The sequence below is a fragment of the Candidatus Pantoea multigeneris genome (assembly GCF_011752615.1).
GTDB lineage: Bacteria > Pseudomonadota > Gammaproteobacteria > Enterobacterales > Enterobacteriaceae > Pantoea > Pantoea multigeneris.
In genome coordinates this window covers 1-57,671 of record NZ_VWXF01000010.1, presented here as the reverse complement: position 1 = coordinate 57,671, position 57,671 = coordinate 1, and the positions used below count along the sequence as shown (strand labels likewise).

Here is a 57,671-nt window from a genome sequence, read left to right as displayed (position 1 = left end):
CTTTATTGAGTGAAGCAGAGTTAGACGGGACTTTACGCATTATTGCCAGTGGAGAAGGTCGGGTTAAGAACCACCAGTTCTACCTCGCCCGTAAAGACTATGCCGTGAAACAGAATGATATTATGACGCAGTTGGTCAGCGCCTTACAGAATTCAAGCCAGTACATTCTCCATCATGAACAGGAGGCGGCTGACATGCTGGCGGGTGAGTTAGGTCTCAGTAAAAAATCACTGCAACACGCACTTAAGCGCCGCCAACATCGCACCAGCGCGATGACTCCCGCAGTGGTTGCCGAGCAACAAAGAATTGCCGATCGTTTCTATGCACTCGGCTTGATCAGCCGACCTATTCGCGTCAGAGATGCGATGTGGCAGAAAGAATAGCGCCCTGAAATCCGTGGCGAACATTTCTGGGCTGAGGCTGAAATTGGCTGGCGATTTCAGCCTGAAATTCCAAGAACAAATCCTTATATATCATTAAATTAATCACGAAATTCAGGTGGAGAGCTTTTGTGGGAAATGGGCATTTTTGGCCGAAATGTTTGGCGATTTCAGCCTGAAATTTCAGGTCAATGGTAGCCAGTCAGCCACTTTTAATGGGCTATCCCCTGGTTGCCCCCTTTAAATCAACCCACATTCCTGCGTGACATCAGCAATGCTCCGGAGAGGATATGCGTATCGATGCAAACAAGCCATCTTCATGCTCAACCATAAAAAAAGCCAGCCTCAGTGGCTGGCTTTAATCATCTCATTCAGCAGCGCTAAAGCGCTGGAACTGATTTCTGGGGAAAATCATTTATTGAGATATTTATCCAGGGTTGCATTAATGACCCGATCTAACTCATCCTGCAACTCTTTTGACTGACGGTTGAACTCATAGCTGAACATTCTGCCACGGGTCTTTTTCCGCGCGAACCTGTCTTTATCGGCGAACGTCCAGAGGTTGCTGGAGACGACTTTTTCTTTTGCAGGCGAATCGATCAGCGTCTGACTGCCATTACGGATCAGTCGCAGAATGCCGTTTTTAATCTCATCTTCTGCCAGCCCTTCTCTGGCACAAACCTGATCGACATCCATAGAAATGGTTTCAACCAGCGCTTCCGTTGACTGGCCAATCTCTAGCAGCTTTTCACTGGCTAACAACAGCGCTTTATAATCCGGGTGTGTCAGCTCAGAGTGATTGGGGAACAAAGCGATTAAATCTGCTGGTACGCTTGCCGCCTGTAATGCACGAGTCACTTTTGCCTGTGACATTCCTTGCGCTTCCGCAATGTCTTTCTGCGACAGCCCGCCGTTTTTCAATGCCAGTAAACGTAGCCCGACTTCTCGCAGATTATGTTCCCGCGCAGTCTGAATATCATCAGCCAGGCGACGAGCTTCTTGAGCCGTAATCGCCGTTTCTGTGACTAAAATATCCAGTCCGGTTTTACAGTACAGTGCCGCCGCACGGCGGCGAGAACCATCCAGAACCTCAATTTTATCGCCTTGACGCACACCAATGGCCGGGAAGAACTGCTGTAACTTGATAGTGCGAATAATGTCACGCAGTGAATCCGGGGTCAGGCCAGCCTGATCGCGGCCATTGGTTTCCATCAGAACAAAGGTTTTCTCTTCAATATCTTTAGCTGCAATACGTTCCAGACGGAAGTGGGCTTTTTTGCCCGTGGACAGCACAAATGTTGGGGCGTAATCACCCGACTCTTCGTTGGTGATCGGCGTCTGACTGAATGTTCTACCAATCGTGACTCTTTTATTACTCATAATAACCTCAGTTCAGGCGGATGAATTCGATACGATCAAACACAGCCTTGGCAAAATCTTCAGCGGCGGTGCGGGCGTTTTTTAATGCTTCACTGCTGCCCACATAGGTTGATGGATTCGCCGAGATAACGGTATCAAATGACTCGCCACAACGTTCAAAACCGTCCAGACGGGGAAGGGTGGCATCGAGCATATCACCGCCAAAAATCTCTTTAGCCAGACTGTGGCACAGTTTGTGATCCGCTTTATTCGAAAGTTTCGACATAAAACCAATATTTCCCTGCAGCCGGCAAATGGCACCCGATGACTCAATGATGTCAACCAACTCCGGCAGGCGTGTCAGGTACTTCAAGGTAGAGTGGAAATCAACCTGAGCAGGCGGTACTGGCGTCATCAGTAAATCTGAAGCGGCAATCGCATTTTTCAAAAATGCATCCAGATGTGGGCCGCTATCAATAAAGATAAAATCGTAATCCTGCTTGAGTTTCGCCACCACATTATCATGCAACACACTGTGTACATTTTGGCCTGGCAAATGTTCAGCACAAAGCTCATCCCAACGTGAAGCGATAAAGGCATCATCGATTGAGGCAGGGAGGACATCCACACCAGGGATAATTGAAGAGACAATAAAGTCTTGCAGCAATTCTTCACGCGTCACATTTTGTAGCATTGCCTGAGCGGCTGTCGCTTCCACCAACCCCACTGAACGCTCATGATTGAGGAACATAGTGGCAGAAGATTGTGGATCGAGGTCAATAACCAGAATACGCAAATCTTCTAATAGCAGATGGGGATGAGCACGTAGCGCATGTGCCAGGGAAACGGTAGAAACGGTCTTAGACACGCCGCCTTTAAGGTTGCCGACAAACAGCGTGAAGGCTTCTGAATGGCGGTCACGATATTTTGGCACACCACGATGATGGTAAATATCGATGATATTTTGAATGGACATCGCATACTTGGTGGAGCTTCCTGCGGCACGCTTATCAAACTGATAACCAGATTCTTCCATCTCATTAACAGCGTAATCAACGTTAGCACGCGTCAGCTTAGGCAATTTTGCCAGCGCGGCTTTAGCATAAACTTGATAATAGGTGTTTTCGTGTAACTCTTCTTTCTGCGCCTGGATTTGCTCAGTGAGGCTCAGCAACATTTTTTCTGAACGCTGCGCCACTCTGGAAATTTGCTTTTCGTCGTTCGCCATACTTGCTCCACACATGTAGGATTTTCGTTTTTATACATAAATCCTCCATATAAGGCAACCATTTATCTTTATTAGCCAGACCGCCTGCTAATCGATGATTTATTAACCCGTTCAATTTAGCGACCCAACATTCACTGCAATCAGTAGCCTGTGCTGCTCTATTGGCGAATTAGCTTACGAAATTCACTGTAATCAGCAATTCCCACCATGATTGATGCAAATTTGCTCTCTCCATCACAAAAATTCACTGTAATCAGTGATAAGCGCCATAAATCGTGGGCGGATCTGATGATGCACAGCCAAACATTCACTGTAATCAGCACTGTTTTTCGAGTTGAGTCTCGATATGACAGCAGGGGAAGGGGGTAGAACAAGCAAAGATTCACTGTAGTCAGTAAAGCTGCGCGGTAATAGCTCACCGAATCACTCTGACATTCACTGTAATCAGTGATTATCTCTTTAACCGGCAGGGGACTTCGTTAAACGTTCACTGTAATCAGTGAGCTGTTACCGCAAGCGCACTCATGCTGATAAAGGGCTATGTATTTCGTGAATAGCCGCACCAGGAAGACGGCAGGGCGGTTTTCATCACCTGACAGACATCAATACCACTTCAATCCCGTTAAGTTGCGCTAAGAAGCGCTCACAGCGTTTGAGTCATCACTCTATTATGCGAGTAGAGATATTCACCTCAGCAGCGAGCAAGTCAGATGCTGTCGGCTAACAGGGCGTAGTGCAGCTTACCTGCAAACATTCACTGTAATCAGTGGCGGACGGTTGAGACGGTTGAGACGGTTGAGACGGTTGAGACGGTTGAGACGGTTGAGACGGTTGAGACGGTTAAGACGGTTAAGACGGTTAAGACGGTTAAGACGGTTAAGACGGTTAAGACGGTCTCCAGTGAACTCTGAGGCTAACATTCACTGTAATCAGCAAAGTCTCGTTTTTGAGCCGATCGTTCACTGTAATCAGTAGCTGTCATTTGATCAAAAAAACCGTGGATGAGAAAAGGATGCGAGATCCGCAAACAACGTAGCCATGGAGATGAGCAGCAGGCTGGCTTCTCGCTGGAGGGAGTTAACCTGACATTCACTGTAGTCAGTAATCCTCTCTGATCGATCCTCGATCAACATTCACTATAGTCAGTAGCTTTTGGCTGGATAAATGACGTTGTCACAGAGAGGAGGGGAATACATTCACTGTAATCAGTATTTGTTATGACGACAGTAACGTTTAGCTATTGCCTTCAGTCAGCTTATCCCGACGAACATTCACTGTAATCAGTACTGAGCAGCAGGAGAGGGCAACGGGCGGTTATGCTGAAGCGTTCACTGTAATCAGTAATTACATGCTTATGATGACTGGAAGAGAATCAAAATTGCGCATATCGCACCGCTAACGCTCAAAGATTCACTGTAATCAGTAAAGCGCACGGCAGAGGAGAGATGATCGGTATCGGAAAAATGGGATCAAGATCATAAAAACATTCACTGTAATCAGTGAGCGATGTTGTGCTGAAGGGCAGTAAAAGTGAATGATCCTGTGATCGGGATCTAAAAACGTTCACTGTAATCAGCAGACAAGATCAGCCTCAATTCCTTGATTACAGCCATAATTACGCACCACAGGTGCGGAGTTTACTCTGAAGCATTCACTGTAATCAGTCATGTCACAAACCCTGTCACTTTTTTATCCAGAAAATCCTCAGGCATTTAAGATAAAAAAAACAACATATTAATCAATGAGATAAATTTTCTTCTTTCATTGTCGGCGCTGTTCGTCGCGGCAGAAGCTAACGTTCACTGTAATCAGTAAAAGAAGCCATTTCTCACATTCACTGTAATCAGTAACCCACATACCTTACTAAGAAAACCATTGTTAGTTAGCACTAACTAACAATAATATCTTATTGATTAATAACGAATAACAAGAATAAGGATAAAACAGATGAGCAGCATTCAGAGCAGGCACGATCACCATTTACTGATTACAGTGAATGCCTACTGATTCTAGTGAATGTTTGCTGATTACAGTGAATGTGGCAGGAAGCACTGATTACAGTGAACAGGAGGGCACGATGTCACTTTTGCGGGAAAAGTGACACTCGTGGAGGTAACTACTGATTACAGTGAACGTGTTATTCAGTCATCAAACTCGATGTCATCCAGCGCATCAATACTCTCAAGATTGCCGATGCCATCAAGTTTAGGGGTTCTGCTGTGTATGATGAAAAACACCGAGCGTCCACGTTTGACTTCTGAGTAGTCCAGATAGCCAATCTCTTTCAATTGCTCCATCGCACGGCGTACCACATGGTTCTGGGTTGTGGTTTTAGAACCAAGATTTAGCCGCATACGCAGCCTGGCAAGCGAAATAGGCGCTGGGTTGGTCGGTAAGCTTTCCAGGAAGGTATAGAGCGCCTGAGCAGACTCCTTGCGCTTTAAGCGCGAGATCGCTCGCAGTTGAAGCAAGACTTTATGGTCAAAATTATAAAGCTCAAACAACTTAGGATCGGCTTGAATCTGTACCAGATCCTTTTCACGATCGTAATAAGCCGATTGCACCAGGTGAGTGTGATACGCTTTACCATTCCCTTCAAAAGAGAGGGTATTGGTCGCAATCCGCCGTAGGGAAGCATCCAGCCGTTTACGTAGCGCAGCTGAAGAGTTCGCTGAAGGGATACCACACATCTTCACGAATTCAATAAAAGGCAACGTGACAGTGTCCCCTTTTGAAGGGTAGCGCGAGAATGACTGAATGATCCCAGCCCAGGTTTTAAAGTCATTATCCATGTCCAGACGGGCACCTGTGATCGTGATCTTTTCATAACCTTCAGCTTTGACCAAAGAGAGGTTTTTAAGCTCTTTGGTCGCATCCGTCGAGGCCATGGCCCCGGATTTACCGCGTGCGGTGGACTTTAACGTGGGAACAAACAGCCCCAAACGCATTAAAGCGACTGGCTGAACCGTATTATTCTTGTTGGGTTGCAGCTGAATAACTTCGCCACTGTTTTTCGTTACGGACAGAAAAGGCTCAAGCAAGGCATTGTTTTCCATATCTTTATCTGTCATAGCCCAGGATCTTCGTTTATGTGGATAAAAAGGATCAGTTGCTGACTACAGTGAACATTAACACTGATTACAGTGAACATACTACTGTTTATAGTGAATAAAACACTGATTACAGTGAACTCTTTACTGATTATAGTGAACGCGATCACCCTTTGAGCCCTTGGTGGGTGCGGCCTGCGACGATCGGGGATCTCTTTGGATCTCTATATGATCTCTCTATTGATCATCTTTAAGGATCTAACCTCTGTATAAGTGGATAACTGCCTGTCACCCCATGAAATCCACGATCCACGCATCCAAACTGCATCCGTTCTCAAAATGAAAGCAACTTGGTTATTATTATTCATTTTTCATCAATAAGTGCGCGGCGTATGGTAGAAGCACTTCCTGACATAGATGAGATGAGAGCTACCATGACCGAATATGCGATTTCTCGTAATCCAGCCACTGGCGAAATTATTGCGCGTTACCCAATGCAAAACGCCGCTGAACTTGAACAATCTCTGGCAACCAGTGCTAATGCATTTGCAGCATGGCGTCACAGCGCCATGTCTACCCGTGTGACAGTATTGCGTCAACTGGGTGAACAACTCCGTCAGCGAGAAGCAGAGCTGACACGCAGCATTACTTTAGAAATGGGCAAACCTGTTGCTCAAGCGCGTGCAGAAGTTCTGAAATGTGCCAACCTCTGTGACTGGTATGCTGAACACGGCCCAGCCATGCTGGCAGACCAACCCACACAAGTGCCGGATGCATGGCAAACATTTCGTCCTGTAGGACCGATCCTTGCCGTTATGCCATGGAATTTCCCGCTCTGGCAGGTGCTACGCGGCGCGGTCAGTATGATCCTTGCAGGAAATACCTATGTGCTGAAACATGCGCCAAACGTCATGGGCAGTGCCACACTGATGGCCGATCTGTTTACCGCAACCGATCTTCCGGCGGGTGGCTTTACTTTGATCAACGTAGACAATGACGGTGTTTCTGTTGCCATCAAAGATCCTCGTATCGCAGCCGTCGCCGTAACCGGAAGTGTAAGAGCAGGGGCAGCAATAGCCTCACAAGCCGGTGCAGCACTGAAAAAGACCGTACTCGAACTGGGAGGCGCAGATCCCTTTATTGTGCTGGCTGATGCCGATCTCGATGAAGCAGTGAAATCCGCTGTTATCGGACGCTATCAAAACTCTGGTCAGGTCTGTATGGCTGCAAAACGCTTTATTATCGAAGCACCGATTGCTGCAGAATTTGAAGCTCGCTTCACCGCCGCCGTTAAGGCACTGAAAGTAGGCGATCCTCTGGATGAGAGCAATTACATTGGTCCAATGGCTCGTGAAGATCTTCGTGAAGAGTTGCACAACCAGGTAAAACAGACCCTCAAAGAAGGGGCACGTCTGGTACTGGGTGGTGAAAAGATCGAGGGCGCAGGGAACTACTATGCACCGACGATCCTCGCAGATGTGACGTCTACCATGACGGCATTCACTCAGGAGCTGTTTGGACCGGTAGCCGCAATTTCGGTTGCACGGGATCCTGAACACGCACTGGAACTGGCTAACGACAGCGAATTTGGATTAAGCGCTACGGTCTGGACTGCCAACGACACCATCGCTAACGACATGAGCCAACGGTTAGAAACCGGTGCGGTGTTTATCAATGGCAACGGTGCTTCTGATCCACGCGTTACCATCGGTGGTGTTAAAAAGAGCGGTTATGGTCGTGAATTATCACACTTTGGCGTTCATGAGTTCTGTAATATTCAGACCGTATGGAAAAACCGCCGCTAACAGGCCTTACTGGGCCGATGGAAGATAAGCTGGGGGTGAGGGTGACTTTATACCGGATAATGGCTTCAGCACGCGCTGAGGCCCGTAACTGGCTAACAGCGCCGAGCGATCCCCTTTAATCATCTCTTCTGTCACCAAACGGCTCAGAATGGGTGCCAACGTCATGCCACTATGCGTGACAAGTAAATAGGTGCGCTGCAGTGGGGTCAGGTAACCCACTGCAGGTAAGCCATCAGACGGTAACGCGCGCTGTCCCGTCTCAATTTGCTCTATCCTTGCGCCCTCAGTATTGATAAACAGCCGACGTAACCGACGTAAAAACTCCTTACCGATTAAGCCATCAAGCGCTGGTGAGCGTGCAGGATCAGTATGATCATCGAGGTCTAATGCCTGCAACAGAAGGCGACCGCCGCCATCAGGCCGTATATTGAGTTCAGGCGTAATAATATTGCTGTTGATCTGCAAGGGGAGTGCAGATGTTCGTGCCAACAGACTACAGGCTCTTTTTCCACCCTGATTCGAATTGACCAGGTCCAACTGCCAGCCAAGCTGAGCGCTTAACTCAGGGGACCAACGGCCCGTCGCAATCACCACCTGATCCCCCTCCCAGAACTCACCGCTCGCCAGGGTTAATTTTGCTGCATGAGCAGACTCTTCAATTGAGACAACTTCACTCTTCTCGCGGAAAAGGGTCGGCGTAGAGCGGATATCGGCTAACAGGCGGGCGATAAATAAACTGGGGTAGAGCAAACATTCAGTGGGAAAATACCATCCTTTGCGAATCCGGGGATCAAGGCGTAGCTCAGGAAATTGTGCCAGCAAGGCTTTACGTTGCACAGCACAGGCCGTATAGCCTTGTGTATTGAGCTGCTCAGCCCGTTGTTCCAGTTGCGCCTGAATGCCTTCATCGGTTGCCCACTCCCATGTTCCGGTTTCCAGCAGCCACGGTGTCGAAGTGGAAGCGTCTCGCTGAAGGCGCTTATGTTCATCAATGCCTGCCACATTGAGCTGATGATAACTTTGCGGGGTTTTGCCATTCGAATTGATCCAGGCAAAACTGGTTTGACTGGTGCCGCTCCCGGCGGTGTTTTGTTCAAACACAGTCACTTTTGCTCCACTGAACGCCAGTGAGCGCGCCAGAGAAAGCCCTAAAACACCGGCTCCAATCACTGCTATCCGTTGTGCCATCTGCAACACCTCATCATGTGAAAATTGCCTCTACCGTCATGAAGCATCGTACCACCTCCCGGGGACATGCAACTTAGAGGGGTCATAGGGATAATTGATGACCTTATGCAACATACAAATATAGAAGGTCAGGGCACCATGTGTAATTTCATCGAAAATAAACTGTGAAGAATACGTTTTGTTATTTTTTCACTGCCCTAATTTGTTCAAAATCAGGATTTCATTTTTCCTTCAGCTTTATGTAAGGGAAAAGAAAATCCCGTGTTGCTGATGAATTTTCTCTGTGACCTTTTGTCTTCAGGAGGGAATAATCGCACGCTGATATGGCAAGCTAATACAGAATCTGACTCTGGTTTTTTTCTGTCGCTTACCCGGCGATGCAGCGGCCAAACGGGTATTTAAATACGGACAGGCATTAAGAATTCAATGAATCGCAACCTCATCGCGCTACTGCTTTTTCTCGGGTCGGCTGCCTGTCATGCAGACGACCTCACTATTAACGATATTCAGTTCGAAGGACTTCAGCGTGTTACGCCTGGTGCTGCACTGTTGAGCATGCCAGTCAAAGAGGGGGAAACCGTCTCGGATGATGATATCCGTCAGACGATCCGTGCACTGTTTGCCACTGGCAATTTTGAAGATGTGCAGATCCTGCGTGACGGCAACCGACTGATTGTGAAGGTAAAAGAGCGTCCTACGATCGCCAGTATCACCTTTGCTGGTAATAAGGCGATTAAAGACGATCAGCTGAAACAAAACCTCGATGCTTCCGGTGTGACGGTAGGCAGTGCCCTCGATCGCACCATGATTGCCTCGATGGAAAAGGGGCTCCAGGACTTTTACTACAGCGTAGGCAAATACTCCGCCACGGTGAAAGCCGTTGTGACACCTTTGCCACGCAATCGTGTTGATCTGAAATTTGTCTTTGTTGAAGGGCTTTCCGCGCAGATTCAACAAATTAACATTGTGGGTAATCAGGCCTTTAGCAGCGACGAACTGCTGTCGCAATTCCAGCTCCGTGACCAGGTTCCGTGGTGGAACTTTATTGCTGACCGTAAATACCAGAAGCAGAAGCTGAGCGGCGATTTGGAAAGCCTGCGCAGTTACTATCTTGATCGCGGTTACGCACGTTTCAACCTTGATTCCACCCAGGTCAGCATGACGCCAGACCGGAAAGGGCTGTACATCACCCTGAACATCACTGAAGGGGCGAAGTACACCATTGCCAGCGAAGAGATCAACGGAAATATGGCCGGGCACTCCACTGAAATTGAGCGTCTGGCCGCCATTCCTGTGGGGTCGTTGTATAACGGTAAACTGATCACCCAGAAAGAAGATGCGATTAAGCAGCTGCTTGGACGCTACGGCTACGCTTTCCCTCAGGTTTCTACCCAGCCTGAAATCGACGATGGCAACAAAACCGTCAAACTGCATATCAATGTAGATGCCGGGCACCGTTATTCCGTGCGTAAAATCATCTTTGAAGGAAACGACACCAGTAAAGATGAGGTGTTACGCCGCGAGATGCGCCAGATGGAAGGCGGATGGCTGGCCAGTGACAAAGTGGATCAAGGTAAAGAACGCCTGAATCGCACCGGCTATTTCGAAAATGTGGACGTAGAGACTCAGCCTGTGGCCGGTTCGCCAGATCAGGTGGATGTGGTTTACAAAGTGAAAGAGCGCAACACCGGGACATTTAACATCGGTGTTGGCTTTGGTACCGACAGCGGTGTCAGTTTCCAGTTGGGGGTTTCCCAGGACAACTGGTTAGGTACCGGAAACACGGTAAGTTTCAGTGGTACACGTAATGATTATCAAACCTACGTTGAAGTTGCGGCGACGGACCCCTATTTCACCGTAGACGGTGTTAGCCTTGGCGGGAAAGTCTTCTACAACAAGTACAGCGCAGAAGATAATGATTTGTCGGAATATAACCTGCAAAGTCTTGGCTTTGGCAGCAATCTGAGCTTCCCGATCAGTGAAAACAACAGCGTAAACCTTGGGCTGGATTATGTCTTCAACCGCGTCACAGACATGTCTCCACAGGTCGCTATGTGGCGTTACCTGAAGTCGCAAGGGGTTAATCCTGCGGTGGGTACTGGCACTAGCGATGAGTCCATGTCGGCTAATGATGTGTTCGCCAGCATTGGATGGGGTTATAACTCACTGGACCGCGGATTCTTCCCGACCTCTGGTGTGTCTGCTAACTTCACCACCAAAGTAACCGTGCCAGGTTCGACCAACAGTTACTATAAATCCACGGCTTCTGCTAATGGCTATTTACCGCTCAACAGCAGTCATAGCTGGGTATTAATGGGACGTGCGAAAGCGGGCTTTGCGGATGGTCTGGGCGGTAAAGAAGTGCCATTCTATGACAACTTCTATGCCGGTGGCTCAAGTTCAGTTCGTGGTTTTGAAAGTAATACCATTGGTCCGAAAGCGGCTTACTACAAATGCAACGGCACAGAAAGTAGCTACGGTGCGTGTCCGGTCAGTACCTCGGATGATGCGGTGGGTGGTAATGCGATGGCATTGCTGAGCGCAGAATTGATTGTGCCGACACCGTTTGTCAGCGAGCGTTATGCTAACTCACTGCGTACCTCATTCTTTGTTGATAGCGGTACCGTATGGGATACCGGCTGGAAGAACACAGCGGCAACGATTGCCGCAGGTATACCTGACTACGGCACACCACGCCTGCGCGTTTCCAGCGGTGTAGCACTGCAATGGCAGTCACCCCTTGGCCCACTGGTCTTCTCGTATGCTGTGCCTATCAAGAAATACAGTGGTGATAAGTCAGAACAGTTCCAGTTTAATATCGGTAAAACGTTCTGATCGGCGTGAATAAAATCATGCAGAGCCAGACAGTACCTTTACATAAACTTTTACTGAGCAGAACAGAAAAAGGGAAAGTAGTGGCGTAATATAAAATTGTGCAATGTTCAGGGAATGAAGGTTCGCAAAACATCCGTTATTATGCGTTTTAATGGCCATCTTTTATAGATGGCCTTTTTTTATTTCAGGGCACTGTCGTCAGCGGGCGGAAAATAATCTGTTCACTCCGTTTAACCTGGCAGTTCAAGTACCATCACCGCTAATGTATCGCTATCAAGTGCGCGGAAAATGTGCGGAATATCCCCTGGATAGCAAATATAGTCACCCGGATTCAGTTCAACAGCAGATTCCTCCGGCCCTACCAACGCACGTCCCTGGGTCACAATAATATGCTCCACCGTGCCTGGCGTGTGGGGATGTGAACAGCGCTGTGAACCGGGTTGTGCCGTCAGCAGATAGATATCTCGCCGGGCACCCGGTGGACAGGTTGCCAGCAGCGTTGCCTGATAATTCGCGTGTTCTGCATTGACAGCCGGACCTTCTCCACGGCGGATCACCTGCATGCGTTTCGATTCCGGCTCCATCAAACGCGCAAAGGGGATGTTCAGCGCTACGCATAGCGCCCACAGCGTCTCAATGCTGGGATTACCATTACCGGATTCCAACTGAGAGAGTGTCGATTTGGCAATGCCCGCCCGGCGCGCGACTTCCGCCAGCGATAAACCAGCACGCTGGCGCTCTCGTACCAGCCCCTGAGAAATCAGGTGGATCGGTGGGGTCACAATAGCTCCTGTTATTTTATATCGAACGAAACGTTCGACTTGTAAAACGGTATCTCAGTGTTCATTATAATGGAATCTGTGTTCATTATGAGACGAAATTGTGATGTCTGAACGGCGTATCCCCCTCAGTCGGGATGTGATCAAGGCTATTCTTCTGGTGTGCATCGCCGATGCGATTGTTGGGCTCTCCTATGGTTCATTGGCTGCTGCGGATGGGTTTCCGCTGTGGGTGCCGATTGCATTGTCTACTCTGGTCCTGGCTGGGGCGTCTGAATTTCTGTTTATTGGGATCGTGGCCGGTGGGGGAAGCCCCTTTACCGCGGCAGCGGCTGGCTTACTGGTGAACGCGCGACATCTTCCTTTCGGCATTGCCGTGCGCGAACTGCCTGGCAGAGGGTGGCGTGGATTGCTGGGGTGCCACATTATGAACGATGAAAGTGTGGTCTTTGGCATTTCTCAACCTACGCGGGAAAAACGTATTGCAGCATATTGGCTATGTGGTTTAGGGATTGCGCTGATCTGGCCCCTTAGCGTGGTGGGCGGGGCATTAATCGGTCAGTTTATCCCGGACATTAAAGCTATCGGCCTTGATGCGGTATTTCCTGCAATCCTGATTGCGTTGATCTTTCCCGCGCTACGCCAGCGTCGAACCCGGATCCCTGCGGGCAGCGGTGCATTGCTCTCCCTGCTGGCGGTGCCTTTCGTCCCGACAGGCTTGCCGGTGCTGTTCTCATTACTTGGTTTGCTGGCCTGGCGGGACAGGAAATGACACATAACGGATTAATGATCGCAGGCATTCTCCTGCTGGCCGTTGGCACTTATCTGATTCGCTTTACCGGTTTTCGGCTGGGAAATCGTCTCACAATGTCGGAAAAGGCACGGGGTATGCTTTCAGACGCCGCAACGGTGCTGTTACTGTCCGTTGCCGCCACCTCTGCCTTATACGAAGGGACGCATTTTGCCGGATTAGCCCGCGTCGCAGGTGTCCTGTTTGCTGTGTTTCTTGCCTGGCGGAAAGTGCCGCTGATTTTTATTATTGTGGGTGCAGCCTGCATGACGGCGATTTTGCGCTATGTTGGTGTCAGTTAAGACGGTGCTTAACTGAAGCTAACCAAAGGAAGCTGGGTCATGGTCATAAATTGCGTGCTGTATCGCGAAGGTAAGCGGCAGGAAAAGGTTGAAATTGCAGACATCAGTGAAGCACTCAAGGACGATAACGCGTTTATCTGGCTGGGGTTATATCAACCCGAGCCAGAATTTATGCAGCAACTGCAACAGGAGTTTCATCTGCATGAACTGGCTATAGAAGACACGCTCACTGCCCACCAGCGGCCTAAAGTGGAACAATATGGTCAATCACTGTTCATCGCGGTGAATACGGCTCATCTCTCCGATCAGGATGAGATCGTGTTTGGCGAAACACACTTTTTTGTCGGTAAAAATTTCCTTATTTCTGTGCGTCATGGTCCTTCAGAGAGCTATGCTTCGATACGTGAAAAAGCGGAGAAAAATGTCGATATGCTGCGCGAGGGGCCGGGATATGCGCTGTACTGCATTCTCGATTTTATCGTGGATAATTATGGCAATATCATTAATTCGCTCAGCAAACGCATTACCGACATGGAAGATAATATGTTCAGCACGGAGTTTAACCGACATACCGTGGAACAGGTGTATCGTCTGCGGCGTGAACTCCTGACCCTGCGTAATGCCGCCATGCCCGTGCCTGAAATGTGCCAACAACTGGTGCGCTTTCATGAGGACTTGATCCCTAAATGCCTGCGTGCGTATCTGCGAGATGTTCAGGATCATGCGCACCATGTCACCATTAATGCGGAAGATATGCGCGAAATGTTGACCAGCGCAATGCAGGTTAACCTGGCGCTGGTGTCCGTTCAGCAAAGCGAGATCAATAAAAAGCTGGCGGGGTGGGGTGCCATTCTGATCGTCCCCACCATTTTGTTTAGCATGTACGGCATGAACTTTAGCGATATGCCGGAGCTAAAGCTGCGCTTTGGTTATCCGGCGGTAGTAGGATTGACCGCTATCGTCTGCTTTGGTATTTATCGCAAACTCAAACGGTCTGGCTGGTTATAGCTACCAGCTGATTCGCACGCCAACACTTCCACCATCATCTCTACGGTGTTGGCTGTCCAGATCGCTCATATGGCTGAAACTGGCATAAATGCGGGTCTCTTCGCTGATGCGCGCAGCGATACCTACAGCCAGTTGCAGTGCGGTATTTTCTTGCTGGTTGCGAATCACATCCTCACCCAGTGTGACCTCTCCGCTATGTTGAAATGTATGCCAGACATTTGCCTGTAGCCAGGGTTCAACAACACCATAGTTTGCGGCAAGACGCGCGCCGACTCGTCCACTGTAGCGTTTTCCAGAGCCCCAGTTTACTGTGGCAATACCATCATTGAGGGTATCCAGTGCCGCATGTTGAGCAATCATCTGCGCTTGTGGCTCAATGGACCAGTGTTCACTCACCGGCAATGGCCATCCCATTTCAACCGAGGCGGTGAGCATGTGCCCGTGAATATCACCTCCCAGTCCACGCACTGAATCCAGGGAGCCATCTAGCCAGCTCCATGCCGCGATAGCGTCGATATAGGCTCGATTTTCCAGCAGATGCGTCCAGTAACCACCGAAACTATTGGCGTTTAGCCTGAGCGAGCCAGCCTGTTGGTTCTTGAAGCCTAAGATCATGCCGTTAGCGTCCCCCCGAGCTGATGAGTAGCTATAAAACACGCCAGCACGATTTTCTGGCCCATTGCTGCTGTGTGATGACCAGAGATCTTGTCCTATCTGGAAGGTTGCAAGATTGCCCTCAAAACCCGGTGCGGCGTCACCAGACCACTGTTGTTGGTGGTGCTGAGCCTCAACGCGGCTCCAGGTTGCGGGCATATCGTTGTCCTGTGACAGCAGACGCTGCGATCCCTGACGCTGATGGAAAGTCCCAACGGTAAATATGCCAAGATCCAACGCGACGGGCATCAACGCTGAATAGAGCGGGGTTTCCGGGCGATAGAGTGGGACGGGGTCAGAGCCGGGCTGTGCTGCCGGTAACGTCGGGCTGCCGGGAGCGGCTTGCGGAATGGCTACCACGGGTTGCGGCTCATCCGGCGGAAGGGTTGGGTTCTCTGATGGAGGAGAAGATGGGTTGGTTAAGGCTGGCGCAATCAATTGGTTGCGCAGATACCAGTTTTCCTCACTTCCGGGCGTCACTCCCCCGCGAAACAAGACATACTCATAGGCACCGGCGGAAACGGAACCTCCCGCAAGATTAAATGCGCCAGTACGCGTCGTGGCATTGTTGATGGCGCTAATCAGCTCAATGCCATTTCCTGCGGTGTAAGCACCCGGGCCGTTAATATTGGAGAGTTGGATCTCGGTGGTACCGCTGGCCTCACCGCCTGAAATAATGAAGCGGTCGGTGGGGGAATTTTCATCGCCGAGTTTCGTCTGTAGCTTGAGCACCGCGTTATCGCCAATGTAGTCACCATAAACCGTCAGAGTGTCTGCTGTACTGGTGCCGCCATCGGTGAGATCGAGTGTTCCGGCGGAATGCAGTGTCACCCTTTGACCTGCGTTATAAGGCTTAATCTGGCTATCCCCCGATTCACCGCCATACAACAGACTTTGATTATCAATATTGATTGTTCCGGTCTGCGTGGTGGCATCCCCCAGGACCAGAGGAGAACTCAAAAAGAGCGCGGCGTGATTTTGCAGATTAATGGTTTCCCATTGAGTGAAGCGCGCAGGATTATCCGCGATAGCGTTATCCAGCGTCAGCGTATCATTACCACTGCCGCCATCCAGCTGTGGCGTACTGGCCAGGGTGTTGAGGGATAAATCGCGTAACGTCGCGCGGTCATTATCATTGCCCATCAGAATTGCGCCTTGAATTACCCCACCTTGCTGCCAGAGAAAGCTATCATTGCCGCTGCTCATCAGGATTTGGCCTTTGATATTTCCACCGGTTACTGTGACGCTATCTGTACCGCCACTGACGCTGATGTTGCCGCCAATCGTACCCTCCGTGACCGTGATGGTATCATTGCCAAACCCAGTGACCAGGTTTCCGACAATCTGCCCTCCTGTGAGCGTAAAGATATTGTTATCCAGCTTCATATCAACGCGGCCGATTGAGCCACCACTCATCGTTGCTACATCACCGTCGATAAATGCCCCGGTTATGGTTCCTCCGGTCATGGTGAAGGTATCGCGATTATCCCCCTGCGCCAGTGAACCCAGCGTTCCACCGTGCATCACGAAATCATCGATTCCGCTGCCCTGAGCAAGGTTACCCGTAATGTTACCGCCATTAATTACCGCGCTGTCGTCACCACTGCCTTGATCAAGGTTGCCATTAATCTGGCCTCCATCCATCACAAACCTATCAGCCCCCGCACCAAATTTAACCGTAGTCGTACCCGCACCGGTCAATGTGCCGGTATTAATCAGCAGATTGTTACCGCTTCCATTAAAGGTTATGGCCGGTCCTGCGGTGGCGGATATCGTGCCGCTATTTATCACCGTATTATTTCCTTGCCGAAATGTGATACCGCTGAGACGGCCGCTAATGGTGCCCGCGTTTGCAACCGTACTTCCATCCGCTAGCGATACGGCATTACCGCTGTTCACGGTAAGTCCACTGTTGGGTTGAACAGTCAGATTATTATTACTGGCACCGGTCGGACTGATGACTGAAACAGGATCGGGATTGGGTACGTCCCCATTACAGATAACACTGCCGCCAGATACAGGTGTGTGATCGTTACAGGCTGCGAAGGCTATATTGGGCAAGATAAAAAAGAGGGTTATTGTCGCCAGGCACTTGAGCTGGCGGAGTAGATACGCATTCAATGGTCTGTGCATGGCTTTCCCCAGAAACAGTGATGTTTTTATAGGTTGTAAATTAAGGGCTAGTCCAGGTATGTGATTATTTCGTTAAGGGATGAATGGCTTTGTGATGCAGGTTAAATAATTCCTGATGTTTACTAAAAAGCAGTCGCTTTTGAAACGATCTGCGAGGTGTAAATCAATAAACAAGGGCATATCACCCTTGCTTATTGATTAAAGCGCGCGTCGAAAGGCGTTTCGTGTTAACAGAAAACAGGCTAACGGCAGCGGAAGGGTGAACAGCAAAAGCAGCCACATCAATACGTAGACGGCATCGACGCCATCGTTTTGCAGGTTGTTGTACAGCTGAACCGGGATCCCTTGTGGGAAATAGGAAAAAATCATCACGATGCCGAATTCTCCCATCGCCCGAACCCATGCCAGCACGGTAGCGGCTGCCAACCCTGGTGCTGCAACCGGGATCGCCAGCCGCCAGAACCGTTGCCATGAGGAAGCGCCTAACATCATGCCTGCTTCCAGAATGGGCGTTGGTACAGTGGCAAAAGCGGAACGCGCACTGATGACAAACCAGGGCAGCGCGCCATACCACTGAGCCATCACAAACGACGCCGGATTGTTCACCAGGGTGACGCCAACCCGTTGTAGCAACTCGCCAGCCGGGCTATAGGGCCCCCACGCAGAGACCAGTAAAATCCCCAGGGCGAGCGGGGGGGTCAGCATCGGGATCAAGACCAGCACCTCGACGATTACCCGTATTTTACCGCTAGATTGGGAGAGCCACCACGCCAGCGGCAGGCCGCTGGCAATGATCAAGAGCAGCGCAATCCCCCCCAACCCAAGTGATGTGGCGATGGCGTGGCTATCACCCCATGCCAGTTGAAAGTGCTGCCACTGCGTGATGCCAATCAAGGTTAAAAAAGGCAACAGCAGCAACAGTAAAGCGGGCAGGGATAACCAAAGCGCTGCTGAAGATTTTTTTTTCATACTTAGTACAGCGCACCGCCTTTAGGTGCCGCATAACCGTTCTGCTGATAGAGTTGCTGACCGGTTTTACTCAGCATGAAATCAACAAATGCCTGGCCTGCCTGTGTACCGTGTGGGGCATTTTTTAAGACCGCTGCATAGTAAACCAGTGGCTGAGTGTGCAGGGTTTTACTTTCACCCTTGCTGTCTTTCACGGCAAAGCTCACGGTGTCATACCATTTCTTTGCCTGATCCGGGTTACTTAAATTGATCTCATCGGGTAAAGCGACATAGGGCAGATGCGCCGATTTCACTTCACTCTCATAGCCTGCCGCTGCATCCACCTGGCCGCTTTCCAGGCGGGTGAGTAATCCACCTTCCAGGTTCACCTGAGCCGGGTTCTGTACGCCGCCAAGGATTTTCTCTGCAATACCCGGCTGGTGATAATATTTTTCCGCCAGCAACAGGGTAAAGATGATGTTTTGACCTTTAGGATCATTGATTGGGTCAGTGCGGCCAAAGCGCAGGCCCGGCGTCGAGAGCACTTTCAGCCAGCTGTCATTACTGCCACTTGCAGCAGCAAACTGTTGAGCGTATTGGCTTTTAGGGCTCCACGCGACGACCATACTGGTGCTGGCGACCGGAACGGCGTTGTCGATCAAACCGGCATCTTTCAGAATTTGCATAGGTCCTGGGGTAATCGAGACAAACACATCCGCCGTAATCTTTTTGCTCGCCAGTAAACGCGCCATGCCATAAGCGCCCTGGCCCTGGCCTTCATAGTGTCCTTCGTTGGCTTTGGCAAATGCAGGGCCGAGGCTCTGATCCATGACCTTGCCCATTGAACCGGCATAGGTGACACGAATATCTGTTGCGGCCTGTACCGACAATGTTGCACCGATCCCCGCTAAACATAATGCGGCAGCGACTAAGCTTTTTTTCATTCCATTATTCTCTTGTAGGGAAATAATCTGCCCGATCATCGCAGCCGTGGCTTAAACCTTATAGCAACAACTGCTTCGGGCCAAAATGCGTATCAGGCGAGAATACGCTTCGCCCAGTCAGCGATATCATCGCCACTGCCGATGTCAGGTTGCACCAGGCCATTAATCATAAAGGTCGGTGACACATGGATCCCGTTCTGACGCGAATACTTGCTGTGCCATTTGATTTCATTCTGCAACCCGGCCGCTTTAAATGCTTCTCGTGCATCTACGCCACTGTACTGTGCAAGACGGTCGATAAGCTGATTTGGCGTGACGTCCATATTCGGGCCATGGCTATGATCGGTAAATTCAAATTCTTCGCGGTGGTCGGCAACAGCCTGCATCACTTGCTTTGCAGCCTCTTTTCCTGCGGGCAGTGTTGATGCTGCCAGGATATATCGCACAATCACCCCTGAATACATATGCCAGGGCTGTGACTGCAGGCGGATCTTCAACGTCATCTTCTCTTCGCCCACAAGTTGCAGGAGATCGGAAAATTTGTTGAAGGCGCGCACAGAAAAAGGACAAGTAGGTTCAAGAAATACCTCGAAAACCTGAGAACCATGACCCCATACCAGTGGGTCAGCGTGTAGTGGTGTATTCTGAGACATCGGCTTTCCTTGTAAACGTAATTGGGTGATTGCGGCAACAAGTGTATCAGTCAGCGGATTCTTGATTTATGTGACTCATAACTTGGTTGAAATCGGTAAGTGAAGCTATAATGTAACCGTTATCACAACACAATGATTGCGTTTCATCTTCTCTATTTTGCCATTATGTCGAGGTCAGTTTTGCTTTCGGATCTTTCATGGAGAGCTCTCCATCCCCTCATCAACCAAACGATTGCGGATATGCTGAACGAGCAGCAAACGGTTGATGTGCGCTCGCTGCGAAGCCGGTTGCACCAGCTCGCCGAAACTGAAAGCGACGAACTGATGGTGTTGTGTTACTGGCAAGCCAGTAAAGTCCTGCAACGTTTGCCTGCGACCGTCAGCGGTGAACAACTCATGCAGGCAGCAAGGCATGCGTTTCGTTCACCCTTAAATCATGAGCTGGATTGAGACGGTGGTAAACGCAGTTGCACTTCCAGACCTCCTTCCGCACGATTATGTAAACTCAATTTTCCTGCCATCTGTGCGCTGAGCTGAGCTGCAATCGCCAGGCCGAGCCCGGTTCCGCCCGTCTCGCGATTGCGGGAGGATTCACCACGATAGAAGGGTTGAAGCACCGCTTCAAGTTCCTGCTCTGGAATGCCCGGACCGTGATCAGCCACGCTGATCAACGCCTCTCCCGTCGCAGGTAAATGTAGCGTGACCTGAGCAACCTCGCCAAATTTCAATGCGTTATCAATAAGGTTGGTCATGATCCGACGCAGTGCCTGGGGTTGCAGCATAAAGGGATGATCGGTGCCATTTACTGAGAATGTCACTGGGTGCCCGACATCGGCATAATCGCAGCATAAAACATCAACAAAGGCGGTGATGCTCATCCACTGACGCGGTTCTTCCAGTGTCTGCGAAGCGCGTGCCAGAGCGATACCTTCACGCACCAGCCGAGTCATATTATCCAGGTCTTCGACCAATTTATCGCGCAGTGCCGGTTGTTCTGCCATCTCGACGCGCAACTTCATGCGCGTTATTGGCGTTTGAAGATCGTGCGAGATCGCGGCCAGGATCTGCGCGCGCTCTTTGAGATAGTTATCAATGCGCAGCTGCATGGCATTAAAAGCAGCGGTTGCCTGCATCACTTCTTCTGGCCCGTGATTATTCAGCGTTACCTTTGATTGGGTGCCGGGTTCCAGCGAATTGACCGCGTCGGTAAAGCGGGTAAACGGTTTCACCACCTGGCGTACTGCAAACCAGCTACAGGTGAGCAATAAAGCCAGTTGGATAAGCACGGTGATCGGCAACCACCATGCTATCGCGGGCATTTTCGGCCAGAGATCCACCGTCAGCGGTGTGCCATCATGCAACTGTACATGTGCCTGGATATGAGGACGGTCGCCAGGTAATGAGACAATATTCAGCGGATAGTGGCCGCCCAGTGTCTGTTGTAAGGAACGTACTGCTGGGCGTGTGCGCCAACTGTCCGGCCACTCGCCATTCTCGCCTGCATTGAGTTGATAGCTATAGTTACTCCGCGCCAGCTTTTTTAGCCACTGTGGACGTTCGGTCGCCGGGAGGCGGTCAAGAATGGCGACGCTGGTAGCAACATCATATTCCAGGTTACTCATCATCACTTTACGTGCGCTGCCCATTCGCTCATACAGCAGCAGTGACAGCGTTAGCGCATTGGCCAGCAATAAACCCAGGACGGTCATGACGATCAGGCGGTAGAGCAGGGATCTTGGCCAGAGCGTGAGTTTCATTGCGATGTCTCTTGCACTTTGACCGGCATCGCTAACACGTAGCCTTCGCTGCGCACGGTTTTAATACAGGCGGGTTCACGGGCATCATCACCGAGGCGTTGACGTAACCGGCTGACCAACAAATCGATTGAACGCTCAAAGAGTTCAGCATCTCTTCCCTGCGTCAGATTGAGTAACTGGTCACGGGACAGCACCCGCTGCGGGTGATCGAGAAACACCTGCAACAACCGGTACTCCGCACCACTCAGCGCCACAACGGTACCGGCATGGTCCAGCAGATGGCGCGCAGTCGTATCAAGTTGCCAGTCGCCGAAGCTAATCACCCGGTTTGGCGCAGTGATTTGCAGATTTGGGGGGAGTGCGCGGGTTCGCCGTAAAATCGCTTTAATACGGGCCAGAAGTTCCCGTGCGACAAACGGCTTAACCAGATAATCATCCGCGCCCATTTCCAGCCCGAGAATACGGTCGCTGTCTTCATTTCGCGCGGTAAGCATCAGAATGGGCAAATTCTGTTGAGTGTCGTTACGTAGCTGTCGGCAGAGTGTCAGTCCATCATCACCTGGCATCATGATGTCCAGCACCACCAGGTCAATATGGCTGTTACCCAACACGGCACGCATCTCTTTCCCATTTGCCGCACCAGTGGCGCGATAGCCTGACTTAATCAGATATTCCGTGACCAGCTCGCGTATATCACGATCGTCATCCACCACCAGAATATGGTCAACGTGTTCCATTGCTCAACTCCTTGAATAAGAGGGCGGCAACATGGATTGCTGCCCGCTCAGCACTATAACGCTAATTAAAGATGACTGGCATCTACAACCGCTTTAATAAAGTCGGTGGGATCTTCTGCCGGTGGGTTATGGCCAATATTTCCTTGTAGCGTTCGGTGTTGGTATTTGCCCACGAATTTTGCGCGGTAGCTGGCCGGTGCAGGATGTGGTGCTCCATTATCATCCCCTTCAAGGGTAATCGTCGGCACGGTGATGGGTGGAAACGCTGCTAACTTCTGCTCATATTGTTGATACTGGGGTTCTCCCTGTTCCAGACCTAAACGCCAGCGATAATTACTGATAGTAATCGCGACCTGATCTGGGTTATCCAGGGCTTTTGCTGCCTGATTAAAGGTTTGATCGCTAAACTTCCAACCCGGAGAGGCTTGTTGCCAGATTAATTTGGCGAAATCATGGGTATGCTGCGCGTAACCTTCACGACCACGCTCAGTGGCAAAATAGAACTGATACCACCACTGTAATTCCGCCTGAGGCGGGAGGGGTTGTTTACCGGCTTGCTGGCTGCCAATTAAATAGCCGCTGACGGAAACCAGCGCATTCACCCGCTCTGGCCAGAGAGCCGCCACGATATCCGCGGTGCGTGCACCCCAGTCAAATCCGGCAAATACCGCTTTTTGAATGTGTAACGCATCCATCAGCGAGACCATATCGCGGGCCATTGCCGAAGGTTGCCCGTTGCGCGGCGTGTCGGCAGAAAGGAAGCGCGTAGAACCGTAACCGCGTAAATAAGGCACAATAACCCGATAACCTTGTGCGGCGAGTTGTGGGGCAACCTTTTCATAGCTATGAATGTCATAAGGCCAGCCATGCAACAGAAAGACCGCAGGGCCATTACGCGGGCCAATATCCACGTAGCCAACATTCAGCACACCGGCATGAATCTGTTTGACGTTATCGAAAGGGTTAGTGTCCGCGGCATGAGCCATTGACGCGAACCCAGCACAGCAAGCCAGTGCTAAGCTGATTGCGCGCGGTGAAATAAATTTAGGTAATCCAGTCATCGTCAGTCCCCTGTACGTTAATCATCTAATCGACCGGTGACATAACATCACGCCAGTGTAGCGGGAATGTGTTCAAAACGACGGCTTGTTGCAGGATTGTGTATGTCAGGGCGAACCAGATACAGTGTGATACAAAATAAGTCCGTATGTGTCTTCTCAGCGCGGATTCTGTTAAGACGCCAGGTTTCGGAGTTGTTAGGCTAGTCAGGGTTAAATGAGGACACTGGAAAAGCATGAAAATCAAAAGCTATGCAGCATTAGAAGCCGGTAAAGCACTGGAGTTATTCGAGTATGATGCAGGGGATCTGGCTGCAGAAGACGTCGAAGTTGAAGTCGACTACTGTGGCCTGTGTCACTCTGATCTTTCCATGATTGATAACGAATGGGGAGGTTCAACTTACCCTCTGGTGGCCGGACATGAAGTGATTGGGCGCGTTGTGGCAATGGGCTCCAGTGCGCAAAATAAAGGTCTGAGCCTGGGGCAGCGTGTGGGCATCGGCTGGTCGGCGAAAAGCTGCCAGCATTGTGATTCCTGCATCAGCGGCGATCAGGTGAACTGTAGCGCGGGCAAAGTGACGACCATCAATAACCATGGTGGTTTTGCTGAACGGCTGCGTGCTAACTGGCAGTGGGCGATCCCGTTGCCGGAAGGTCTGGACCCGGCAACCGCAGGCCCACTGCTGTGCGGCGGGATCACCGTATTCAAACCGCTATTGATGCATAACATCTCGGCGACCAGCCGCGTGGGTGTGATCGGCATTGGTGGCCTGGGCCACATTGCGATTAAAATTCTGCGCGCGATGGGGGCCGAAGTGACGGCATTCAGTTCTACCGCCGGTAAAACTGACACTATTCTGGCAATGGGTGCTGACCGTGTGGTCAACAGCCGTGATCCTCAGGCGCTGGCTGCACTGGCGGGACAGTTTGATTTGATTATCAGTACGGTGGCCGTTTCTCTCGACTGGCTCCCGTATTTCAACGCTCTGGCTCCACAGGGTAAATTCCATACCGTGGGTGCGGTGATGAAGCCGTTTGACGTGCCTGCTTTTAGCCTGATTGTGGGTGACCACAGCGTTGCGGGCTCTTCAACCGGTTCGCCTGGGCAGCTGCGCTCGTTGCTGAAACTGGCAGCACGTACGGACATTGCTCCAACCGTAGAGTATTTCCCAATGTCGAAAATTAATGACGCATTGGATCATCTGCGGGCAGGTAAAGCACACTACCGTGTAGTATTGAAAGCGGATTTTTAATCAATAGCGCGCGATGACGCGCGCTAAGATTATTGGCCGTTCCAACTGCCGCTCGCGACGACGGGAGCGGCATCATCAACGATAAACAGTACCATGAGTGCATCTCGCTCAGCCGTCACACTATTGAGTGGCGTATGGCTACTGAGTGTGTCCGCTTTATGCAGACGAGAGCCATCCACATTTACCACCCCCTCAAGCACGACTAACCAACTGTTAAGCCCCTTAGCCTCAGGCACGGAAACCGTTTCACCCCGGCCCAGTTTTATATCGTAGATGGCGACATCCTGACGTAAGACAAGGGGAGCATTGCTGCTCTCCGGTCCTGCAAGCAGGGTCCACTGGTTTTCTGCTGTGCTTTCATTGCGTTCCAGCATCTGCACCCGGCTGGTCCCTTCGGCGAGAGAAGGGCGAATGACCGCCTGTAACATTTCTGCCTGATAGAGCGGTGCGGATTCAGTATGGCGAATCTCGCTGGCAGCATTAATCAACAGCGTACGTTTCGCAGAAAGCGTATAGCGTTCCCCACCGGTATGCTGATCGACCACTGATCCGCGCCAGACATAGCTCAGGATCTCATCATTGACCTGAGGATGCTCCTCAATGATTGCCCCGGTTTTCATGCTAATCAGGTCAATGCGCGTAATCGGGGTAAAACCGGATTCCGGCCTCAGGCGACGCACGGTTAATGGGCCATATTCAAACAGCTGGCCGCCATGGGCACGCACGATTTCAGCCATATATCCTCCGCAAGTTGGGGTGTATGGCTTGAGATCATAAAGCAGTGAGGAATTAACAACAGCGGGGAGAATTGTTCAGCTTGTTCACTATTTTTGAATAATATCGGGCTGTCTCCAGCCCGATAGATAAACACCGTTATTTACCTTGTTCGTCGCTTTCGCCGAGGAAAAAATACCACAGCGGGATCGACATCAATCCGGTGAAGACGCCGGTGTAGAGTACAATCATAAAGCCCTGCGTCAGGTACATCCCCACCGTCCAATGGGATAATGTGAGGTGGTACTCATCAATAACGCCACCAATAATGGCATTCCCCATGACGCTGGCAACAATAGCGGCCAGCACGGCCACGGCGTAGAGAAATTTACGCAGCTCTTTGCGCTTGGCTGCAATACGCAGTTGCACTATTGCCAAAGGTGATTGCTGTTCAGGTGCAATGACGGTTTGCGGTTGCGTGACACGCTGTGATGAACGCCAACGTACAATATCCGTCAACACAAAGGCGAGCAGGCTGATTCCCATCACTGGTAAGGCATAGCTCAGGCCCAGAGCCAGCAACAGCACAACGACTTTAGCAGGCAGAGGTGATGCCAACCAGCTAGCTAACAAGGTTTCCACCGGATTTTGCGTGGCAACCACAGGGCGGCGTAACCACCACATGCGGTATCCCATTAGGATCAGGGCACATAATCCCAGGCCGAAGGCCGCAAGGAGTAACTGATTTGGCAGGCCAAACAGGATGCCCATATGTGCATCAACACCCCAGCGTGTCAGTTTTGCCACCAGTGGGAAGTCAGCGAAGCGAACATGATCAACCAGATGAAAGTCATTAGGCGCAATGGATGCAGAATCCACATGGCTCGGCCAGTGGCGATCAACTTCTGTCACGGTCCATGCCTGACCGGCGCTTTTAGGCTGGCGCAACTCGACTTTTGCCGCGTCGATCCCGGCTGCGCGCGCAGCCTGAAGCACCCGTTGCCAGTCGCCATTATCCGCATTAGCCTGGACTACCGGAACCCTGGACGCCGCCATGGGCATTGCCATCCCGGACATATCCATATCTCCCATATCCATGTCAGCCATCGCTGATGGCGCAGCATGATGATCGGCATGGGGATCGTTAACGGCCACGCTCTGCCCATCCAGCGCAGTGCGAACTTGCGGAGTCAGCCAGTTTAAGTCCGCGCGCCAGCGGTCAATATTTCCTCCCGCCCACTGCGACCAGGTGAGCCCGGTAATGGAAAAGAAAATCAGCCCAACAGACAGCACCAGACCCAGCGTAATATGCCAGTGGCGTGCAAAAGAGAACCCCGCACTGGCTTGTGCCGGTTTAGGCTTACGACGGGACGTCAGCCACAAAATACCGCCACCAACGGCTGCGACCCACAGCCATGAAGCAGCCAGTTCACTGTAGTTACGTCCAATATCACCCAGAAGCAGGCCACGATGGAGATCATCCAGCCAGGTACGAATAGGCAGAACGCCGGTGGTACCGTAAACGGGCATATCACCGGTGATACGTAAGGTATAAGGATCTACAAACACCGAGCGTGACTTGGATGCGCCCAAATCCGGTTCGACAAACTGCACTCGCGTGGTGTCATTAGGACCTGGTGCTGGGCGGATCGCGTAGATGCGCTGTTGTTCACCCACCCGGCTGCGTGCAGCCGCAATTTGATCGGCTAAGGGCTTAGCTTCTCCTTCAGACTGAACGGTCAAGGCACTGTGATAAAACCAGTTTTCGAACTGAGGCGTCAGTACATAGAGTGTACCGGTCAGTGCAGCAATGAAGATAAAAGGCGCAATAAACAGGCCGATGTAAAAATGCAAACGGCGCACAAAATTCATGATTGCACTGCGCGGCACAGCAGAAGTTGTTGCGGACATAGTTCCCCACATTGAAATTCAGGCACAGGAGCTTATTCGCACGGGCGAAAAGCGTTGTGTTTGGTATTAACTGGCAATGATGAAAACAGCCTTGGGAGGGCCGCGGGGACGATGCTCGAAATCTGGGTGAACTGCCAGCAGTGGTGTGCTGAGCAGGGGAGGTAGCCAGCGTGCAAGGCAGAGCACCAACCACAGCAAGGGGACAAATGCCCACAGCATCAGCGGCACATGGATCAATAGATCACAATAGCCGCAGACGACACCCATTTCAGCGTGATCTTGCATCTCATGATCGGGCATTGCAGCCATATTCATGCCTGGCATGTCCGCCATTGATGCATTTTCACGGGTGTGCGCGGTGTGCTCCATCAGGGAAGTAGACACCACTGGCGCGATGAACAGCAGCAGCACGGCCAAAATGGCGATGCTGGCGGTGATCTTCTGTTGCAAGCGCGGGATAAACAACTTCATCTGTTCAACGTGCTAACCGGACCAAAAGTGAGGCGGCAGTGTAACGCCTTCAGGATATAAACGTTAAAAAAAGTCGGTCTAAAAGCAAAAAAAGTCGCACCTTTTGCATTTTTGCTTAAAGAGTGCGACGTATTGCACCTATCAGGGTGATTTTATGCTTATCCCATCGCGGCGAAAGTGCGATCAGAAGATTGAACGGCCCAACCGCTCCGCCAGCAGTTCCAGCGCCGCAATACCTGCCAGAGAGTTCCCTGATGTATCCAGGGCGGGTGACCACACCGCAATACTCATCTCCCCTGGGACAATGGCGACAATGCCGCCGCCCACGCCAGACTTCGCTGGCATCCCTACACGCCATGCGAATTCACCTGCACCATCATACATGCCGCTGGTCATCATTAATGCGTTGATCTGGCGTGCCTGACGCGGCGTAATGATACTGGCATCACTACCTGCTATTTTGCCGTGACCAGAGAGATAACTAAAACAACGTGCCAGTTCAACGCAGCTCATGGACAGGGCACAGTAGTGAAAATACGTCTGCATGACGCTGCTGACATCATTGTCAAAATTCCCGAATGCTTTCATCAACCAGGCGATAGCGGCGTTACGTGCAGAGTGGTCGAACTCTGAGCGCGCAACGTCACGATCGTACTGAATATCGTCTTGTTGGCTTAGCTGACGGACAATCTCGAGCATTCTCTGTCGTGGCGCAGTCAGCCGTGATTCCAGCATATCGCAAATCACCAGTGCGCCTGCATTGATGAAGGGATTACGTGGCTTTCCTTTTTCCAGCTCTAACTGTACCAAAGAGTTGAATGGCTGCCCTGAAGGCTCTTTGCCGACACGCTGCCAGATTTCATCATCGTGATAACGTGTCAGGGCAACGGTCAGTGACAAGACTTTTGAAATGGACTGGATGGAAAAACGCCGATCTGCATCGCCAGATTGATACAACGTGCCGTCAGCGGTGCATACAGCTATCGCAAGGTGATCGGTTGAGACTTCAGCCAAAGCAGGAATATAGTCAGCCACTTTTCCTTTACGGGTCAGTGGGCGGACTTCCTCAAGAATGTGATCCAGAAGTGATTGATTGAGCTCAGGCACAACGCCTTCTCCGGTGCGTTTTATCGTTGCCGCGTATCATCAGGGTTGTGTAGCAGCCGGTCAACAGGCAACGTGATAAAGTGTGAATGCTCGCTGCTGGAGTAAACGCACTTTTATCAATTTACCTTTTCTATTACAGAAGTGTTATAAACCCTGTCGCAACGTAAAATCGATTAAATCTCGCTCATTGCCGAAGTTGAGTTTTTTCATGATTTTTCGTTTGTAAGTACTGACGGTTTTATTATTTAAGCCGATGATGTTTGCAATGATTTTATTCTTTTTACCCGAAGCTATCAGATTTAACACCTGCATTTCGCGGTTGCTTAACCTGGAAAGGCAATTATCATCTTCCCTCAATACACGAGGATTCGTGTCAAAGGTATCGGGTGTAGACAGTAACCCGGTCAGAGAAGATACAACTACTGACAGGCATTCAGATTTGTTGATAAAGGCATCGGGGAACAGATGGTGACTACGAGAGATATGCCATGCACTTAAATATGAGGAAAAAATAATCAGCCTGGTTTCTTTGCTTGTCTGCAAGTATTGACCGACCTTAGCAAGTGTAGGTGCTGTTTGTTTTGTCGGGTCAATGATTAAAATATCAGGTTCATTGATAAAAAGAGAATAAATAAAGCTGTCATCAGGCGGGATAGGGTCTGAAACCTCAAATCCCGCGCGGGACAAGGTGTACTCAAGTCCAATAAGGACTAACGGGCAGCAATCCAGAATCATGATTTTTTTCATATTCAACCCTCACTCAGCGACCCCGCATCTTAAAAGAGTGAATGTGTTATCTATACAAGTATGGTCTTGGAAAGGGCATCGTCACACTGATGATCTTACCCTTCTTTCTGGTTTGCTGATGTTAGCTCAGCGATCAAGGGATCAATCTTGTTTATCATGTTCTTTATTTCAGACATATTAAATTGAAAAGCATCTTTTTCGAGCATCTTACAGTATTTTTTCAGGTCATCATTTTTTGCCAGATGTGCTGTACTGATCAGTCGATGTGCAAGGCGTGCGATCTCTTTACGGTCCTCTTGTTCACAGGCCTGACGCAATGCAGCCATATCAGCGTGGTTTATTTCCTGCCACTCTTGATAGTGTTCAGAAATGAGTGTCGAGGGGATAGCAGACGTGTTCTGGTGAGGGGACTGAAAATGGCACTGTAGCCAGACCCTAAGCGCAGCCGCGTTTAACGGTTTGCTCAAGCAATCGTTCATACCGGCCTGCAGGCTCATTTCGACCGTGGCAAAGTCATCACTGGCGCTTAATGCGGTAATAATTAAGGAAGAATCCATCTCAGCCTGCCGAATTTTACGCGCAAGGGCGTATCCATCCATGTTTGGCATCGCTAAGTCGGTGACAATCCCATGAATCACCGATCGGTTCTCCAGCCATACTTTTAATCCCTCCGCACCATCCTGCGCGCTAAGGACCTGACAACCTTGCTGTTGCAACAGGGTTTCTAAAAGCCGCCGGGAAGGCGCGTGGTCATCAACCACTAAAATGGTCACGGGAACGCGAGTTGGGACAGGTGGAGGTATGCATTCCGCCACGGGTGCAATTGGGATCAAGAGAGAGACAATTGTGCCCTGGCCTGCGGGTGTTTCGCATGAGACAGTGCCCGCTATTCCTTTCGCCAGGCGTTTACATTCCTCAACATTCAGGCCCGTTTCCCCCCAGAGTGAACTGGCCCGCGCACTCTCCGCTTTGTCGGCAAAAGTGCCATTGTCCGCGACTTCAAACAACAGACCTGAAGGGGGGCTTTCTGCAACAAAAAGTGTGACCCGGGTACCCTTGCTGTGTTTGATGGCATTAAGGACTAAGCTAAGCAGAATTCGCGTTACGGCGAGTACATTCAAATGATACTCATCTCTCGAGAGGCGATACTGGAAATTGAGGGTGATATTTTGTGCGAGTGCGCGCGAATTCGCCCACGTAACAATGGTTTCCCCTAGCTGCGCTAATACTATTGGCCTGATTTTCCCTGGTAAGTCAGTGTCAGCAAGTGCAATAAAATCGTGCTGAGCTGTAGCGAGAAAAGTGAGCTGCGCGGCTGTCTCCTGCATGGTACTGAGGTTTTCATGGCTTTCTGCTGAAAGGGGCTTTTTGTGCAATTCCAGATCTAATAAACCGCGTAATGCATGCAGATGATTGCCCATTTCATGGTGCATATGCTGCAAAAAAACGCGTTGTGATGTGCTGGGGTGAACCGCCATCTGGGGCGTGTTTGCCGCAGTGATGGAAAGAGAGGCTTTTTTCCTTCTGAGATGTTGCGTTATAGCGCCCAATAGACCTGCCACTAAAGCGGCAGCCAGTATTATCCAACCCAGAGATAATGACTCAGAGGCAGCAGGGGGGGCTGAAGATGTTGAGGCGGGAACACGCCATTTTGCAATCAGATGATTGATCTCTGCTGGCGTGATGGTCGCAAGTGCGACTTTGAGCTTATGCCCGGATATTGATGATTCCGATAGAGGACTGGCAAAAACCAGGTCGGAAGCGGGTAACGCAATACCCATTTTAACATCGCTATATTCCGGCTCGCTGAGTAAATAATTTGCCTGTATCAGAGGCATCAACATGCCACGGATCCGATTGTTTTTTAGCCATGACATTGCCTGTGGAATGGAGTCAGCAAAAACTAACCGCACTGTGGGATGGTGAGTCTCAAGCCAGTTCAATATCGGATCATCTCGCAGGATAGCAATTCTCTCTCCCGGCAGTTGCGAAAAGTTTTGCGGCTGTTGCGTTGTATTCCTGAAGAGCACGACAGATTGACTGGTTAGCCAATGGATGTCTGGCACCAAACTGCGCCCTGTAGTCTCTTCAGGCATTACCCATTTGGCTGGTGGCAGAGCCTCAGGAAAGCGCTGTATTAGCACTGCTAACTCTGCATCGTCATGAGCAGGCATTAACTGGTAATCAATATTGAATTTTCTTTTTATCAAGGCCAGAAGATCAATTAACAATCCTGAGATTTGCTTTTCTTTATTTTCAAAAGTGAGTGGACGTTGGCGTGTGTCGACAATGACCGTGATATTTTGCTGTAACACGTCGGCAGGGGCTTTTTCATCAATGAGTGCCTCAAGGGGGATCCCCCATCCTTGGGCCAGCTGGGTCTTATGAGTCAAAGGCATGGCACTCAACACATCATCGATAAGTTCCAGCAGTTCAGGGTGCTGGCGATTAACAGAAAAATGAAGAGTTGCCGGTTGGGTAGCTGCAGTGAAGAGCGGAAGAGGGGGGAGCGATGCGGTGGAAAGTAAGTAATCAGCAGATATTTTTGTGATCCACACAGCATCTAACTGGCCAAATGAGAGGTCATTTAACGCAGCAGAATAAGATTTCATATAACGAACCGCTACGCCGCTGGGCCAGGAGGCTTTACTCTGTCGCGATACCTCGTTGCCCTCAACGATACCGGTGGTTTTAATTAAATGCCTGTCATTGTGGCGTGCCAATAGCGTCCAGCGATCGTGAAGCCAGGGCCGTGTCAGCAGTGCAGTATCCGTTGATGCATTCTCTGGTTGCCATACAGGAAGCATCATGATCTCGCCTTTCTCCAGGGCAGATAATGCCGTTGCAGCATCGGGATACCCGTAAACCTGAATGGGTAAATCGATGCTTTTTTGCATTAAACCAATCACATCAGCGATGACACCTTGATAAATACCGTTAGAGGCAAGAATTGAGAAAGGAGGATGTACTTCGCCCCAAACCCCTATTTGAAGACTTTTTTGTTGTTGTAGCCAGGCTTTGTTTTTTTCACTTTTAGCGACGGATAGCTCTACAAGCGATATCCGAGGCGTGACCACCAACGGTTGGGCGGTGATTGCGGAGAGGCTCCCTGGTATAAACAGTAGAATCATTAAACAAAGTAGTAAGCGTCGCATATTGCAGTAATTCCTGATGGGACAAGGATGGCTAATTTTGGCTAAAGGTTAAAATATTTATACTGTTGTCATTGTTATGTGGAGCAAGAAAAAACCTGTAACGTGAAATCATAACCTGTATTTGTAGGCAGAAAACTTGATCACGATTAAAAAAATGTGCTTTTCAACCTGTTAATCTTTGAAGTAGGCTTTGGACATTAATAATGTGAGACTATCATTCTGTCCTCAATCATAAACAGGATAAATGAGCAAAGCAGACATATCTTGTTGGAACTACTAACTATTTTTTGTATAACAGCGTTTGTCTTGATTACTTTAATTGATAGTAACAAGAATGTGATCCAAAACAGGAAAAACAGAGATAACACACTGAACAAATGGAAAATAAAATTTTTGTAAACATGTTACGTGTTCATGTGATTAAGTCGGAAAATACCTTTCCATTATGGTTTTGTTGGGGTTTTTTGATTAAGAATAATTTATGCATTAAGGTGTGATTAATTGAGCCAGAAAGAATTTACAAGGCAGATAAATGGTCGTTATCACCCCTGATTACAGGGGGATATGATGAGCAAACCTGATGAGAAGGAAATTAAATGTATAATCAAAACCCAAAAATAAAAGTTGCCATTCTTGACGATCACCCTATTATCCTGCGCTCTTTCGAAGTGGTCGCGGCCAGTTCAGGCGATATTTCAATCGTTGGTAGTTTTACGCACAGCCGGGAGCTGTTAGGCTGGCTGAAAAATAACGATTGTGATGTTCTGATTCTTGACTATATTTTGCACAGTGATGAGCTAGATGGTTTATCGCTGATTAAAAATATTCTGGTCCGCCACCCTCATACAAAAATATTACTCTCGTCTTCCATGGAAAGTATTGCAGTCATTCGCACCGCTTTTATGTTGGGCATCAAGGGGTATATCGGGAAGAGAGAAGAGACAGCAATTTATCTCAATGCTATCCGTGCTATCCACAACGGACAGCGTTACATCCCTCCAGCGATTTCTGCTGAACTTGCGGTGGTGCCGGTACGTAAGCGTGACGAAGCCTTTATGAATGGCCAGGATAACCCTGAACATGCTCGGGATATTTCTGAGTTAGAAAAGTTACTTACGCCACGTGAAGCTGAAGTGATTCACTGTTACCTCGAAGGCATGAGCATTATTGATATCGCGGCAAAAATTAAACGCAGTCGCAAAACGGTCAGTGGACATAAGCAGACAGGAATGAAAAAGCTGGGGCTGTCCAGCGATCTTGAACTGTTTAAGTATCGTAGTGACTTGTTTAAGTAGGCATGCCAGAAAAGCGTGATTACCGTTAAGCGTCTATCCCCCTTTCCTGGCGATGAATGATCTAGTGGAATTCTGGTTCTGGAAAGTGCCCACAGTTTGTCTGATCAGGACTGACACTGTTTTGACAGGTTTGTTGGCGGGTCTCCGCTCGTGGGACCTGTTTTTCCGGTCCCCACGCGGAAGTGCACCCGGTTGATGTAAACAGGATCGCGATCATCAAAATAATGCGCATATCAGCCTCGCTCTTAATGTAAGCCAAAATACGTCGTTGATACGGTTACTCATGATCCGTTTTGAGGCGTATTCGTTTAAGTTTGGTCTCCAGTTTAATGATCGTCAATTAAAAGAGTGCGAACATCAGAGCGACCGGGAAACTCATCGGCCAGGTGGCTCCAACCAGTACACTGCTTAAAATACGCATCCACATTCGATCGCGTGCAATGAAAAAAGTAATTAACATCGCGATTGAACCCATTACGGCATAGAAAATCAACATATGTTGATAAAGAGTCATTTACATTCTCATAACGTTATTGTGGTTGTTAGCGCGGGCACTATGCCGTGTTTTTGTCTGGCTATCAAGTCGCTTTTTTTTTCATCACTCTTGTGCTTTTTGTGCTGGCGATTTCAGCCTGAAATTACGCTTCCATAGCGAAATTTTTTCTTCTATCTCTATGAATAAGTTGGTAAAAATGAGATGGGTCTAAACGTTTTGCTGTGGAGAGGAAGTGATCTTGAGCACCAGGCACTTATTGCTGTTTCTGCTTGAACAAGAAGATCTGCCTTTGTCGGCTGGAATTGATTTATTTGCTGCGGTTATCGGTAAGGCTATATTGCCGCTGCCATCATTGAACCTGTGTTTTATATTTAAAGCCGATGACCAACATTTTGCCTGAGCCTGTTGTCAGGCTGCTAACAGGAGCAGCCTGATACTCTACGTCAGTTTTTTAAATGTGATCGGCGTATGCGTAATTCACCTTGCTGCCAGTCGGTGTTAGCACCGGGCGTACCGTCGACCAGCCGACAAATGGCTTCCTCCATCAGCCGATCAATGCGTTGGCTATAGCTGGTCAATTGCCAGCCGGGTGAGCTAGCTTCTTCAATATCATCAAAACCTACAATCGCAATCGGGGATTCCGGTGCCAACTCTCGTTGGGCAGCCATAGCGCCTAACGCCAGGATATCATTTTCACAAAACAGCGCTTCGATTCTCTGTTCGGCGGGGGTCTGCTGGAGATACTGTTCCATCGCACTCCAGCCGCGCTGACGTTCATAGTTACCGGCTTTGAGTAGAATCTCCAGTTCAACACCAGCCTCGCTCAAACCGGCCTCAAATCCCTCTTTACGCTGTAAATGTGACGTAGGGGTATCTGGCCCCTTCATAAAGCCAAAACGTTTGAACCCTTGCTCCAGCATCAATTCAGCAATCTGTTTACCGGCGCTAAACCCACTGATTGCCACCACATCAATATCCTGCGCATCGGTGTTACGGCAGACCTGTACGAGGGGAATATGGTGCATATCTTCTGCAATGCTGATGAACTCCGCAGACAGAATCGTGCCGAGGAATAAAATGCCGTCTACCTGCAGCTGATCGGCCAGCGACATTACCGAGCGATAATGTGCCTCTGCCGTTATGTTAAGCATCAAAGCCATATACCCACGACTTTGTAACTGCCGCGTTGCCTCATCCAGGATCATCAATGAGTGTGGGTTCTTCAACTCATCAATCACCACGCCAATAATGTTGGTACGCTTTTTTGACAAACTCCGTGCCAGCAGGTTAGGGCGATAATCCAGCTCGCGTGCGACAGCCATAACGCTGTCCCGGGCTTTTTTAGATATCGATGCGCCTGGTGTAAACGCGCGTGAAACTGTCCACTTCGAGACACCGGCCTGCTTTGCAACATCACTGGCAGTGGCTTTATGTCCTTTTGCTGCTGTGTTTTTCATCTACCACCGTCCATATCATAAGGATTTTCAGCATTGAACGTGAAATTCAGCGGAAAAGAAACCTTAAAGCATCATCTTGAGCAATTCAGAGTGATGGCATTGGGTTATTGTGAAGCCGCTGTCCTTATCCACTTGACCGCAAAACTCATCGGCTCGCATAAAGCGGCTGTTATTTTGCCCCTATTAATACAGTGATCCTCAGCGTGCACAGGTCTGAACGCTGCATCTCCTTGTCATTAACCAAAGGTCGTTACTAAAGGGTATTAATCATTAACTATCGTTCAGAATACCCCTACTTTTTTGGCGAAGAAAAACATCAAATTCTTAAGTGTGGTTTTTATCATCATTGCACTCTCATGCAATACCATTGGATGTTTCTTAAAAATAAAATGATTAAAAATCATGTATTTATTGTTTTTCAATGTGGGTGATGTTGCTTAAATCACGATCATTGTTACCTGTTTACACATTTACTAACATAATCACAGGGCCAGAGTAAGCAAAAACAACTGGACAATTTATGTGATGAGTTTCAAATTAACCCTATGAATTAACTTTAGAAATTCTACACATTTGTGACGAATAAAAGTCTGTAAGACTGCTTATCTGGCTTCACTTCGCCACAGACGTGTGAGGGTCAAACGTACTTAACTTTTTCCCGTTAAGTCGTACTCAATAAACGTGTCCGATTCTGATACAGGGAAGAGGAGAAGGATCCGGGCATCAGGTTATTTTTATCATTATGCCGCCACTCAGGAGGTCAATCATAAACCACAACGAGATGCCAGACCTGCCGCACCAGGTCTGGCATAACGCCTTTCTTCTTTTCGCCCAATCCCTTTTCTCAAGACGAAAAAAAACGGCACCCGTCAGGGCACCGTTCTCTCTATGACAAATTACTGGTGATCGCGTGGTGAAGGTGCGATTGGCAGATCAATTTTGAAGATTTTCACCGGGTATTCAACCGTTGAAGGTTTGCCGCCGGTGGTTGCTGGCGTGCGGTTAATCTGTCCTGCTGGCATCCACAGTGCGCCTTTGCTTACCCACATTGCATCAATCCACACCAGACGTGGATCAGAAATCACGGTGCTGACTTTGCCTTCCGGCGTGATGCGCATAACTGAACGCGTGTTCAGCTGTGACATGTAAACATTGCCGTCAGAGTCGATAGCCGTGCCGCCCGTGGTCCAGGTATCCAGTACTTTATGCACGTGCTTAGCCACTTCTTTTTCTGACAGTTTCGCGTCATCAATATAGCGGGTTTCGATACGTGCTAACGGGCCTGGAATAGCCTGGAACAACAGCCATTTACCATCAGGCGAGACTTCCAGCTGATCGGCACCTACGCGCTTCTCTTTGCCATTCGGCAGGTAAAGCTTTTTGCCATCGGCATACAGTGGCAGATGGTCGATGGCCAGTGGATGATTGTCCAGCACGCGGTGTGCGTCGCCGGTTTTCATATTCAGGATGACAAAACCAGGGGCACCTGGATCGGAAATATAAGCGAAGTCACCGTTGAAACGTACATCATCCAGGTAGCTGGTTGGCTTCAGGATCGGTGGCTTAATCACCCAGGTCTGCACGACTTTACGGGTATTGGCGTCGATCTTAACCAGTTTAGCGCCGCCGACAACGGCCTGTGCGCCAGTACCAATACCGGTGTTACCTGCATCCATCGCGTACAGGAAACCATCTGGTCCAAAGCGGGTGGCGTTGACGTGCAAGAAGTGATGCTCAGGATCTTTGGCATCCCAGTGGTTCCACTCTGCATCTGGCACCGGAGTCAGTTGGGCATTTTTACCCACTTCAGCCAGTTGCAACCCAGGCCCTTCGGTCTGGGTGAAAGAAGCAAAGATACGGCCATCCTGGCTCACGGTGACACCGTTCCAGATATGGTTAGAGGTCGCCATTTCCTGTAAACGGCTGTCCTCTTTGGTCGGCAATTTTGCCGGAAGGACATCTTTTGCAAAAGCGTGCTGGCACAGTAAACCGATAGCTAACGCCGGTAAAGTTTTCTTAAAAAATGATCGCATGTAATAACTCCTGTTTTTTTGCGTTGCAATTAGGGCGAAATTTCCTCAAGGCGGCGGTTAAGCGTTCTTGGCCCAAAGATACCTATAGTGAAAACGACGATCGCCATGGCGAAAGAGATCAAAAGGAACACTCCATTGACGCCTGCTTCATGCAGGATCCAGGAGATAGTAAAGCCGGATAACATGCCGCTAATGCGACTGACGGAGTAGACCATCCCAATCGCTTTCGCGCGGAAGCGGGTTGGGAACAACTCAGCCTGATAAGTACGGTATGAAAACGTCATGCAGGTACTGGCGAGGGACAACAGTAGACCCAGAACAACCAGCATCGCGGCCTGCGACTGCCAGGAGAACACGGTGCCAACAATGGCGATGGCAAGAGCTGAACCGCTGACCAACCACTTACGTTCAATTTTGTCGGCAAACATCATCGCGATCAGCGGGCCCAGTGGGCTAGCAAAAGCGATGACAAACGAATAGAGCAGGCTATGCGTGAAGTTCACACCTTTCATTGCCAGCAGCGTCGGGATCCAGCTAGCAAAGCCGTAATAACCAATCGACTGGAAGAAGTTGAAGACCAGCAGCATGATGGTGCGACGGCGGTAAGGCGCACGCCACATCTCATTTTTGACACCCGGTTTGGTCACTTCAACGGGAATGATGTCACTGGCCAGCACTTCTGGCAGTGGTTCACCCGTAGACTTCATCACTTTTGCTTCCAGGCGGCGTACTACGTCTTCGGCTTCTTTGTAGCGCTCTTTCTGCACCAGCCAGCGTGGACTTTCTGGCAGGCCCATACGGATCAGCCAGACCACAACGGCACCAACACAGCCAAACAGCACAACCCAACGCCAGCCCGTCAGCCCCATCGGCGCGAGGGGAACCAACTGCCAGGAAAGGAATGCAATAGTAGGAATGGAGGTGTACTGGATAGCCTGTACAAACGCGTAGGAACGGCCACGCAGGCGTGCCGGGATAAACTCCGACACGTAGGCGTCAATCGTCACCAACTCGGCACCGACACCAATTCCCGAAATGACGCGCCAGAATACAATGGCGTAGGGATCGTGCTGGAATGCCATAATGCCGCTGGCGATGGCATAAACCAGCAGGGCAATGACAAAGACTTTACGGCGACCGATTCGATCGGCAAGGTTGGCAATCAGTAAGGTGCCGACAAAGACCCCAAGGAACATGGCGGCAACAAAGGCCCCCAGACTGGTCAGGTCAAAAAAGCTTTGGCTCTGGTGACTAAAAATTCCCTCACGTACCATGCCCGGTCCGACATAGGCGGTCAGGAAAACATCATACAACTCAAACCAGCCTCCCAACGCCAGGGCGCAAATGATCAACCACACTGGGCGGGCAGAAGGTAAGCGTTCGAGCCGTGCGGAAAGATGAGCGCCGAAGGTACGGCGCTCCTCTGACGACATGTTCTCACGCCAACTCATTGGAGGGGGTAATGACGTGCTCACAGTTTTTTTTAACATCGTAGGGTACTCCAATGGTCTTTTATGGTTATTGGCATGGAACTACGGTTTTACAGCGGGCAGCCTTTTGCACGCAGAATGGAGTTAAAACGCTCAGGATCTGCGGTTCCAGACTGGTTGCTGGCGCGAATTTTCTCTTCGCGCTGTGCGTGTTGCTGTACGCGCGGCAGCACGGTGTCGAGCTGATCCTGAGGAATCACAATCACGCCATCGGCATCGGCCACAATCAGGTCGCCAGGGGCAACGATCATGCCTGCGCAGCTAATGGTGGTGTTGACTTCACCTGGGCCATCTTTTGACGGGCCGCGCAGGGTGTTACCTACTGCCCAGCAAGAGATGCCGCCTTCTGCCCATTCGTTCAGGTCACGAACGGCACCATTCACCACGAAACCGGCGATTTTTTTGGTCTGGGCGGAGGTACGCATCAGGCCGCCGATCAGCGCTTGAGTCAGGTCACCCGAACCATCAATAACGATGACATCGCCTGGCTGAGCCAACTCGATGGCTTTGTGGATCATCAGGTTATCGCCTGGGCGTACTTTCACGGTCAGGGCTGGGCCGCACAGCACCAGCTCAGGATCGTTGTGATACGGCTTCAGGCCTAAAGCGGCGTTGCTACGCCCCATGCAGTCGCCAATGTTGGCAGCCGGAAGTTTGCGGAAGGCTTCAATGATGGCGGTATCGATTTTCGCGCCGCGTTCACCGATGAAATAGCCTGCTGGCCAGTCGCTACGATTTGACATGATTTACTCCTTGTTGAGCACCTGCGGATTGACGCAGGCAAAACGGTTGATTTGTTTCGCATCCAGCCACTCCAGGCACTGACGAGCAGCGCTCTGTGCCACGGCATCCAGCGCCTGTGGCGTTGAACCGCCAATGTGTGGCGTGATGATGACTTGTGGCAGTGCACGGAAGGGGTGATCGGCCGCCAGCGGTTCTTTCGCTACCGTATCCAGGGCAGCAGCACGCAGATGACCGCTTTCCAGCGCGGCCGCAAGTGCAGCTTCATCAATCAATTCGCCACGTGCGGTATTGATAATGATCGCGCCGGCAGGCAGCAGTGCCAGGGTGGTGGCATTGATCATCAGGCGGGTTTTATCGTTAACAGGGCAGTGCAAGCTGAATACGTCGGACTGCTGCAATAAGGCATCCAGCGTATTGCAGCGGCGCACTTCGCCCGTATCACGATCGGCTGGCAGAGCAGGATCGAAAAACGCCACGTTCATACCGATTGCCTGAGCAATGCGCGCCACGCGACGACCGATCTCGCCAAAGCCCACCAGGCCAAGCGTTTTGCCTTGCAGCTCTTCACCGTCACCGGTCCGCGTCCAGCGACCCTGTGCCACTTCCTGTTGGAAGTAAGGCAAGCGGCGTGAAGCATCCAGCATCAGAGCAATGGTCAGTTCTGCCACTGACTGAGCGTTGGTGGCTGGGGTGGTCAATACCGGAATGCCGCGCTCGCTGGCTGCATTAACATCGATATTGGTCACACCTACACCGTGCTTACAGATGATTTGCAGGGATGGGCAGGCATTGATCGCGGTCGCGGTGAGGTCGACGGTGCGCGAAATCACGGCGTCATATGCCGTATTCGCCATCCGACGTTCCACTTCCTGTGGATCGTTAGCGTTGTCGAGATAGTCCACTTCACACCCAGCCTCTGCCAGAATCTTCTGGCCGCCGTGGCCGAGGGTGGTGGTGGTGACAAGAAAGCGATAAGCCATGTTGTTTCTCCGGTGTTAATTTCGCTTATCCTGGCACCGGATATCGATAAAAAGTATTCACGTAAATTTATTAATACATTCCTGAGGGGAATGTGATTGGTGAATTAAAACTTTTAAACATAGTCCTGATTCTTTACGTCTGCCTGATGAATCAAAATCGCTGCGCGTAAGCGCCTGTACTGGCTGGAGAGTGTTTCATTCGCGCCAGAAATCTGAGGTATTTCCTACGGTTCTCTGAGGTCCGTTGGGTTTTCCGCTGCTGACAATTCCTCTGCGATCTTTGTGAACTGGCTCAAAAATTCCCATCCACTCTGTCTATGTATTCAAAAAATCTAACCTGTTTCAGTGGGTTATAGCCAGTGACTTTAAAGGTTTCCGAATGTTAACAGGCATTACTTACCGCACGAAATGGTAAAACTGATTAACCATTTAAAATGTACTGTTTGGTTCATTAACAACTACATTTCATTTTGGTCACATCATGTCTCATTCCAAGGATGCTCTCGCCGTTGCAAGTCGTTTCATGGCTGTTGGATTGTTTTTCGCTTCAGGTGTCGACAAGATTGCGCACTATGCTGACAACGTGCAGTTGATGGCGACGAACAACGTGCCTGCCTTCTTTTTACCCCTGGTGATCTTGCTGGAAGTCGGCGGCGGTATCGCCATTGCCCTCGGATTCCTGACCCGCTTCACCTCGGTGTTTATGGCTGTTTTCTCTGTGGTTGCAGGCTTCCTGTTCTACCAGGGATACAGTCACGCCCATCTGATGGTCTGGCTGAAAAACATCTCCTGCGCGGCGGGCTTCTTGCTGCTTTGCCTTAACGGCAGCGGGAAATGGAGTATCGACCATCTGATCCAGCGCCGTTTCGCCAGAGCCTGACGAACACGCTTACTTTTTGAATCACTTTCCTCTAATCAGGTGAACTTATGAAACTGCTTCCAACCGCACTGCTGTGCAGCGGTCTGATCTGTGCCTGCGCACAGGCCGCTGAACCTGCTACTCAAATCTCAACGCTGAATCACCAACAGGCGCAACGCCTGCTGGACAAAGCGGAACAGATTATTCGTTCTCACCATCTTGGCGGTGCTATCGCGGTCGTTGATCCAGCCGGACAGCTGATCACCTATGACCGTCTGGACGGTGCAACCCTGGCAAATGCTGAGCTGGCGCCGAAAAAAGCGCACGCCGCTGTGGCGTTTGGGGCCTCCACTGAGAGCTTCCAGCAAAAAATTGCCGCCGGTAACGTGGCAATGTTAGGCAACCCGGTGGTGGTGCCGCTGCCAGGCGGTGAGCCAGTCAAGCTTAACGGCGTGGTAGTGGGCGCGATTGGTGTCAGCACGCCAGATGGCGCTGTAGATGCCGAAGCGGCGAAAGGGGCACTCTCTGCCCTGAATGCAGGCTAGCGGAGTCACCATGGACAGAAGACATTTTCTGCAAATGATGCTGGCTGCGCCACTCATTGTCTCTATCCCGTTGAACGCCGCGTTTGCGGCGTCTGCGGATGCTGAACCTCAGGCGGCGCTGCTGCGTGCGAGTGAGTTATTAACTGGTCGTCGTGGTCTTGATCCGGCGATTACGGCGCGCTTATGGCAGCTGCTGGTGGATAAGGATGCCAGTTTCCCGGCCCAGTTAACGCGCCTGATCGGTAACCTTGCAGCACTGAAAACAGAAGATCGTGAGGCTATCGTTGGTCATCTCGATGATGAAGACGTGAAAACCGCGCTCACAATTATTTCACCGTGGTATCTCGGGTACACCGGTAACCCTTCGACCACTAAAGCCGTGGACGATGCGCACTTTGTGACGTTCCTGTCAGCGCTGATGTATGAGCCGACCAGCGATCACACCATTCGTCCCACCTACGCTCGCGCGGGGGGAGACTATTGGGTTGAAGTGCCAAAAGGGGTTACTGCACCGGCAATGCCGGAAAACATCCGTGAATGGGGTGATAAATCTCCGCAGGCAGCACCAACCATTCGTGAACCAGAAGAGCCCTGGTTACTGATGGTGCAAGGCAAAGCGCGTACCCTGGCAGAAGCCCAGGACATGATTGCTCATAAAAAAACTGCATAACAATAATTAAGCAAGGTAAAACACAATGAGTGAATTTGATGCTGATGTCGTCATCATTGGCTCAGGCGCATTAGGTGCCAACGCAGCTTATCAGCTGGCCAAAGCGGGTAAGTCTGTGATCATGCTGGAAGCAGGGCCATACATTCCACGCTGGAAAGTGGTGGAAAACTACCGTAACGGTGCCAGTAAGCGTAACTGGTGTACGCCATATCCTAACTTGCCTTGGGCACCCAACTCCTACACCGATGGCTATATTGATGCCAAAGGCGATCCCGATTTTGCCTACGTCACCAGTTATCTGCGTGTCGCAGGGGGCAGTACGCGTCACTGGGCCTCAGCGGCCTGGCGTTTACTGCCGAATGACTTCAAGCTGAAAAGCGTCTATGGCGTCGGCCGCGACTGGCCATATCCGTATGAAGAGCTGGAGCCATGGTATGTGAAAGCTGAACTGGAAGTTGGCGTAGTGGGTACCGGTCATGAAGACCAGAGTGGTCAGGGCCGCGGCCACTATCCACCGCGTTCGCAGGAGTATCCGCTGCCACCGGAAGGCAAGCCTTACATGGCGCAGCGTATGCAGGCGAAGCTGGGGCCGATGGGCTACCAGGTGATCCATGAACCGCACGGTCGTGTCTCACGTCCTTATGATGGCCGTCCGGCCTGTGCCGGTAACAACAACTGTGAACCGGTCTGCCCGATTGGGGCGATGTACTCCGGCGATATGCACGTTGATAAAGCGGTGGCGCTGGGCGTTGACCTGCGTACTGAATGTGTTGCATGGAAAATCGAAAAAGGCGCGGACAATAAAATTGTCTCGATCACCTATCGTGAACCTAATGGCAAAGATACCCGCCTGACCGCCAAAATCTTTGTCGTTGCCGCACACGGACTGGAAACGCCAAAACTGCTGCTGATGAATGACATCGCCAACAGTTCCGATCAGGTGGGACGTAATCTGATGGACCATACCGGCCTGAGCCTGACCTTCCTGGCCGATGAGCCGCTCTGGACAGGACGTGGTTCAGTACAGCATGGTTGCATCGCTAACCGCCGTGATGAGCCAAGCCGCGCGCAACACTCTGCGATTCGTTACTCACTGCGTAATCTGGTGCCTAACGTTGATGTTACCGCGCCTCTGCTGAAGCAGGGTCTGATGGGTAAAGCGCTGGAAGATGCGATCTACGACCGTGCCTCACGCATCATGAACATCAGTACCATGAGTGAAACCTTACCCAGCCCAACTAACCGCGTGGTGCCAAGTAAAGACCGCAAGGACTCCATTGGCCTGCCGATGCTCGACGTACACTATCACCTGGATGATTATGTGCGCGGGATGCGTCCACAGGCGTACAAAGACTTTGCGAACTTCCTTCAGGCGTTCAACGGCGAAGTGATTGAAGCGCCGACCGGCTGGCGTAACCAGTACCACATCATGGGTACGGTGATCATGGGAGACAATCCGAAGGATTCGGTGGTGGACAAAGATATGCGCACCTGGGATCACCCGAACCTGTTCCTGGCAACCACCGGTGTTATGCCGACGTCTGCCACTGTGAACCCAACGCTGACCGGTATCGCCCTGTCACTGCGTATGGCTGACACCATCATCCGGGAGATTTGACATGAAACGCATCATGAATATTGCCCTGATGACGGCAGGTCTGCTGTTGTCTGCTCACAGTGTCATGGCGGCAGACAGCGAAGCGTCAGCATCGCTGGTTAAGCGCGGTGAATATCTCGCAGTTGCCGGTGACTGCTCTGCCTGTCACCGCAACCCGCAGAGTGGTAAGCCGTTCTCCGGTGGCTTCGCTATTCAGTCACCTATGGGGATGATTTACGGTTCCAATATCACGCCATCCAAAACGGCCGGTATTGGTAACTACAGTCTGGCAGATTTCACGGCGGTTATGCGTGAAGGTAAAGCACCGGGTAATCACTTCCTGTATCCAGCGATGCCTTACACCGCATTTGCCGGGATGTCAGATGATGATCTGCACGCGCTCTATTCCTATCTGATGTTGGGTGTTCCAGCGGATGATCATGCAGCGCCAGAAACTTCACTGCCATTCCCGTTCTCTTTCCGTCCGGTGATGTTCTTCTGGAACATGCTGTATCTGGATAAAACAGCGGTGAAAGGTAGCGATGCCCCGGCGGGCAGTGCGGATCGCGGTGAATATCTGGTGAAAACCCTGGCTCACTGCTCCACCTGTCACACACCGCGTGATGGCATGATGGGTGAAGAGAGCGCTCACTTCCTTGGCGGCGGTAAAGTTGGTAGCTGGACAGCGCCGAACATTACGCCGGATGTCCACTCGGGGATTGGTAGCTGGAGTGAAGACGAGATCGTTACCTACCTGCGTACAGGTGCGCTGCATGGTAAAGCGATTGCCAGTGGTGAAATGGGTACCGCAGTGCAGAACTCGTTCTCACACCTTGATCAAAGCGATCTGCAGGCAATGGCTCACTACCTGAAACAGGTTCCGGCAATCAGCACCACCGATCGTCAGGCCCCGGCTCAGGCACCACAGCCAACGCCAATCTCGGCTGTAGAGACCGGCATGCGTAACACCATTGAAGACTATGTTTCCGGTAAAGAGATGAGCGGAGCACAGCTTTACAACGGTGCCTGCGCCGCCTGTCATGCCGCAGATGGTCGTGGGACGCATGATGCGCAAACCTTCTTCCCGTCACTGGTAGGGTCATCAGCCGTGGTCTCACCGGACCCGTCTAACCTGATCATGACCATTGCGGAAGGGGTCAACCGTAATACGGCTGAGGGTCATGCCTTCATGCCGACCTTTAAAGAACAGTTCACAACAGAAGAGCTGACAAAAGTGGCGAACTATGTGTCCGTCACCTTTGGCAACCCGGCCCATGTTATCACCGAAGCGGATGTTAAGCAGACGCTGCAAGGCGACAGCGGTAGCTGGCTGATTCGCTACGCTGGCGTGATGGCATGGTGTGGGATTGCTATCGCATTTGTACTGGTGCTGTGGGTTATTTTCACGCTGCGTCGCCGACGCGCGTAATCTCCCGGGCCGCTCTGGCGGCCCGTTAGTTAACTAGGAATTGAACAATGAAAAAATTACTCTCTCTGGCGGTGTTGACTGCAGGTTTGTTCGGCGGAGTGGCAGCACATGCAACCACCACCCAGACTATCCTGACACAAAGTGATGCACAGAAACTGATCGTGGCAGCGAAAGATAAAGCCCATGAACTCAAAGCCAATGTCTGCATCGCGGTATTGGATCAGGCAGGTCAACTGCTGGCGTTTGAGCGTATGGACAATGCACCTGTGGGTTGTATTGACTCTTCCATCCTGAAAGGTCGTGCGGCGGCGTTGTATCGCACGCCAACCGACAAATATATGGATCGTGCGAACGGCAAAGAGCCTGCGATCGCTACCCTGCCGGGTGTAATTCCACTGGGCGGTGGTTCTCCGGTGGTTTACCAGCAGAATACCGTAATCGGTTCTGTTGGCGTGAGTGGTTCAGCGAACCCGAACGAAATCGCTATCGCGAAAGCGGCCAGCGACAGCTTTAAGTAAGACGACGCGCAGGCCATGCGACGCCGCATGGCCTGCGGTATCATCCCCTCTCTATTCAACGATTCCCTGCCCGAAATCCATAAGCCGCCTGGCCTTCTGCGGGGCAGTTCTCACGCAGATAGATTTGGAACGGAGTATGTTCACTGTGGTTGTCCGGTTCCGACGCACGATTAAAGTGGCGGGCCAACACTTCTAAAGCTCGACGGGCCTCTTCCCAGGGATTTTGATCGATAATCGCATCAATGCTGCCCGCCAGCAGCAGGCGACGGCGATCAGCGGTCAGCTCATGGGTAATCAATACCACCTGCTTCTCTTTACCGTGCGCGCGCAGCGCCTGCACGATATTACTGTTACCCGATGAGATATTATAAATGCCCCGGATACCTGGCCACGTGGAAAGCGCCCGGCTGACCAGATCGCCTGCACGGCGCGGATTTTCACCACTTTCCAGCGTGGTAACCACCTGACAACTGGGGTAACGGCTGGCGAGCACGGCACGAAAACCGGCCTCACGTTCCCCCTGGCCGATCATACTTTTCATCCCCAGAACCACTAACAACTCGCCACCCTGAGGACCGATAAACCGGCCAGATAACTCGCCCGCCACCCGGCCCATCTGGGCATTGTCCGGGCCGACATACGCCAGGCGACCACAGTCTGGAATATCAGTCACCAGCGTGATCACTGGCATGGCCAGCGCGACCTGACGCAATGTGGCGGCCAGATCGGGATCGTCGGGACAGACCACAATCAGGGCATCATAGGCGCTGGCGATACCGTGGATCTGACGTACCGTGGCGTTCACATCTTTTAACTGCAAGTAGTGCACATCACAATGCAATCGCATTTCGGCCAGTGCTGGCCCAATGTCGTTAAAGGCATTACGTAAGCCCAGATAAAACGGGTTCTTCGGCGACTGCATTAAAATGGCGACGCGTAACATGCGCATGTAAGCACGAAACATCACCCGATCGACATTCAGCCGGTGCGCCCATTCCAGCACCCTGGCTTCACGCGCCGGTGAGACGCCGCCACGGCGGTTCATTACGCGATCGACGGTACTGAGGCTAACGCCAGCGGCTTCCGCGATCTGCTCCAGAGTTGTTTTTTTGATCCCGCTCACAACGTTGCACCTTCTGCTGGGAAGACGTCAGGATTTGACGGTTTCCCTTCAATTTAGCGTTCGATTCACGGTAACGCATCCCTTATTTTCATCCTCAATTTCATCGCCCACTACGGAGCAAAAAATGGTTCAGGATGCACACCCAATTAAAACATCACCGCGAATTAACGTCGCTGTCAGCCCACTTTCCTGGGTAAATGAAGTGCTTCATGACCTCGGCGCGGGGACGACGGCGGCACAATGCTTATCCGAAGCGGCCAGCGCGGGATTTCAGGGTGTTGAGATGAGCCGTATCTTTCCCCGGGATGCGGTACAACTGCAGGCAACGCTTGGCGAATACTCGTTGCAGTTGGCCTCTGGCTGGCATGACGGTTTTCTGACTGAGCGGGATGTCGAACAGGAGCTGGAAGCGGTTGCCGCCCACGCCACATTGCTACGCCACTGTGGTGCCAGCGTGATGGTGTATGGCGAGTGTGGCTGGATGGCGGATAACGCCCTGGATATTCCCCTGTCTCAACGCCGTCTGCTGCCAGCAGAAAAGATTCCGGTGTATGCCGCGCGCCTGACGGCTTTCGCCAGGCAACTGCACGAAAGATACGGTTTGAAGTTGGCCTATCACCACCATCTGATGATGGTGGCTGAACAGCTTGATGAGATTAAAAAACTGCTCTCAGCCTGTGGTGAAGAGGTCGGACTGTTACTGGATACCGGCCATGCCACCGCCGCAGGTTTTGACTACGCAGAACTGATTAAGGCTTTCCCCGCTCGCATCTGTCATGTACACCTCAAAGATGTACGCCCTGCGGTGCTGGAGCAGGTAAAAGACCAGGGGCTCACCTTTAACCAGGGCGTGCGGGCAGGAATGTTTACCGTTCCGGGCGATGGCAGCACCGACTATCGGGCGCTGGCGCATTTTCTGGCGACCAGTAATTACCAGGGCTGGGTGGTAGTGGAAGCAGAGCAGGACCCGGCACAAGCCAATCCGCTGGCCTTCGTCACCCGGGCACACCAGTTTGTTACTCAGCATATCCTGCCGCAGGCATAAGGAAGATCTCATGACGCGTAAAACATTGAATGTCGGTTTAATTGGTTCAGGCTTCATGGGCCAGGCGCACGCAGATGCCTGGCGTCGGGCAGGATTACTCTACCGCGATCTCCCGCTGCAACCGGTGCTGCATACTCTGGCCGATGCGACGCCACAGTTAGCTGAAGATGCGGCACGTCGTTTCGGTTTCTTGCACGGCACAGCGGACTGGCGTGCCATGGTTGCCGATCCCGCCATTGACATCGTTGATATCACCACGCCCAACAGCATGCATGTGGAGATGGCGCTAACGGCTATCCGCGCGGGAAAACATGTCTACTGTGAAAAACCGTTGACGGTATCCCTGGCGGACGCGCAGATGTTAACCGATGAAGCGCAGCGGGCGGGGGTGAAAACCATTATGGCCTTTAACAACATCAAAACCCCGGCGGCGCAGTTGGCAAAGCAGTTGATCGAAAGGGGCGACATTGGGCAACTGACACGTTTTCGTGGCTGGTTTGATCAAGGCTTTTTTAACGATGTGGAGCTGCCCTGGAGCTGGCGCTGCTCACGTGAGCAGGCGGGATCGGGATCGCTCGGCGATCTCGGATCGCACGTCGTGAGCGTGGCACAATATCTGATGGGGCCGGTGCGCAGTGTTGTCGGGCAGGAACAGCTGTTTATTGAATCTCGCCCTTCAGCGGCAGCAGGTACGGGTTATGGTGCCAGTGCCTCAGCGGATGCGCCACGCCTTACGGTAGAGAATGACGACCAGTTTCAGGCACTGGTCAGTTTTGAAAATGGCGCGGGTGGGGTAATCGAATCTTCACGTATCTCCGCTGGTAAAGTTTTCGGTATCGCCTGGGAAGTCTCTGGGACAGAAGGCACCATCATCATGGATGGAGAGCGTTTCAATGAGCTGAAGATTGCCCGCTACAGTGACAGTAAAAGCGATCGCGGCTTCAAAACGATTTATGCCGGTTCGCAGGTTGAGTCCTTTAATGGCTTCTTTGGTTTTGATTTCGCCGGTGGCGGGCTGGGGTACTTTGATGTGAAAGTCATTGAAATCCACGATCTCATTCAGGGGTTAAGCAGCAGTGGCGGCTGTTTCCCGGATTTCCGCTTTGGTCTGGAAAATCAGCAGATTATTGAAGCGATGGTGCAATCCTCGGCACGCGGCCAGCGGGTAGATTTAGCGAGTCTGACACGCTAAAGGGGGAAGGGGGCAGACAGTGCTGCCCCAGGATTACTCTCGCCACGGGATAAAAGCGCGAATATGGTGTTTTACCGTGAAGCCAGCAGGGCTGTTGTCAGGGATCAGGGTGAGGGTGAAATAGAGGCGATAACCTGCAAATGCCAGGCGGTTGCTTGCCCGGCGTTGACGGAGTGAAGCCGCAGGCTGATGCTTAAAAGAGTGGGGAGAGAATTGGATCTCATAGCCGCCTAATCCTCCTTGAAGAGAGGTCAGTGAGCCTGGTCGCTTCTCTTCGCGACAGGCGGCAAAAATCAACCGCTTATAGTGACTTAAACTGCCGCCTGGACGCATCGCATTGAGAATGTCGGCCAGGCTTTTACGATCGCCTGCTAGCGGATCTACCGTCAAAATATCCATTTTGTTGCCGCTGTTCTTCAATCGGTTAGTCAACACCGCCAGTTTTGATTCTGCCGCAGAGGCCCGCTCGTAGTGGCGCAATTGATAATTGCGGATAAAACCGGGCTTTGTCGCCCCCGCATTCAATTCAGAGAAGGCCGCACTCGCGACCTCATCAACCTGATGTTTATTGATCAGGCGGGCATAGATGGAGGGCACTTCACTGCCTTCTAATAGCTTTACGGTCGGTAGCATCCCTAAGGCTGCTTCTGGCTCAAGCAACTTCTCACCGTGCGGCCCAAGAAAAATCATCTCTTTACCACGCGGTAGAAGGCGGTTTCCGGTGTGTGACGTAAACCAACCGTGGGCACTGAGGACCAGTGAATCTGCATTATCTTCTTTCCTGCTGGTGAGACTAAAGCCCACCAGCGGTTCTGATTGCTCAATGTCTCCCAGTAAGGTGGGATGTGTCTCACCATAGCGGGCAAGCTGCGCCAGGGCCATGCTTTCCCGCTGTTGAGTATCATGCTGAGTGGCGCTATGGCCCATCGTCATACGCTGTTTAAGTTCTTTGTCGTAGGCCTGTTTTGCCTGTCGATATTCGCTCTCAAGTGCATAATTTTTTCGGCGCGGTTTTACTGGCGCTGGAGACAGTGCGCGATCCACAGTCCGTACCGGTTTAAGTGACGATTGCGCAACCCGCTTACTGCGCCACACGCGATTGACGGACTGGCGAACACGACGAAAACGGGTGAGCAAGGCGGGAAAATCTGACTTAATCGCGCCTTTGACGGCGGCGGCATCCAGCCCTAAACCGAGCAAACCACACACACCAGACAAAATGGCTTCGTTGCGTAATTTTTCGGCATCTGCCAGTCGTTGAGTATGTTGCATCTGATACACCGCCAAACCGCTACTGGCAGCGGCCATTCCGGCATTAATTGCCATGACCAAAACGCGACCTAAAACCGAACCCGTACCCGGCAGCGCGGCGCTGACCGCCATACTGAGAAAATTGAGGCTGTATTTCAGGCTATTGAGCAGCCTATCCTGCCTGATTTCTCTCTGGGTTAACACCAGCGTATCAATGTCCTGTTTTAAACGTGCTATTTGGCTAGTCATGAGTGTGGCAGGCACCGCTGAGAGGTGCAGATCGCGATTGAAGGTGAGGGGACTGCCATAACGCCGTTCTTGCCTTGGGAGGTCAAAAAACAGGCTTCTTTGGTTTTTCCAGAAGGTCGCACCATTAGGCTGCAAGGCAAAGGCCTGGGGATCGTTCAGGTAGCGTTCCCGGACTCTTAGCGGCACTTTATTCAGCACCCAGTTCTGAAACTGAGAGGTTTCTGGCAGGTCAGTAACGCGATAATTCTGTACATAAGCGGCACGATTATCTGCGATGAACCGCGATTTAAGTGAAAAACTGGCAGGCTCATCAATGCTGAGCAAGACCCCTTCGGATGCTCCGGTCGCAATATAGATCACGCCATTTAACGGGTAGCCGTGAAAGAAAGCCTGCTGAGCGCGTTTTTCTCCCTTAAGAAAGGCCATGATTGCCTGCTGCCGTTCTGGCGGTGCGTTACGCCGACTCAGCAAGTTTAAACAGCGCATGACCAGCATTTGGCGGTAGTGTCGCTGTATGTTGCTGCGCCAGTCGGCACTGTGCGTGAGTTTATGTAACGCCTGTTGCATCTGGCGCTGTAAATCCTGCTTTAACAGATGTTCCACTAAAGGCTGATGCTCACACTGGCGCAGATGAAACTGCAATCCCGGTTGCTGGCTGTCAAGGGTATAGAGATAGTGGCGAGTCGCAATTTCATGCAGTGTGAACCTGAATGCTTTGGCAGGGAAACGGCGTGGGAAGCCGGAGGGTACCACCTGTCGTATTGTCGGGGTAAACACCATAGTGACATTGCTGTTGGGCATCAGCGTACACATAGCCGGGTAACGCTGACTAAGATCCTGAATCTCTTGACGAATGTGCAGATCTAACCAGGCAGCAGGATCGAGAATGGGATGATAAATCTGCGCCATCTGATCGACAGCCTTTTGCATTGAATGGCGGATAACAGCGGGCGTTAATGTTCTCTCTGCCGCGATCGTGCTGCGGCTGCTCGTTGTCAGATTGAGATACGGTGTTGTCGAGGGGGGAAATGGGGGAATATACATGCGGGTTCTCTCTTATCGCTGGCAGACCAGACCGGAAACGAAGGAGAGATAGGTAAGATAATGGCTGGGAAGGTTCATCCTGATCGTCGCCAGGATTCCCCCTGGACTTTATTCAGGCTGAGACGCTGTTCCTGTCACTGCAATTTCATGACGTGCCCGGCGTTGTTCAGATGCCTGCTGGAAAGCTGCCATCTGCGGCCCAAAATGGGCGATCAATACTGCGAAGGTCGCTTCAGCTTTGTTTCTGTACATGGCAACAGAAGGGTGGATGCAATCTGGTGACATCAGCGACTGCCAGTCTGGCATTGCTTTAATGCGCTGATACTGCGCGACCAGGGGGATATGTTGCGCGCGGGCGAGGCTATCCAGTTGCTGGACATAGGGGGCAATATCCCATTTTACGGCCCGGCCGCACAGCGGATGAGGTTCCTGTAACACCACTTTCTTTCCCTGGTTTTCAGCAAGCCGGATAAGCTGAGTCATCACCTGCCGGTACTGATCCGGGCTGATAACATAGTCGGCCGCCGTATCCGTAAAGTGATAATGACGCGCATCGTTGGTGGCAAAATTCAGCAGCACGACGTTAGCTGTTGAGCCAGACATTGACGTTGCCCACGGTGGACTGTTTTTATATTTATAGGTGCCATGCAACAATTCAACGGCTTGTGCTGAGGGTTCACCACGGTTAACCACCTCAATGTCTGGGCCATACTTTTGCTGTAACAACCGGTTCAACCAGGCAATTTCATTATCTGGCGTGACAATATTTTTCAGGCGGCCATTTTCACGAATGGCTATCACACCTTTGGTACTTGAACCGCCCCAGGCCTCAATAATAAATTTATCTGTTCTGGCTTCACCAAAAGATTTGAGGCTAAACAGCGTCAGGAAAAATACCATCAGCGAGTTTCTCAAGGCGTGAGTTTTCATCTTTTTCCAAATTTAAAATCAAAAAGTCACCTTAACAAACCGGATTTGCTGAGGACAATCCGAAAACGCCGATAAAGACCAGGAGTAGACTGAAAAACAGGAAAGCTTGTTACATCTCCGTTTGAGCCTGTTTTGACTTCTCTTCATCAAAACTGATCATTTATGATGTCGTTTTGAGGTGATCTTCCGCATCAGCGCAGGATTTATCGCATGTTTTCGCACTTTGTTGCCGTTTAACCCAGGCATATTCTGAATCTATTACTGAGCAATATCTGTAAGGATACGTAAGTGTTATCCTCGGATTGTGTCATTTTTTGCAAAAACTCAGACGGGAAGCTGGCTTCTACCCACGGTTTTCTGCGCGTAAACGCGCCCGGAAGAAGCATAGCGGTTAAATTCACCACACCTGCGCTTAAGGCGGACATTGTGGAACACAGAACTTTTCTTTCAAAGCGCAATATTGGGCTCGATTTTCTGCGCGCAATATTGATCCTCGAAGGCGTGTTATATCACGCAGCACGTAGTCTGCCTGGTAGTAATAACTGGTACTATGTTGCGGATAAAAATCAGGCGGATATTTTTTCTGCGATTATAGAATTCATACATACGTTTCGTATGGAAGCTTTTTTCTTTTTGTCCGGCATGTTTTCAGCGATGGTATTTGCGCGCAAAGGTGCACAATTCTTCCTGAATAACCGTTGTAAGCGCGTCTTGTTACCGCTGGTGGCTTCTTTTGCCTTTATTCCCGGTGTGATGTATGTGATCACGGCAGCCATTAAGGGAGAGGCGCTGAGCCTGGAGGGACTGCTGCATGGCTACACTTATCTCCATCACCTCTGGTTCCTGGTCTCACTTTCGGCGATGTCATTTCTGATCCCAGGTCGCTGGTACAACCGCCTTGCGCAGGGCATGCGTCGATTGCCCTTCCCGGCGTTAGTGATCGCCTTGATTGTGGCCTGTAACGTCTTCTTCGTCGTGAAATTCCTGGTGAAAGATTCTGGCGAATTCATCAGCCTGATCCCGGTAACAGCCCGCTTTGCGGTTTATTACGCTGCGGGTTATGCGTTGTATCTCAATAGCGATAAAATTCCGCAAATCAGCCAAAGCTGGCTGCTGAACAACCTGCTGGTTGCGGCGCTGGGATTGATCTCGCTGTTGGCATTCTATGTGGTACTGCATCAGCACATCACCAGCAGCTTAAAATATGTTCCCGTGTTGATTTCCAGCGTGTTTTCTGTGGTCTTCTCCTACTGGCTGGTCTTCACTTTTGAAAAGCTGCGCATGAAAGAGAATGCCTTGGTGAAGGGGATAGTCGACTCTGCACTGGTGATTTATATCATGCACTATCCGCTGGTGATTACCGGGGCTTGGCTACTGGATGATTACATTCCAGACAACTTGTCGGTCACCTATGTCTTTATTAATACCCTGGTGGCCCTCTGTTTGAGTACGCTGCTCTATCTGGTGATCAAACAGTTCTCTCCTCTCTCGGTGCTGTTTGGCTTGAAACCCGCTGCCAAAGCGGCACCATCGCTGGCCAATCAAAAGGGATGACCAGCAGTTAAAACAGGGTGATCGAAATACCCCCGTATTGGGGGTATTTTTTCAGCATCTAAACTGACTATTTTTTTGCGGGCAGGGAGGTGCGCTGTACTACCATCACGCTGATCAGTACCACCACCAGGCCGACTAACGCCGTACCGCTGATTGCCTGCGACAGGACTATCCAGCCCAGTAACACGGCAGTTAACGGACTGAGCAACCCCAGGGAAGCAACCGCAACGCCGGGCAGACGTGCGATCCCCCGGAACCACAGCGCGTAAGCCAATAGCGCACCCGCCAGACACAACCAGGCGTAAGCGGCATATTGCGAGGCGGTAAGCGTTGGAAGCGGCGCATCGATCAACCAGGCTGCCGGTGCCAGTATCAAGCCACCCAATACCAGCTGCCAGCCCGTTAATGCCATCACCGGTAAGTTAATTTTCCAGCGGCGCGTCAGCCAGACACCGCTTGCCATGCAGACTGCGCCCAGCAGAGCGGCAGCGATACCAATGGGTTCAAAAACGGTGCGCGGAGAAAGTAACAACACCGCCATGCCAATCACCCCTGCTACAGCCGCGAATAACGTGACCTGTCTTGGCGCATGACGATCAACCGCCCAGACCAACACCATGACCAGCAGTGGTTGAATTGCACCCAAAACCGCCGCCAGGCCGCCGGGCAACCGGTAGGCAGCAACGAATAACAACGCCTGAAAAACGCCGATATTGAGGGCGCTGAGAATCAACAATCTTCCCAGCTCGCGATAAGCGGGTAATCGTCGCGTCAACAGCAGAAGCAAGATCCCAGCCGGAAGCACGCGGATCAATGCGGCAGTAAAAGGGCGATCGGGCGGGAGAAACTGCGTGGTCACGATATACGTCGATCCCCAGATGGCAGGGGCCAGTGCGGTAAGCAGTACATCACGCCAGTAGGACAGAGAGGTATTCATGGTTTTGTATTTATCTTCAATTCAAGGTAAAATCAGTCTGTCGATCAATTAACTTGAAGTCAAGATAAATGCAGAACTCTGATCAACCCATTCCCGATGCCGTTGATGCCATTCTTGCGCAGTGGCAGCGCGAACGTCCGGATCTGGACTGTAGCCCGATGGGGCCAATTGGACGCTTAAAGCGTTGTGCGGTGCTGCTCGAACAGCAGCTGGAACCCATATTTGCTGATTTTGATCTGAGTATGTGGGAGTTCGATATGCTGGCCACGCTGCGCCGGGCAGGAGCACCTTACTGCCTGAGTCCCACCGATCTGTTTTCCACGCTAATGGTGACGTCCGGTACGATGACGCACCGCCTGAAACGTCTCGAATCGCGCAAATTAATCTGCCGTCAGCCTAATGCTAACGATGCGCGCAGCATGCTGGTGCAGCTCACGGATGAGGGACTCGCGTTGATTGATCGCGCAGTAGAAAAACATGTTGAAAACGAGCGGCGGATCCTGGCGCTGCTCTCACCCGAAACGCTGAATAGCCTGGACCAAACCCTTAAAACGTGGCTGAACTCGCTGGAAAAAGCCAAAAATCAGTAAGCCTGGCGCATCTTCACCACACGCCATTACAGGAAGATTCGGCTGCAAAAAGTCGAATGCTTCCTGTCCCGTTTACCTCTGGCGCGATTGCTCGCTTTCACTTCGGGAACAGCAAAGCCAGCGGCTCCTGTGGCGTTAAGCGGAGGTGTCTATGATGTTCGCTGCTTATTTTCTTCTCTGAAGCGGTTTTTTTTCTTCTCCTTTCCCCAGCATAACCCCCTTAATCATCAGCCAGTCTGTTGCTTTTGCGATGCATTATTCCAGTCGTTCTCTGCTGCTGGCAGGATGTTTTTTCGCGGCAAGGCGAATGGGCTGAACCGCTAACGCGTTGACCTGTTTTTTTGCGCCATCCTCCGATTGACATCATGCTTAAATTTTGTGAATGTTCCGCCGGTTATCTTTAAGACATTTCGCACAATTTCGGACCTCAGGCTTGGGCGATCCCCTGACTGATGTCTCACGTAAGGACAGAGCGCAGTGAGCGACGGATACGCAGCCCGCAAGGGCGACCCAATTATTCACACCACGCTGCTGGCGGACATCATCAGCATGGTGGCCGAAACCGTCACCTACGGCCTGGCAGGCGCTTACGTGATGGCCGCCGCCACCGCCGCCGCGCCGTTTGTGGCGGCCGGGGCCGTGGCGATGACCGTCACCGCCATCAGCAGCAGTTGTGT

Annotated in this window: 49 protein-coding genes (1 of these 49 running past the window's edge); 21 read left to right on the top strand and 28 right to left on the bottom strand. The window is 51.0% G+C overall.

The features are described from left to right. Nucleotides 1–383 carry the end of an aliphatic sulfonate ABC transporter substrate-binding protein gene (locus tag F3J40_RS19595; RefSeq protein WP_167017312.1) on the top strand. 1,546 nt of this gene lie to the left of the window's left edge, so 383 of the gene's 1,929 nt are visible here — the last part of the coding sequence; the start codon falls outside the window, past its left edge; the stop codon is at nt 381–383. 408 nt (nt 384–791) lie between these two features. Here the strand turns inward: F3J40_RS19595 and F3J40_RS19590 are convergent, their stop codons facing one another. The 3 genes from F3J40_RS19590 to F3J40_RS19580 all read right to left on the bottom strand — a co-directional run bounded on the left by F3J40_RS19590 (nt 792) and on the right by F3J40_RS19580 (nt 6,038). Next, the gene (locus tag F3J40_RS19590) at nt 792–1,760 is read right to left on the bottom strand and encodes a ParB family protein (RefSeq protein ID WP_017348713.1); all 969 of its coding nucleotides are present in this window, start codon (nt 1,758–1,760) and stop codon (nt 792–794) included. Nucleotides 1,761–1,767: 7 nt separating this feature from the next. Further along, a complete protein-coding gene (locus F3J40_RS19585; RefSeq protein ID WP_017348714.1) occupies nt 1,768–2,967 on the bottom strand; it encodes an AAA family ATPase in 1,200 nt (399 codons plus the stop codon). A 2,141-nt stretch (nt 2,968–5,108) separates the two neighbouring features. After that, nucleotides 5,109–6,038 (bottom strand): RepB family plasmid replication initiator protein, encoded by a 930-nt coding sequence (locus F3J40_RS19580; protein ID WP_026042734.1) that lies wholly within the window; start codon nt 6,036–6,038, stop codon nt 5,109–5,111. Between the two features lie 413 nt (nt 6,039–6,451). Here F3J40_RS19580 and F3J40_RS19575 point away from each other — a divergent pair, with 413 nt between their 5' ends. After that, on the top strand, nt 6,452–7,822 hold the full coding sequence (locus tag F3J40_RS19575; protein ID WP_167017310.1) for an aldehyde dehydrogenase family protein: 1,371 nt from the start codon (nt 6,452–6,454) through the stop codon (nt 7,820–7,822). 6 nt (nt 7,823–7,828) lie between these two features. On the opposite strand, the gene F3J40_RS19570 is transcribed toward F3J40_RS19575, so the two are convergent. Continuing rightward, nucleotides 7,829–9,010 carry an NAD(P)/FAD-dependent oxidoreductase gene (locus tag F3J40_RS19570; RefSeq protein ID WP_167017308.1) on the bottom strand — a complete coding sequence of 394 codons (1,182 nt, stop codon included), beginning with the start codon at nt 9,008–9,010 and terminating at the stop codon, nt 7,829–7,831. 426 nt (nt 9,011–9,436) lie between these two features. On the opposite strand from F3J40_RS19570, the gene bamA reads away from it, so the two are divergent. Next, nucleotides 9,437–11,845, top strand: coding sequence for an outer membrane protein assembly factor BamA (bamA, locus tag F3J40_RS19565; RefSeq protein WP_167017306.1), 2,409 nt, complete (start codon nt 9,437–9,439; stop codon nt 11,843–11,845). Nucleotides 11,846–12,075: 230 nt separating this feature from the next. Here bamA and F3J40_RS19560 read toward each other — a convergent pair whose 3' ends face one another. Then, complete coding sequence (locus tag F3J40_RS19560; protein ID WP_167017304.1) at nt 12,076–12,627, bottom strand: helix-turn-helix domain-containing protein; 552 nt, start codon at nt 12,625–12,627, stop codon at nt 12,076–12,078. Between the two features lie 103 nt (nt 12,628–12,730). Between F3J40_RS19560 and F3J40_RS19555 the strand changes: the two genes are divergently transcribed. Genes F3J40_RS19555 through corA form a run of 3 tightly spaced genes read left to right on the top strand, consistent with a single transcriptional unit; the run spans nt 12,731 to nt 14,724 of the window. After that, complete coding sequence (locus tag F3J40_RS19555; protein ID WP_167017302.1) at nt 12,731–13,396, top strand: AzlC family ABC transporter permease; 666 nt, start codon at nt 12,731–12,733, stop codon at nt 13,394–13,396. Continuing rightward, nucleotides 13,393–13,716, top strand: a complete 324-nt coding sequence (locus F3J40_RS19550) for an AzlD domain-containing protein (RefSeq protein WP_167017300.1) — start codon at nt 13,393–13,395, stop codon at nt 13,714–13,716. The genes F3J40_RS19555 and F3J40_RS19550 overlap by 4 nt, the downstream gene beginning before the upstream one ends. A 39-nt stretch (nt 13,717–13,755) precedes the next feature. Further along, a complete protein-coding gene (gene corA, locus F3J40_RS19545; protein ID WP_167017298.1) occupies nt 13,756–14,724 on the top strand; it encodes a magnesium/cobalt transporter CorA in 969 nt (322 codons plus the stop codon). Here the strand turns inward: corA and F3J40_RS19540 are convergent, their stop codons facing one another. The 4 genes from F3J40_RS19540 to F3J40_RS19525 form a co-directional block, all read right to left on the bottom strand. After that, on the bottom strand, nt 14,725–17,277 hold the full coding sequence (locus tag F3J40_RS19540; protein ID WP_167017296.1) for an autotransporter family protein: 2,553 nt from the start codon (nt 17,275–17,277) through the stop codon (nt 14,725–14,727). A 432-nt stretch (nt 17,278–17,709) separates the two neighbouring features. Next, nucleotides 17,710–18,480, bottom strand: coding sequence for a molybdate ABC transporter permease subunit (locus F3J40_RS19535; RefSeq protein ID WP_167017294.1), 771 nt, complete (start codon nt 18,478–18,480; stop codon nt 17,710–17,712). Nucleotides 18,481–18,482: 2 nt separating this feature from the next. Continuing rightward, the gene (locus tag F3J40_RS19530) at nt 18,483–19,403 is read right to left on the bottom strand and encodes an extracellular solute-binding protein (RefSeq protein WP_167017292.1); all 921 of its coding nucleotides are present in this window, start codon (nt 19,401–19,403) and stop codon (nt 18,483–18,485) included. Between the two features lie 92 nt (nt 19,404–19,495). Beyond that, complete coding sequence (locus tag F3J40_RS19525) at nt 19,496–20,056, bottom strand: DsbA family protein (RefSeq protein ID WP_167017290.1); 561 nt, start codon at nt 20,054–20,056, stop codon at nt 19,496–19,498. A gap of 240 nt (nt 20,057–20,296) precedes the next feature. Between F3J40_RS19525 and F3J40_RS19520 the strand changes: the two genes are divergently transcribed. Continuing rightward, the gene (locus tag F3J40_RS19520; protein ID WP_369410957.1) at nt 20,297–20,506 is read left to right on the top strand and encodes a hypothetical protein; all 210 of its coding nucleotides are present in this window, start codon (nt 20,297–20,299) and stop codon (nt 20,504–20,506) included. On the opposite strand, the gene F3J40_RS19515 is transcribed toward F3J40_RS19520, so the two are convergent. The 3 genes from F3J40_RS19515 to F3J40_RS19505 form a co-directional block, all read right to left on the bottom strand. Then, the gene (locus tag F3J40_RS19515) at nt 20,491–21,813 is read right to left on the bottom strand and encodes a sensor histidine kinase (protein ID WP_167017288.1); all 1,323 of its coding nucleotides are present in this window, start codon (nt 21,811–21,813) and stop codon (nt 20,491–20,493) included. The two genes, F3J40_RS19520 and F3J40_RS19515, sit on opposite strands and share 16 nt — an antisense overlap. After that, nucleotides 21,810–22,550, bottom strand: coding sequence for a response regulator (locus F3J40_RS19510; protein WP_167017286.1), 741 nt, complete (start codon nt 22,548–22,550; stop codon nt 21,810–21,812). Before F3J40_RS19510 ends, F3J40_RS19515 begins: the two co-directional genes overlap by 4 nt. 65 nt (nt 22,551–22,615) lie before the next feature. Then, the gene (locus tag F3J40_RS19505; protein ID WP_370659869.1) at nt 22,616–23,536 is read right to left on the bottom strand and encodes an alpha/beta fold hydrolase; all 921 of its coding nucleotides are present in this window, start codon (nt 23,534–23,536) and stop codon (nt 22,616–22,618) included. Nucleotides 23,537–23,844: 308 nt separating this feature from the next. Here F3J40_RS19505 and ahr point away from each other — a divergent pair, with 308 nt between their 5' ends. Further along, nucleotides 23,845–24,861, top strand: coding sequence for an NADPH-dependent aldehyde reductase Ahr (ahr, locus tag F3J40_RS19500; protein ID WP_017348731.1), 1,017 nt, complete (start codon nt 23,845–23,847; stop codon nt 24,859–24,861). A gap of 29 nt (nt 24,862–24,890) precedes the next feature. Here ahr and F3J40_RS19495 read toward each other — a convergent pair whose 3' ends face one another. The 6 genes from F3J40_RS19495 to F3J40_RS19470 all read right to left on the bottom strand — a co-directional run bounded on the left by F3J40_RS19495 (nt 24,891) and on the right by F3J40_RS19470 (nt 32,966). After that, nucleotides 24,891–25,598: a pirin family protein gene (locus F3J40_RS19495; RefSeq protein WP_167017281.1), complete on the bottom strand. Its 708-nt coding sequence runs from the start codon at nt 25,596–25,598 to the stop codon at nt 24,891–24,893. A 136-nt stretch (nt 25,599–25,734) separates the two neighbouring features. After that, entirely contained in the window at nt 25,735–27,486 is a 1,752-nt protein-coding gene (locus F3J40_RS19490; protein WP_167017279.1) for a DUF2534 family protein, read from the bottom strand. 66 nt (nt 27,487–27,552) lie between these two features. Beyond that, on the bottom strand, nt 27,553–27,957 hold the full coding sequence (locus F3J40_RS19485) for a DUF2946 domain-containing protein (RefSeq protein ID WP_167017277.1): 405 nt from the start codon (nt 27,955–27,957) through the stop codon (nt 27,553–27,555). 183 nt (nt 27,958–28,140) lie between these two features. Continuing rightward, nucleotides 28,141–29,064 carry a glutaminase B gene (gene glsB, locus F3J40_RS19480; protein WP_167017275.1) on the bottom strand — a complete coding sequence of 308 codons (924 nt, stop codon included), beginning with the start codon at nt 29,062–29,064 and terminating at the stop codon, nt 28,141–28,143. Between the two features lie 144 nt (nt 29,065–29,208). Further along, complete coding sequence (locus F3J40_RS19475) at nt 29,209–29,811, bottom strand: helix-turn-helix transcriptional regulator (protein ID WP_167017273.1); 603 nt, start codon at nt 29,809–29,811, stop codon at nt 29,209–29,211. Between the two features lie 95 nt (nt 29,812–29,906). Next, nucleotides 29,907–32,966 (bottom strand): response regulator, encoded by a 3,060-nt coding sequence (locus tag F3J40_RS19470; protein WP_167017271.1) that lies wholly within the window; start codon nt 32,964–32,966, stop codon nt 29,907–29,909. Nucleotides 32,967–33,562: 596 nt separating this feature from the next. Here F3J40_RS19470 and F3J40_RS19465 point away from each other — a divergent pair. After that, nucleotides 33,563–34,261 carry a response regulator gene (locus F3J40_RS19465; RefSeq protein WP_167017269.1) on the top strand — a complete coding sequence of 233 codons (699 nt, stop codon included), beginning with the start codon at nt 33,563–33,565 and terminating at the stop codon, nt 34,259–34,261. Between the two features lie 340 nt (nt 34,262–34,601). Here F3J40_RS19465 and F3J40_RS19460 read toward each other — a convergent pair whose 3' ends face one another. Continuing rightward, nucleotides 34,602–34,775, bottom strand: a complete 174-nt coding sequence (locus F3J40_RS19460) for a GhoT/OrtT family toxin (RefSeq protein WP_017348739.1) — start codon at nt 34,773–34,775, stop codon at nt 34,602–34,604. A gap of 220 nt (nt 34,776–34,995) precedes the next feature. Here F3J40_RS19460 and F3J40_RS19455 point away from each other — a divergent pair, with 220 nt between their 5' ends. Further along, on the top strand, nt 34,996–35,157 hold the full coding sequence (locus F3J40_RS19455; RefSeq protein WP_167017267.1) for a hypothetical protein: 162 nt from the start codon (nt 34,996–34,998) through the stop codon (nt 35,155–35,157). Between the two features lie 43 nt (nt 35,158–35,200). Here the strand turns inward: F3J40_RS19455 and F3J40_RS19450 are convergent, their stop codons facing one another. The 5 genes from F3J40_RS19450 to F3J40_RS19430 form a co-directional block, all read right to left on the bottom strand. Further along, nucleotides 35,201–36,214: a LacI family DNA-binding transcriptional regulator gene (locus F3J40_RS19450; RefSeq protein WP_167017265.1), complete on the bottom strand. Its 1,014-nt coding sequence runs from the start codon at nt 36,212–36,214 to the stop codon at nt 35,201–35,203. A gap of 896 nt (nt 36,215–37,110) precedes the next feature. Then, the gene (locus tag F3J40_RS19445) at nt 37,111–38,247 is read right to left on the bottom strand and encodes an SMP-30/gluconolactonase/LRE family protein (RefSeq protein ID WP_167017263.1); all 1,137 of its coding nucleotides are present in this window, start codon (nt 38,245–38,247) and stop codon (nt 37,111–37,113) included. Between the two features lie 29 nt (nt 38,248–38,276). Next, entirely contained in the window at nt 38,277–39,680 is a 1,404-nt protein-coding gene (locus F3J40_RS19440) for an MFS transporter (RefSeq protein WP_167017261.1), read from the bottom strand. Nucleotides 39,681–39,787: 107 nt separating this feature from the next. Further along, the gene (locus F3J40_RS19435; protein ID WP_205297456.1) at nt 39,788–40,480 is read right to left on the bottom strand and encodes an RraA family protein; all 693 of its coding nucleotides are present in this window, start codon (nt 40,478–40,480) and stop codon (nt 39,788–39,790) included. A 3-nt stretch (nt 40,481–40,483) separates the two neighbouring features. Then, nucleotides 40,484–41,461 (bottom strand): hydroxyacid dehydrogenase, encoded by a 978-nt coding sequence (locus tag F3J40_RS19430; RefSeq protein ID WP_167017260.1) that lies wholly within the window; start codon nt 41,459–41,461, stop codon nt 40,484–40,486. A 481-nt stretch (nt 41,462–41,942) separates the two neighbouring features. Between F3J40_RS19430 and F3J40_RS19425 the strand changes: the two genes are divergently transcribed. The 6 genes from F3J40_RS19425 to F3J40_RS19400 are packed head-to-tail and all read left to right on the top strand — an operon-like array spanning nt 41,943 to nt 47,079. Continuing rightward, complete coding sequence (locus F3J40_RS19425) at nt 41,943–42,341, top strand: DoxX family protein (protein ID WP_167017258.1); 399 nt, start codon at nt 41,943–41,945, stop codon at nt 42,339–42,341. Between the two features lie 47 nt (nt 42,342–42,388). Next, complete coding sequence (locus F3J40_RS19420; protein ID WP_017348748.1) at nt 42,389–42,865, top strand: GlcG/HbpS family heme-binding protein; 477 nt, start codon at nt 42,389–42,391, stop codon at nt 42,863–42,865. A gap of 10 nt (nt 42,866–42,875) precedes the next feature. Beyond that, complete coding sequence (locus tag F3J40_RS19415; protein ID WP_167017256.1) at nt 42,876–43,535, top strand: sugar dehydrogenase complex small subunit; 660 nt, start codon at nt 42,876–42,878, stop codon at nt 43,533–43,535. A gap of 25 nt (nt 43,536–43,560) precedes the next feature. After that, complete coding sequence (locus F3J40_RS19410) at nt 43,561–45,153, top strand: GMC family oxidoreductase (RefSeq protein ID WP_017348750.1); 1,593 nt, start codon at nt 43,561–43,563, stop codon at nt 45,151–45,153. Between the two features lies 1 nt (nt 45,154). Continuing rightward, nucleotides 45,155–46,561, top strand: a complete 1,407-nt coding sequence (locus tag F3J40_RS19405; protein WP_167017254.1) for a cytochrome c — start codon at nt 45,155–45,157, stop codon at nt 46,559–46,561. Nucleotides 46,562–46,608: 47 nt separating this feature from the next. Next, complete coding sequence (locus F3J40_RS19400; protein WP_017348752.1) at nt 46,609–47,079, top strand: GlcG/HbpS family heme-binding protein; 471 nt, start codon at nt 46,609–46,611, stop codon at nt 47,077–47,079. 55 nt (nt 47,080–47,134) lie between these two features. Here the strand turns inward: F3J40_RS19400 and F3J40_RS19395 are convergent, their stop codons facing one another. Then, on the bottom strand, nt 47,135–48,202 hold the full coding sequence (locus tag F3J40_RS19395; protein WP_167017252.1) for a LacI family DNA-binding transcriptional regulator: 1,068 nt from the start codon (nt 48,200–48,202) through the stop codon (nt 47,135–47,137). A 124-nt stretch (nt 48,203–48,326) separates the two neighbouring features. Here F3J40_RS19395 and iolE point away from each other — a divergent pair, with 124 nt between their 5' ends. Both iolE and F3J40_RS19385 read left to right on the top strand, forming a co-directional pair. Next, on the top strand, nt 48,327–49,247 hold the full coding sequence (gene iolE, locus F3J40_RS19390) for a myo-inosose-2 dehydratase (RefSeq protein WP_167017249.1): 921 nt from the start codon (nt 48,327–48,329) through the stop codon (nt 49,245–49,247). 10 nt (nt 49,248–49,257) lie between these two features. After that, nucleotides 49,258–50,439 (top strand): Gfo/Idh/MocA family protein, encoded by a 1,182-nt coding sequence (locus F3J40_RS19385; RefSeq protein ID WP_167017247.1) that lies wholly within the window; start codon nt 49,258–49,260, stop codon nt 50,437–50,439. 33 nt (nt 50,440–50,472) lie between these two features. On the opposite strand, the gene F3J40_RS19380 is transcribed toward F3J40_RS19385, so the two are convergent. Together F3J40_RS19380 and F3J40_RS19375 are read right to left on the bottom strand one after the other, a co-directional pair. Then, entirely contained in the window at nt 50,473–52,848 is a 2,376-nt protein-coding gene (locus F3J40_RS19380) for a putative adhesin (RefSeq protein ID WP_167017246.1), read from the bottom strand. A gap of 243 nt (nt 52,849–53,091) precedes the next feature. Further along, a complete protein-coding gene (locus F3J40_RS19375; protein ID WP_240155544.1) occupies nt 53,092–53,913 on the bottom strand; it encodes an SGNH/GDSL hydrolase family protein in 822 nt (273 codons plus the stop codon). 426 nt (nt 53,914–54,339) lie between these two features. Between F3J40_RS19375 and F3J40_RS19370 the strand changes: the two genes are divergently transcribed. Then, entirely contained in the window at nt 54,340–55,467 is a 1,128-nt protein-coding gene (locus tag F3J40_RS19370; RefSeq protein ID WP_167017244.1) for an acyltransferase family protein, read from the top strand. 67 nt (nt 55,468–55,534) lie between these two features. Here F3J40_RS19370 and F3J40_RS19365 read toward each other — a convergent pair whose 3' ends face one another. Then, nucleotides 55,535–56,404, bottom strand: coding sequence for an EamA family transporter (locus F3J40_RS19365; RefSeq protein WP_167017242.1), 870 nt, complete (start codon nt 56,402–56,404; stop codon nt 55,535–55,537). Nucleotides 56,405–56,472: 68 nt separating this feature from the next. On the opposite strand from F3J40_RS19365, the gene F3J40_RS19360 reads away from it, so the two are divergent. Both F3J40_RS19360 and F3J40_RS19355 read left to right on the top strand, forming a co-directional pair. Further along, nucleotides 56,473–56,994, top strand: a complete 522-nt coding sequence (locus F3J40_RS19360) for a MarR family winged helix-turn-helix transcriptional regulator (protein WP_167017240.1) — start codon at nt 56,473–56,475, stop codon at nt 56,992–56,994. Between the two features lie 477 nt (nt 56,995–57,471). After that, on the top strand, nt 57,472–57,671 hold a 200-nt coding region (locus F3J40_RS19355; RefSeq protein ID WP_167017238.1), incomplete at its 3' end, for a hypothetical protein.

What these genes read in the sequence shown, in the direction of transcription:
- F3J40_RS19375 (WP_240155544.1), bottom strand. Translation starts at nt 53,913, where the DNA reads ATGAAAACTCACGCCTTGAGAAACTCGCTGATGGTATTTTTCCTGACG.
- F3J40_RS19415 (WP_167017256.1), top strand. Translation starts at nt 42,876, where the DNA reads ATGGACAGAAGACATTTTCTGCAAATGATGCTGGCTGCGCCACTCATT.
- F3J40_RS19575 (WP_167017310.1), top strand. Translation starts at nt 6,452, where the DNA reads ATGACCGAATATGCGATTTCTCGTAATCCAGCCACTGGCGAAATTATT.
- F3J40_RS19550 (WP_167017300.1), top strand. Translation starts at nt 13,393, where the DNA reads ATGACACATAACGGATTAATGATCGCAGGCATTCTCCTGCTGGCCGTT.
- F3J40_RS19410 (WP_017348750.1), top strand. Translation starts at nt 43,561, where the DNA reads ATGAGTGAATTTGATGCTGATGTCGTCATCATTGGCTCAGGCGCATTA.
- F3J40_RS19465 (WP_167017269.1), top strand. Translation starts at nt 33,563, where the DNA reads ATGTATAATCAAAACCCAAAAATAAAAGTTGCCATTCTTGACGATCAC.
- F3J40_RS19570 (WP_167017308.1), bottom strand. Translation starts at nt 9,010, where the DNA reads ATGGCACAACGGATAGCAGTGATTGGAGCCGGTGTTTTAGGGCTTTCT.
- F3J40_RS19515 (WP_167017288.1), bottom strand. Translation starts at nt 21,813, where the DNA reads ATGAAACTCACGCTCTGGCCAAGATCCCTGCTCTACCGCCTGATCGTC.
- F3J40_RS19400 (WP_017348752.1), top strand. Translation starts at nt 46,609, where the DNA reads ATGAAAAAATTACTCTCTCTGGCGGTGTTGACTGCAGGTTTGTTCGGC.
- F3J40_RS19535 (WP_167017294.1), bottom strand. Translation starts at nt 18,480, where the DNA reads ATGAAAAAAAAATCTTCAGCAGCGCTTTGGTTATCCCTGCCCGCTTTA.
- F3J40_RS19380 (WP_167017246.1), bottom strand. Translation starts at nt 52,848, where the DNA reads ATGGCGCAGATTTATCATCCCATTCTCGATCCTGCTGCCTGGTTAGAT.
- F3J40_RS19485 (WP_167017277.1), bottom strand. Translation starts at nt 27,957, where the DNA reads ATGAAGTTGTTTATCCCGCGCTTGCAACAGAAGATCACCGCCAGCATC.
- iolE (WP_167017249.1), top strand. Translation starts at nt 48,327, where the DNA reads ATGGTTCAGGATGCACACCCAATTAAAACATCACCGCGAATTAACGTC.
- F3J40_RS19420 (WP_017348748.1), top strand. Translation starts at nt 42,389, where the DNA reads ATGAAACTGCTTCCAACCGCACTGCTGTGCAGCGGTCTGATCTGTGCC.
- bamA (WP_167017306.1), top strand. Translation starts at nt 9,437, where the DNA reads ATGAATCGCAACCTCATCGCGCTACTGCTTTTTCTCGGGTCGGCTGCC.
- F3J40_RS19365 (WP_167017242.1), bottom strand. Translation starts at nt 56,404, where the DNA reads ATGAATACCTCTCTGTCCTACTGGCGTGATGTACTGCTTACCGCACTG.
- F3J40_RS19525 (WP_167017290.1), bottom strand. Translation starts at nt 20,056, where the DNA reads ATGTCTCAGAATACACCACTACACGCTGACCCACTGGTATGGGGTCAT.
- F3J40_RS19490 (WP_167017279.1), bottom strand. Translation starts at nt 27,486, where the DNA reads ATGTCCGCAACAACTTCTGCTGTGCCGCGCAGTGCAATCATGAATTTT.
- F3J40_RS19360 (WP_167017240.1), top strand. Translation starts at nt 56,473, where the DNA reads ATGCAGAACTCTGATCAACCCATTCCCGATGCCGTTGATGCCATTCTT.
- F3J40_RS19385 (WP_167017247.1), top strand. Translation starts at nt 49,258, where the DNA reads ATGACGCGTAAAACATTGAATGTCGGTTTAATTGGTTCAGGCTTCATG.
- F3J40_RS19450 (WP_167017265.1), bottom strand. Translation starts at nt 36,214, where the DNA reads ATGAAAAACACAGCAGCAAAAGGACATAAAGCCACTGCCAGTGATGTT.
- F3J40_RS19430 (WP_167017260.1), bottom strand. Translation starts at nt 41,461, where the DNA reads ATGGCTTATCGCTTTCTTGTCACCACCACCACCCTCGGCCACGGCGGC.
- F3J40_RS19470 (WP_167017271.1), bottom strand. Translation starts at nt 32,966, where the DNA reads ATGCGACGCTTACTACTTTGTTTAATGATTCTACTGTTTATACCAGGG.
- F3J40_RS19440 (WP_167017261.1), bottom strand. Translation starts at nt 39,680, where the DNA reads ATGTCGTCAGAGGAGCGCCGTACCTTCGGCGCTCATCTTTCCGCACGG.
- ahr (WP_017348731.1), top strand. Translation starts at nt 23,845, where the DNA reads ATGAAAATCAAAAGCTATGCAGCATTAGAAGCCGGTAAAGCACTGGAG.
- F3J40_RS19530 (WP_167017292.1), bottom strand. Translation starts at nt 19,403, where the DNA reads ATGAAAAAAAGCTTAGTCGCTGCCGCATTATGTTTAGCGGGGATCGGT.
- F3J40_RS19460 (WP_017348739.1), bottom strand. Translation starts at nt 34,775, where the DNA reads ATGACTCTTTATCAACATATGTTGATTTTCTATGCCGTAATGGGTTCA.
- F3J40_RS19405 (WP_167017254.1), top strand. Translation starts at nt 45,155, where the DNA reads ATGAAACGCATCATGAATATTGCCCTGATGACGGCAGGTCTGCTGTTG.
- F3J40_RS19425 (WP_167017258.1), top strand. Translation starts at nt 41,943, where the DNA reads ATGTCTCATTCCAAGGATGCTCTCGCCGTTGCAAGTCGTTTCATGGCT.
- F3J40_RS19505 (WP_370659869.1), bottom strand. Translation starts at nt 23,536, where the DNA reads ATGGCTCATGCCGCGGACACTAACCCTTTCGATAACGTCAAACAGATT.
- corA (WP_167017298.1), top strand. Translation starts at nt 13,756, where the DNA reads ATGGTCATAAATTGCGTGCTGTATCGCGAAGGTAAGCGGCAGGAAAAG.
- F3J40_RS19580 (WP_026042734.1), bottom strand. Translation starts at nt 6,038, where the DNA reads ATGACAGATAAAGATATGGAAAACAATGCCTTGCTTGAGCCTTTTCTG.
- F3J40_RS19475 (WP_167017273.1), bottom strand. Translation starts at nt 29,811, where the DNA reads ATGAAAAAAATCATGATTCTGGATTGCTGCCCGTTAGTCCTTATTGGA.
- F3J40_RS19555 (WP_167017302.1), top strand. Translation starts at nt 12,731, where the DNA reads ATGTCTGAACGGCGTATCCCCCTCAGTCGGGATGTGATCAAGGCTATT.
- F3J40_RS19520 (WP_369410957.1), top strand. Translation starts at nt 20,297, where the DNA reads ATGCTGAACGAGCAGCAAACGGTTGATGTGCGCTCGCTGCGAAGCCGG.
- F3J40_RS19435 (WP_205297456.1), bottom strand. Translation starts at nt 40,480, where the DNA reads ATGTCAAATCGTAGCGACTGGCCAGCAGGCTATTTCATCGGTGAACGC.
- F3J40_RS19585 (WP_017348714.1), bottom strand. Translation starts at nt 2,967, where the DNA reads ATGGCGAACGACGAAAAGCAAATTTCCAGAGTGGCGCAGCGTTCAGAA.
- F3J40_RS19510 (WP_167017286.1), bottom strand. Translation starts at nt 22,550, where the DNA reads ATGGAACACGTTGACCATATTCTGGTGGTGGATGACGATCGTGATATA.
- F3J40_RS19590 (WP_017348713.1), bottom strand. Translation starts at nt 1,760, where the DNA reads ATGAGTAATAAAAGAGTCACGATTGGTAGAACATTCAGTCAGACGCCG.
- F3J40_RS19445 (WP_167017263.1), bottom strand. Translation starts at nt 38,247, where the DNA reads ATGCGATCATTTTTTAAGAAAACTTTACCGGCGTTAGCTATCGGTTTA.
- F3J40_RS19495 (WP_167017281.1), bottom strand. Translation starts at nt 25,598, where the DNA reads ATGGCTGAAATCGTGCGTGCCCATGGCGGCCAGCTGTTTGAATATGGC.